We start from the raw sequence: 40,605 nt of genomic DNA on the forward strand, positions 1-40,605 counted from the left end.
CAGGAGAGCAGCTGACCATGCCAAACTTCTAAAGTGCCCGTTTACGGGCGGCAAGTAACGGAACTTTCGCGGCTGGCAGACCGTACTTGCGCGACGTGACGCGCGTGCTAGTATTCTAGGGCTATGCCCGCATATGAAAAACCCCCGGCTTTGCCGGGGGATATTTATTTATAAAGTGAGACACTCTGACAGAAAGATTCCCTTTTATATCTATCTCTATAGCATACTGTGCATCTCTTGCAAGCGTAAGGAAGGTACGTATGCTGTCGAAGCTGTCAAGGTGGCCGATGCTTAACCCGATGACGACGGAGCAGCGGATTGCCGAGCTGCAGACGAGCGTGCGCTATAGCAGAACTTCCGTAAGCAGGGAGCGCGTGATGTCCGATTGGCGGATCGCTATGGCGGAACAAAAGCAACCCAAGCGGCTGGTTGACAGCAATGAATCGCTGCGGCGCAAGAACAAGTACGGAATGATCCGGGACGAACAGGACGCTACCGTGGAATAAATCGGCGGCACGACGGCCGCCGGTGACTGCCGGTGTGCGGCTCTCCCGCAGATGTGTTGACTGGTGACAAAATTTATGACTGTTGGGATTTTTAAGACGTAAAATGCAAATGGACATCCTTTTTTCTGACAGCTGCGTGGCGCATAAATATTGATGGGATAGGAGCGACGTTGCGATACACTATATAAATAGAGCTTAAGAGGAATTTGGATTCGGTCCACACAGCACGCGCCATTTTGCTGTTTCCGCGCAGCCGCCGTAGATCGTTGGAAATAGACATGGGGCGTGAACCTCACGGCTATCTTGACAACTCTCCACGGCACAATGGTTTGCTGCTGCTAGAACTCTGTACGAACCGCCAACAGAGCTGATAAAACAGACCGAGACTGGGTTTTCGCCGCGCGGATTGGCCAGAGGAAAGCCTTATTTTACCGTGTCGCGTATCAGCAGCCTGTTGGGGAAGAATAGATTTTCAATGGGGGTGGATGGATCGGTGATTTTTCGCATCAGAATCTCGCCTGCCGACCGTCCCAGTTCAAACATGGGTACGGTGACGGTGGTGAGCGGCGGGGTGGTGAGTTCAGAAATCTGATAGTTGTTGTGGCCCATCACGGAGAGATCCTCCGGCACACGCATGCCAAGCCCAAGCGCCGCCCGCAGAACGCCGGTGGCCTTGTAGTCGTCAGTGCAGAACACGGCGGTGGGAGGATGGGCCACTGTGAGGAGCGCAGTAACGGTGGACACGGTTTCTGACACCTCGTAGCTGGTAGAGGCAATAAGGGTGTGGTCTATCCGCAGGCCAGCCTCGGTGATGGCCTCAATATAGCCATCGTACCGTTTGCGATTGGCTGCATAGGAGAGTGGTGCATGTACCAGCCCGATTCGGCGGTGGCCTCGCTCCAGCAAAAAGCGCACAGCCTGATAGGCGCTTTGTTTGTCATTGGTAGACACCGTGTTGAACGGCGTCGTGTAAATATCGGGATTATCGGGTGGATATCCGATGAGTACAAAAGGGCAGTCTTCCTCCAGCAGGCGGCTGAGGAGCGGATCATGTACGAAAGAGCCGACCACGATCACACCTTGCACCGCACCCGAGCGAATCAGCTTAATGCAGTGTTCCAACTCCATCGATTGTTTTAGATCCGTAAGTAAAAGAGTACTGTACTCTTGCTTGACCAGCGTGGATGTGATGCCCTGCAGGATAACGAAAAAATCTGGATTAGAGAAAGCCTGGTCCATGGTGCGGCCCATAACCACCGCGATGTTTTTCAGGCTGCGCGCCTCCAAGCTGCGTGCCACGATGTTGGGTGTATAGTTCAGTGCCTTGATCGCCCGCAGCACCTTTTTTCGGATGGGAGGAGAAACGTTGGAGGCGTTGTTGGCCACCCGGGACACCGTAGAAATGGATACCCCGGCCAACCGTGCTACATCCTTGATGGTGGAGGCCATCGCTCATCCTTCTTTCATGCCCACGCAGCGGGCGGATTATAGTGGAATGCAATAGGGGGAAATCAATAAAACGTTTTCTGGAATATATTATAATTTTTTTGTTTCAGAAAAACAATAGATATAAATGAAAAAGATGGATCTAATCCGGATTTCGCAAAATAAATAATCATATTGAATAATTATTTTATACAAATATTGATATATTTACACAAAATGTTGAAGAATATGAAAATAGAAGAAAACAAGAGAAAATAAATGATATAGTTAGATAAATAGATGCAATTTCATTTAAACGCTAAAAACAGGCTTTTGAAAAAACGTTTTCACGATTTATGCTGAAGCTGTCAGAGGCAGACAGCAAACGTCTGTGAGTTTCAACCAGATTGCCGTCCGTCTGCGCCGGGCGGCAAGACAACAGAAATGGAGGAAAAAGATGCACAAACACACAAAGCGTTGGACAGCTTTTGCAATGGCGATGACCCTGATCTTAATGTTGCTCACGGGGTGTGGGGCACAGCCCGCTCCTTCTGTGGTCAGCTCGTCCGCCGCCCCGTCATCCGGTGGAGCGTCCACCGTGGACGGAGAGCAGGTCGTGCGCATGTGGACTTTCCTGGACCCAGAGGCGGACAACGGCCGAAGCAAAGCGCTCAAACAGATGATCGAAACTTTTGAGTCGGAAAACCCCGGCATCAAGATCGTGGTGGAAACGCAAGATTGGGAACAGATGACCCCCAAGTTTTTTGCCGCACATGCGGCGGGCAATGCGCCCGACATCATCTGGTGCATCATGGATGAAATGGGTGCGGCCCTGGACCTGGGGGCGTTGGAACCTTTGGAAAACCTCTTCCTGAAGGATTGGACGGAGGAGGAGATTGCGGATATCGACGACTCATTCTTTAATTTTGGCGTGAGGGACGGCAAGCATTATCAGATTACCCATTCCCGCAACTACATGGCCATGTATTACCGCGCAGACCTCTTTGAGGAAAAAGGGCTGGAAGTGCCCAAAACATGGGATGAATTTATTGAAGTGTGCCAGGCATTGACGGAAGTAGATTCGGAGACTGGTATTCAGCGCTATGGCTTTGGCCAGGCATTTAACGTGGACAAAGTAGATCCACAAATCATGACCAGCCTGCTGCTGGACACGCAGGGCAACTTGTTCACTGACGATGGCAAGGCAAACTGGGCCAATGCCGCAGGCGAGGAAGCGCTTCAGTTCCAATTGGACTGCATCACCAAGTACGGCATCACGCCGGAAGCAGCGGTGAACCTGACTGGTGAAGAGTTGTTCACCGAGTTTGCAGCCGGAAAATACGCCATCATCACAGGCGGTGCCGTGCGTGTGCCCACTGTGCGCGCAGACGTTCCCTTCGAACCCAGCGCTGTGCAGCTGATGCTGTATCCTTCTGCCGACGGCAACGGAAATTCCCCCAGCACCATCAACGGCTGGTGCGTGGGCGTATGGTCCGGCAGCAAGGTCAAAGAGGCCGCCGGGAAATTTGTAGAGGCTATGATGAGCCCTGAATCCGATGAGTTGTGGGTTACTCTGGGCGGTCAGCTGGCCATCCGCAAATCCACGATGGAAAAACTCGGTGATTTCTATGAGGACCCCAACAACCGTTATTTGACCGTTGTGGCAGACGGCATTACAAACGCCGGTTGGCCGCAGCCTACGGATTATCCCGTGAGCTCCTGGAAGAACGACCTTAACCGCGCCGCACAGATGGTGATGGTGGACGGAAGCTCAATTCCGGATGCGCTGGCCAGTGTTGCCAAAGATTTTGACGAGCGCAACGGTGGCTGACGCGCCTGCGGCCCGCAGGCGCCGGACATGAAATAGCAGGCGCGCGGAGCGCCGTGCGGAAAGGCGCCCTTTCCTATACGATGGGCGCCTTTCCTTTATCCGGCGGCCGAGTGCGCGGCCGCGGTGGAAGGAGAGGATATCGTTTGAAGATCAAAAAAACGCTGCGCGATTATCTGGGGCTGTTTCTCACACTGCCTGGGATGTTTCTCATCGTTATGATACTGGTCGTACCGCTTTTCTGCACTGTGTACAGCAGCCTTTTCAAACTGGATCACCTGCAGAATGGGGGATTTGTAGGCTTTAAAAACTACGTGACATTGTTTCAGGATCCGGGCATCTGGGCTTCCTTCGGTATTACGATTTTGGTAACGTTGGTATCGGCAGGCATCTCCATGGTGCTGGGCCTGGTGTTTGCGCTGTGGATCGACCGGCGTACCGGTGCGGTGGCGTATTTGATTCAGCTCATCGGCCTGCTGCCCTGGGTTATCTCCATGATGGTAGGCACAGTACTCTGGCGCTGGATTTTGAACGGAGACACTGGTTTGTTTAACTATTTCCTACGGTGTTTGGGTATTGCGCCGGTCGCTATTTTTGAAAATAAAACAGCTTCGCTCGTCACGCTCATCGTGGTGATGGCATGGCGTACCATCGGCTATTCCATGGTGATGATCTTGGCAGGGCTCAAAGGCGTGGACAAAGGGTTGTTGGAGGCTGCCCGTGTGGATGGCGCCAATACCTGGCAGGCACTTATGCGCATCAAGCTGCCGCTCATTAAAACGCCCATGCTGCTGTCCACCATCGTGCTCACCATGAGCAATTTCAACAATAATACGGTGCCGCTCATCCTGACGGGCGGCGGCCCGGGCACGGCCACCAACGTGATCTCGCTCGAGCTGTACCGCATGGGTTTTACCTACTACAAATTCGGTCTGGCCTCGGCGTTGTCAGTGCTGGTGTTTTTGGTCAATATCGTATTTGTGGTGCTGTATGTGAGGATGATCAAATATGACGTATAAAATTGCAGAAAAAAAGCGTCTTGCGCAGCGCGCCCGGGCCAGCCGGCAGCGCGCCTCGCTGCCAGAGATCGTGCTGCTGCTGATCATGCTTGTGGTGAACTCTACCCCTATTTTGTGGGGGCTGGTTACGTCACTGAAAACACGGCGCGAAATTTTGGTGTATCCCCCGAAGTTTTTCAACTTCACACCCAGCCTGGAGCACTACTTCAACGTGTTTCGCAACGGGTTAGATATAGGTATGCGCAACAGCCTGCTCTATTCGGCATGCACCATTGCTCTGGGCCTGGTGCTGGGCCTGCTGGCCGCCTATGGCTTTGAGCGCTATCATTTCCCATTTAAAAAAATATTGTTTTACATCGTGATCGCAGGCATCCCGCTGTCTATTGGCAGTGCAGCTATGCTGATCCCCAACTATTTGTACATGATGGAGCTCGGCCTTACCAACAAATGGTATACGCTGATTCTGCTGTATACCGCATACAATCTGCCCATGGCGATATGGATCATGAAGGGCGGCATTGAGGCCATTCCTCTGGAAATCGAGGACGCGGCACTCATTGATGGCTGCAGCCGGGCTTATATTATCGGCCGGTTGATTCCGCGTCTGATTCTGCCCTCTATTGCATCTTCAGCACTGTTCCTGTTTATCGGCGCGTGGAACGAGTTTATCACTGCTGCCGTAATGATCGATTCGCCGGAATTGCGTTCCATCCAGTTGGTAATCTATTATTTCCGCGGCTTTTTCGGTACCGACTGGGGCGCGCTGATGGCCTCGGCCATGATTGCGGTGCTGCCTATTCTGGTGGTGTTCTCGTTCCTGGGAAAGCTGATGGTGTCCGGACTTACACAGGGAGCCGTAAAGGGCTGAGGAGGAAAAGTATGCAGAAGAAAACTGCGCAGGCCGTCCGCTGCGACGTAGCGGTGCTGGGCGGCGGCGTGAGCGGAGTAGTCGCGGCACTGGCAGCGGCGCGCCAGGGCGCACACGTGCTGCTTGTGGAGCGGGAGGATTTTCTGGGCGGAGTGCTTGTGTCGGGCCTGGGGACTCTTGGCTTTAAAGACCGCGCGGGCAATACGGTCATAGGCGGTATCGCCCAGGAGATCGTGGACCGTTTGGGCCGAATGCACGGCACGCTGGGGCACAATCCATGTCCCGTTCTAAACAGTCTTACGCCGGTAAACGCTGCGCTGGTGCGGCTGTTGCTGTTTGAAATGTGCGGCGAGGTTGGCGTGCAGATGCTGCTGGGCTGCACGTTTGTGGCGGGCAAGGTATACGGGCACCGGCTGCGCCGTGTGTATGTGCAGGGCCGTGCCAAGCGGTTTGAGGTGGAGGCACAGGTGTTTATCGATGCCACCGGTGACGGCGACCTGTGCGAGAGCATCGGTATTCCCTTTGAGAAGGGAGGCCCCGACGGCGAGTTACAGCCCGCCTCTTTGATCTTCGCCGTGTCGGGGGTGAAGAAAGAAAAACTGCTGGAATATGTGGAGCGCTATCCCTCCGAAGTGGAAACACCGCAGGGATATGAGATGAATGTAGACGCAGCGTTTTTTCGAACGGTGCAGGGATATAACCTGCTGGGGCTGGACGCACTAATTCGCCGCGCACGCGCCAACGGAGACTATGTGGATGTTCCGCGCGACCGCTTTTCGATCATCACGCATCCCAACGACGATACGACCATCATCAACAACACTCGCCTGACAGATTTCGACGGCACGGACCTTTGGCAGCTCAGCCGGGGCACCGGCGAGGCCTGCCGCCAAGTGGAGGAATTGCTCCAGTTCATGCCCAAATACATACCAGGCTATGAACGGTGCGCACTCTCCTTTATTGCACCGGTGCTGGGCGTGCGGGAGACAAGGCGCTTTTTGGGCCGTCGCTGTCTGCAGGAAAAGGATGTGCGCGCAGGGGCAATTCCAAGAGATACGATTGCGCTCTGCGGGTATAACGTGGACATCCATCACGGTCGGGATGAAGGCAGTGAACTATACATTGTGGAGCGTGGATACGGAATCCCCTACGGCTGTATGGTGCCCGGACAAATGGACGGGGTGCTGTTCACAGGGCGGCTGATTTGTGCCGACCGGGTGGCCTATGGTTCCAGCCGGGTTATGGGCACCTGCATGGCGCTAGGGGAGGCCGCGGGCCTGGCGGCGGCGCTGTGTGTACGGCTCAATTGCACTCCGGCACAGGTGCCGGTGGAGAATCTGCGTGCGCTGCTGAAGGAGAACGGAGCCGTATTGACGATACCACAGGAGGTGGCAAGTCATGAAAACGTTGAAAAATCTGCGATATGACGTAGTCTGCGCAGGGGGAGGCGCATCCGGTGTGTTTGCCGCCGTGGCGGCCACCCGAACCGGCGCGCGGGTGCTGCTGTTGGAGAGGACAGGCTTTCTGGGCGGTGCGGCGGCTCTGGGCATGCCTTTGCGCGGGGTGGCGCCGCAGCACACGCCGCTGTTGGACGAATTTCTATGCATCCTTACGGACTTGGGCGGCACGGCGGGCCCGCTGGATGGACCGGAGATCCCGGTGAACGGTGAGACGGTGAAACTGGCGTTCCACCGCTTGTGCCGGGAGAGCGGCGTAGACGTTCTGCTGTACAGCGAGGCCTATGAGGTGCGCCTTTGCGGCGGTGCGGTGCGCGGTCTCACCGCGGTGGGAAAGGATACGCTGTTGGAGGTCGAGGCCCCTGTTGCGATAGACGCCACGGGTGCGGGCGATCTGGCGCGCAGCGCAGGGGCGCTGGAACAGGACCCGCCCCTGGAAGCCTGCGCGGCTCTGACTCTCACTGGGTTGGAAGCCGCCGAGCTCTGGCACCGAAAAAAAAGCGGTGCGGAGCCGGGCTTTGCCAAAGCACGCCCCGGCGCCCGCTACGAGGGGCCTCTGACGGAGGGAGGGCCAGTCTGTACCGTCTATGCCTGTGTGGAACCCAACCGTTTTTTGGTACAGCTACCGCTTGCCTGCAAGGTGGACCCTTCAGACCCTGCTTCACGCACGAGGGCTGCTGTGCAGGCGCATACAAAGGCGCTGGAATTGTTGCGCAGCCTGTGCGCCCGATCAGAGCTTTCCGCTGTGCGGCTATCGAGTGTTTCACCGCAACTGCAGCTTTGTGGTGCGCCGGTGGTGCGCCGCGCGGAAAAAAGCGTATGCGGGCCGGAGCAGGCCGCGGCAGTTACTGCAGGGCGGGACGGAAGGCCGCTGTATTTTGGCGTTTCACATTTGAATGTGCCGCAGCCGGCGGGGTTGCTGGTGTGCGGAGCCCTGGCGGCAGAACACGGGGAACTTGGCTCTGCATTGGCCACAGGCGAGGCGGCCGGAGCCTGTGCGGCATTGGCGGTGCGGCAGGGCGGCGTACCGGGTATGGTAACGGCAGAGCAGGTGCGCCGTACCACGGGCCTGCTGCTGTAAGATGATTTAGCGGGACAAAGCGGCAGAAAACTGTTTTTAAAGAAAGAAGGAGTATCGTACTATGATGAGTTCCAATGTGAAAATGGCCATTATCGGTGCGGGTACATGGGGCAAAAATCATGCTCAAATTTACAATGCGCATCCGTTTGCCGAAACGGTGGCCATCTGTGACGCAAATCTGTCCAAGGCGCAGGCCGTAGCGCAGGAGCTCGGCATTCCCCAAGTGTATCAGGATTATCATGAAATGCTGGAAAAAAGCGGCTGCGATGCGGTGGCGATCGTCACGCCGGATTATCTCCACGCAGAGATGACCATTGCATGCGCCAGAGCAAAAAAGGCGGTGCTTATTGAAAAGCCGCTTGCCACCACGCGGGAGGATGTGCAGCGTATGGTGAACGCTATTGAGGAAAATGGCGTACGCGTCATGGTAGACTTCCACAATCGATGGTCGCCGCCCTTCAACGCAGCTTATACAGCGGTGCGCGCAGGCGAACTGGGCGAGTTGTACAGCGGCTACTTCCGTTTGAACGACATCAAATGGGTGGCTACCGATCTGCTGCCTTGGGCGGCTCAGTCTTCAATTTTATGGTTTTTGGGAAGCCACAGCCTCGACACCCTGCGGTGGATATTTGGCTCCGAGGTGGAGCGAGTTTACTGTGTCAGCCGTTCCGGCGTCCTGAAGGGACTGGGGGTGGACACTGTGGACGAATATCTCACTACGCTGGAATTCAAAAACGGTGCTATCGCCCACATGGAAAATGGATGGATTACCCCCAATGCAAACCCGTGTGTCAACGACATCAAGTGCAATCTGCTGGGCACGAAGGGGATGATCGCCATCGATGCCTCCAACCACAACCTGATACAGAAATATACGGATGAAAAAGTAGAGGTGCCCGATGTTATTGTGCAGAATCATATCTTCGGCCAGCCCAAGGGCTTTGCCTTTGAAAGCATTCGAGGCTTTGTGGATGGATTGTACACCGGAAAAGATTTCCCGCTCACCTTGTACGACGCGGCTAACACCTCGCTGACCATTTTGGCTATTATGGAATCTGCCCGAGCACGCGTCCCTGTGGAAGTATCGGGCCTGTACGAGGTGTAGGATGGAGTATCTGAGATGTGCAGTGGTGGGCTTGGGCACTTTCGGCTCTTTTCACGCACGGGTGTGGAGTGAACTGCCGTACACCCGGCTGGCTGCCGTGTGCGACCGGGACACAGCGCGGGCTGCCGCCTTGGGCGCGCAATACGGCGTACCCTGGTACACCGATCACCGCGCGCTTCTGGCGCAGTGCTCCTGCGAAGCAGTGTCAGTGGCGACGCCGGATCATCTGCACAGACAGGTGGCGGTGGATGCTGCCCGTGCGGGAAAGCATGTTTTGGTAGAAAAGCCGCTTGCGACCAGCCGTGAGGACGTGAACGCCATTGTACAGGCGGCGAAGCAGAACGGCGTGCGCGTGATGTGTGATCTGCACAACCGGGTAAATCCGCCTTTTGCCCTGGCACGCCAGCGAATCGCCGGCGGAGAACTGGGGGAGGTGTGCAGTCTGTATATGCGCATGAACGATGCCTGCAGCGTAGCCACGGAGATGCTCTCGTGGGCCAAAGAATCCTCCATCTTGTGGTTTGTGGGCGTGCATTCGCTGGACCTGCTTTGTTTTTTAAGCGGTTCCCGCCCGCGAAAAGTCTACGCAATGAGCACCCGGGGCGTGCTGGATTCGATGGGCGTTCCCGCAGTGGATTTGTACCAGACTTCCATCGAGATGGAAAACGGAACGATCGCTCAAATGGAGAACGGCTGGATCGTGCCCGACGGTAGCCCAGCACTGATCGATATGAAGTGCACGGTGCTGTGTAGGCGGGGAATGGTGAAGATCAACGGTTCTGACAGTGATTTGCTGCGCGTATACTCGCCGCAGCGCATGGAGACACCCAGCTGCATTGCCCGCCCGGAGATCAACGACCGCGTAGCCGGTTTCGCCGTGGACAATCTGTGCTGTTTCGCACAGGGTCTTCTTGAATCCCGCCCCTTCAACAGTACGCTGCAGGAGGCGGCGGATGTTTGTTTTGCCATTGGAGCGATACACGAATCGGCTCGTCTGCATCGTCCGGTGGAGGTGCAATATTCTTAAGTGAAAAAACAGATCCTTTCGGGACATTTCCGAAACGCTGTTGCTTTTTATAGGTAATTAGAAGAAACGATTACTTCCGGAGGAGAGAAGCCTTTCCTCCAACGCGCGGGCATATTTCATATTGTACAGCATGAGTGCCTCTTACCGACAAGCCCAATCGCAGTGCCGCGCCGTATGCGGCTCTGAGCGCGAAAAAAGCGGGCGCGCTCATATCAGCTACGCTCAAAACTACTGCCCGCTGCTTTGGGATACCCGCAGCACGCTAAAAAGGAGATGCTGGAGGCCCTGCGGTTGGCAGACATGAACGTTTCTGAAGAAGAGATGGAACTGCTCACCGGCTGTAAAAGGCTGGAGGACGGTATCGCTGCACTGACGCGTCACGCCACGACACCGGTGCTGGTGACGCCCAAAGACGCATACTGCTGAGCGGGTGTCAACAGCGGCCTGATGGGTACCTATGGCGTGCGCGTGCATGCCGTAGACACCACGGGCGGCGCGGGCGACGATTTTGGGGTGCCCTACTCTGGCGGCTGAGGGGCCGGGGCACAGCCTTGTTACGCGCTGTACCCGAGGAAGAGAGGGGAACATCACTGCTTTTTCCAATGCGGCAGGCAGGCTCACAACCCAAATGGGGGCGCTTCCAACAATGCTGAATCGCGCTGCCGCTAAGAAGTAGTGTATGGAAGAGCCCAGCGTCCGGCTCTTAAGAGCGTCCGGCCACCGTCGTGGGGCACAGGGCGAGGCTGCACCAACCAAACTTTTGTTGCGCGGCCTCTCCGTATCGAGCAATAAGAAAATCCGTCTGCTGCCCTGACATTGCGGCGGGCCTGCGCGGGACGCGCAGAATTCCCTGTGGGCTCGCTGTAGCATCTTTATAACCGAAGCGTGTTTTCGCCAAAGAAGGAACACTTGTTTCGGCGAATTTGAACTCAATACAGAGAAAGACGGTGTCTAAATGAAAAAAGTTCAGACAAAAACCTGTGATGTGGCGGTGATCGGCGGCGGGCCGGGCGGCCTTCCGGCTGCGATACGCGCTGCGCGAATGGGGAAAAAAACGATTTTGGTGGAGCGAAACAGCTTTCTGGGTGGAACGGCGGCGTCCGGGCTGGGGATTCTGGGATATCTGGACCGGCAGGGCCGTAAGGCACTGGGCGGAATCGCGCAGGAGCTGATCGACCGACTGACGGGATACGGAGGCGCGATTGGTCATTACCCATGCCCGGTACACAACTCGATCACCCCTATTTCGCCGGATTGGTTCAAGATCGTGGCAGTGGAGATGTGCCGCGAGGCGGGCGTGGAGGTTCTATTCAACAGTGAACTGCTGGATGCGACGATAGAGAATGGGCGCGTGGTGTGCGCCGAGGTATACGGCAAGTGCACCCGAACGCTCATCGAGGCGAAGGTGTACATCGACGGCACCGGCGACGGCGATCTGGCATATATGGCGGGAGCACGGTATATGTCGGGCCAGGATGGCACGGGAATTATGCAGCCGTGCACACTGATGTTTACGGTAACAAATTATAATTTGGAAAAATTTTTAGATTTTGCTGAGCAGAGTCCGGAGAATTTTGGAATCAAGGAGGATTATGCAAAAGGGTACGACCCGACGTTTTTTCGTGCAAGCAGAGGCCACTGCTTCATCGGGATGGATGAACTGATCAAAAAAGCGAAGGCGAAAGGCGATTTTCATGTCCCGCGCAACCAGTTTATCCACATCACCACCCCTGTGGACGGAATGCTGGCCATCAACACGTCGCGCATTATTGAGATCGACGCTTCCGACCCGTATCAACTGTCAAAAGGGCTGGAGGAAGGCTATTTGCAGGTCCGAGAGCTGATGGCGTTCATGAACAAATATCTGCCCGGCTTTGAGCAGGCCCAGCTGGCCGGTATCTCACCCACTCTGGGCGTGCGAGAAACAAGGCACTTTGTCGGCGTAAAGCGCTTGACGCACGAGACGATGTATGCGCCGGAGACAAAGAGGGAGGCCGTCGCTCAGTCAGCATACAATATTGATATTCACAGCGGCGTGAAAGATCACATTGACCTCACTCCGGTGGCAGAGCCATTTGGAATCCCCTACGGCTGCCTTGTGCCCGAAAGCCTGAACGGCCTGCTGTTGAGCGGACGCACGATCAGCGTGGACACACAGGTGTTTGCCTCGGCGCGGGTGATGGGACCGTGTATCGCTGTGGGTGAAGCGGCCGGTACGGCCGCGGCAATGAGCGTCGATAAGGGAATTGAGCTGCGCGACGTGGATGTGGACGCCCTGCGGGCCACGCTGCGGGAGAATGGAAATCTGTTCTGAGCGGCATGAAACAGGATCGGCCTCAAAAAACAAGAACCAAAAATTTCAACGCAAAAACGGAAACGGATTCGTTCTGATCCGGAGTACTCATTTCGGAGTGGGTATCTGTTTCGTAACAGTCATACAAATCAGAACCGGCTGCAATTTGAATTTAGACTGTTTAAATTCAAATTGCAGCCGGTTTTTTCTGCGATTTTAGACTTTTGGATTCCCTGCCGCTGCGCTTGCGGTTCAGCCGGGAAGAAGAATTTCAATGGCTGCGCCTGTCCAGACAAGGCTTGGTTCCACAGATGCGCCGGGGGTGAGAGGTTGGGCCGGAGGGAGGGCTTCACCGTGCCACGGGTTTAGGATGAGCGGCTCCCTATCACAGCTCTTTTTCATCAGAACATAATGAAGTTTGTTTACAGGCGCGCCATTTTCCAGCATTTGACACACCAGGATGGCGTATTCTGCCGCCTGTTCCACGTCCAGCGCGGCTTCACAGAGCATCCCCAACATCTTCATTTGTGCGACTTCCTGCTTGGCGGCCGCGCTCAGTACGCCGAACATTTGCCGGATCAGCGGGTTTTCCCCGAGATGGAATACTGGTTTTGCGCCCTGCTTTGCCAAGCGGCGCATCATAAGCATGGGGTTGGAATAGCTTTCAAAGCCTGGCATCGCGCAGCCAAAGACGATGTCGTTATACAGAGCAGATATGTATGCCCTGTCGGCGGCTTCAGCTTTGGCGTGCCCGGAAACCTCCCATTCGTAATAAGCCAAGGTGAAAGCTCCGCAGGAGTTTCCATCCGCTTTGCCTTGTGTGATATATTTGCACATAGTATCCACCTTCGTTTCGATGATTTACGGGCAGCGGACCCGTTTTTCTTATTATAACATGGACACTGCATGGCAGCCACAAAAAATCAGGACAAACAGTTTTGAGGGCTCAACAGTTTCCGGGAACATCAGCAGGCGAAGCTGCGTCTCCGGCGGATACCATAAAGCGCTCCGGCAGGTTTTGTGGAAAATATGGTCTATAGCGTTATTGGCCGTTTACAGGTTTTCTGGTCAAGAACTCAAAATATTTTACATTTTGTACGTTATTGAAAAAAGATGTAAAAAAAGTTATGCTGAAAATCGGAAGGCGCGCACTGTAAAAGGGAGGGGCGCAAATACAGTGCTGTGGCTGTAAGCTGGTTTTTCGATTAAAGCACTCTTGAGAGCCGGCGTGCGGCGGAACCGTAGACAACAAAACAACGAAGAGAGGGAAAAATATGTATCGCGTATCCAATTTTACCGACAATGATGACGTTAAAACACTTGATCAAAAAGGGCCCTTCACCGTTATTGAATACCAAAGGGACCTGAGCGTGACGCCGGGTTCGGCTGTCACGGCTTTTTACTGTGCTCAGATGAACGTAAAAAAGCGGCAGGTCATATGTGATTTGAATCATGCGAATATTACCATCCAGGCCGGGGCCATGCAGTGGATGCTGGGCAATGTCAGCGCGACCACAGGAATCAAAGGCGTTGGGGACCTTTTCGGAAAAGCTGTACGGGGCAAGGTAACGGGGGAATCTGCGATCAAGCCGGAATATACCGGCAGCGGTATGCTTGTTTTGGAACCTACCTATAAGCATCTCCTGCTGATGGATGCGGCCGATTGGGGCGGCTCTGTGGTGCTGGACGACGGCTTGTTTCTTGCCTGTGACTCAAGCCTCAAACACAAAGCAGTCATGCGCTCAAATTTCTCCTCGGCGGTCGCCGGCGGCGAAGGGCTGTTTAATCTGAGCTTGAACGGCAGTGGTGCGTTTTGCATCGAGGCAGAGTGCCCCAAGGAAGAATTGGTAGAGATCATATTGGAAAATGATGTGTTGAAGATCGACGGGAACTACGCGATCGCCTGGAGCGCGGGCCTTGAATTTACGGTGGAGCGGTCTGGTAAGAGCCTGATCGGTTCAGCGGCTTCCGGGGAGGGGCTTGTAAATGTGTACCGTGGTACGGGCAAGGTGCTGATGATGCCTACCGCAAAAATGCCGAATATTTGATTGAGGCATTTCCCGACGGCGCCCGGCAACAGTCCGCCGGTGTAATTGTAAAAAGCGGCAGGTTATCCGCTGAAGGCTGTCCGCCGCTTTTGCCGCGCGGTTATGGGGTCGGGCGGGCTCTTTTGCTTGGCGCCTGCGCCGGTGTACAGACTGCGTATCCATTCCCGGCGCGGCTGTTTACGAACCCGGAGGGCAAAAGGACGATGCCGGAAAGTTGGAGTTTTTTGTCGGATACCGTTGAATTTTAATTCATATTTTGGTATGCTATTACAGGAATTCAAAGTGTTTTCCTGAAAATGCATATAATGCTCTGATAGGGAGAGCAGTTTCTACACCCAGCCGTAAACCGGGTACTATGTCATCCATAGATGGACTATGCTCCGGCGGGGCGTGGTGCTGTAGCTGTGGTCGTCATGCTTTGCGGCAGGCGGCCGTATTTTTTTGCATTTATTGAACAGGGCAGGAGGTTGTTTTATGCTGCATTCCATCACCGATGTACACGCACATTACGATGAAGCCGTCTTCGACACAGACCGCGGCGAGGTGCTGCGTACCTTGCGCGAAGCGGGCGTGTGCGCCATTGTCAATTCGGGCTCGAGCGTGCCGTCCTCCCGGCGCTCACTGGACCTGGCGAAACGGTTCGAGGGAGTATATGCCAGTGTAGGCGTATTTCCGTTGGAGGCCTACAACGTGCCGTCCGGCTGGTTGGAGCAGATCTCCGATATGGCGGAGGAGGACGGGTGTGTGGCCGTTGGAGAGATCGGACTGGATTACCATTTGGAGGATGGCGCAGGTCCCACATACGCGCAGCGGGAGACGCAAAAAAATGTATTTCGTGCCCAGCTGGAGCTGGCGCGCCGGAAGGGAATGCCTGTGGTCATCCACGACCGGGATGCGGATGAGGACGTCATCCGGCTGTTGGCGGAACTTCCATGCCCCGGGATGATCCACCGTTTTTTCAGCCGTGCCGAATATGGCTTTCAGCTTCTGGAAATGGGCCTTTCGCTGGGAATCGGCCCGGCTGTCACTTATTCCAATGCGGGAGAGCTGGTCCAGGTGGTGCGGCAGATGCCGTTGGAGCGGCTGTTGCTGGAAACGGACGCTCCGTTTTTACCCAGCGCCCGCTTTGAAGGCAAACGGGCGACTTCGGATATGATTGCGGACGTATGTGAAGTTGTCGCACAGATACGCGGAGACGTTACCCCGCAGGAGGTGGCTTTGGCTGCGCGTGAAAACGCCCGCCGGATGTTTGGCATCTGATCGTTTTGTATCGGGTACCGGCGCGGCCGCGCCGGTTCAGGATAAATAAAACAACTGAGAAACTGGAGGAATCTGTATGAAAACCAAGCTGGACAAGTACTTTCGTATCTCCCAGCGAGGCTCCACCATCGGCACGGAGCTGATCGGCGGCGCCACGACCTTTGCCACCATGGCCTATATTTTGGCCTACATGACCGGGGCGATGTCCGCGGTGCCGGGCATTGACCTGACGGGTGTGCTGCTGTGCACCGCGCTTATCACGGCCATTTCCTGCATCGCCATGGGCCTGGTCGCCAACGCGCCCATCGCGTTGGCGCCTGTTCTTGTTATCCCGAACCTGGTGGCCGGGATGGTGGCCAGCGGCGAGGCTACTTACGGCCAGGCGTTTGGCACGGTGGCAATTTCCGGCATCGTCTTTTTGCTGATCTCTGTTTTCAAACTGCGCGACCTGTTTGCACGGAGTCTGCCCAAAAACATCAAGATCGGTATCGGCGGCGCGGTGGGCCTGCTGATTGCCAGCATTGGCCTGAATACCAGCGGCCTGGCCGCTGCGGGTGAGGATGGCAGCTTCATCAATTTCAGCGATAAAAGCGTGCAGCTGGGGCTGATCGGTTTGGCCATCGCCCTGCTGCTGACGTATCTCAAAATCACGGTCAACGGCCGCACCTATAAAATCAAGGGCGCGCTGCTGATCTCTATTGTTCTTACAACGATCATCGGTATCCCCATGGGCGTTACGGTATTGCCCGAAAATATCTTCACCCGTGGTGCGCTGGCATCCATCGGCAATGTGGCGTTCCAGGTGGATATTCTCGGCGCCCTCAAACTGAGTTTTGTTCCGTTCATCATCATGCTGCTGATTAACGATTTCTTCGGCACATTGGGCACGGGCCTCGCCATGGCGGGCAAAGCGGGGCTGCTGGATGAGGACGGGAATTTCCCGGCCTTCGGCAAGGTGTTCCTGGTGGACTCCAGCGCTACCATCCTGGGAAGCCTGTTCGGCATCACCACCGTGAGCTGCTTTGCGGAGAGCGCCGCCGGGGTTGAGAGCGGCAGCCGCACGGGCCTTTCCAACCTGAGCACCGCGTTTTTCTTCCTGCTGTGCATGCTGTTCAGCCCATTGTTCCTCATGATTCCCGGCGCGGCAACCGGCAGCGCGCTGATCGTGGTGGGCATCTCCATGCTGGAAACACTGCGCGACGTAGACTTTTCGGGCTCTGAATTTTTGCCTGTGGCCGTCATGCTTCTGGTGACTGCCTATAAAGGCGACTATGTCGCGGGCATCGCGCTGGGCATGTTCACTTATCTGGTGGTCAGCGTCATCCGCGCGCTTGTAAACCGCGATGCGAAGTACGTCCCGCAGTGGCCCGCCTGGGTGCTTGGCGTGCTTATGGTACTGTATTTTATTTTCTGATCACTGCAAGAAATCGAGGCGTTGGCTATGAAAAATCTGCATCAACAGGTATTGGAGCTTCTGCCGCAGTGCATCGAGGACAGACGCTGGCTGCACCGGCATGCCGAGCTGTCCTTCCGGGAATACAAGACAGCGGATTATCTGGAGCAGGCGCTGTGCGAACTGGAAGGGCTGGAACTCAGCCGTCCTACGCCCACCAGTGTGATGGCGGTACTGCGCACCGGAAGGCCCGGCCGCTGCCTCGCCATTCGTGCGGACATCGACGCGCTGCCCATCCGCGAGGAAAACGAGCTGGATTATCGCTCCTGCAATGAAGGCGTGATGCACGCCTGCGGCCATGACGGGCATGCGGCTATCCTGCTGAATTCCGTGCGGCTGCTGTGCCGCCGGCGGGAGGAGCTGTGCGGGGAACTGCGCTTTATTTTTCAGCATGCGGAGGAGACCCCTCCCGGCGGTGCGGTGGAAGTCATCCGCGCCGGCGTGCTGAAGGGTGTGGACGAGGTGTTCGGTCTGCATCTCACAAGCACGCTGCCCACGGGCAGCTTCGGCGTGTGCAGCGGCGTTCTCACCTCGGCCACGGACCGTTTTGAGATCGAGATCACCGGCCGCGGCGGACATTCCAGCATGCCGCAGGAATGCATAGACCCTATTGTGACCGGCGCACAAATCATCCTTGCGCTGCAGACCGTGCTTTCCCGTTCGCTTCGGCCCAGCGACCCGGCGGTGCTCTCGGTATGCCAGGCCCATTCCGGCTCGGCCTACAATATTATACCCGGCAGCATGCATTTGACCGGCTCGGTGCGCAGCTACGATGAGCGGGTGCGCGCCACTGCCGAGCGGCGTATCCGCGAGATCAGCGAAGGCATTGCCGCCTCGGCAGGGGCGGATGTGCAGGTGGAATATGTGCGCGGGTACGATTCCATCCGCAACGATCCGGCGCTGACCGGCTGGGCGCGAAATATGATTGCGCAAACCTTTGGCACGCAGGCGGTGCATGAGCTTTCACCGATCGCGCCGGGAGACGATTTTTGCTATTACGACCAGGTGTGCCCGGGTTTTTTCCTTGAGCTGGGCGCGGCAAACCCGGAAAAGGGAAGCGATGCTCCCCATCATAATGCCCGGTATCGCTTGGACGAAGACGCGCTGGCTTACGGCATGGAGTATACAGTCGCTCTGCTGAGCGGCCGATGCTGTTTACAGGCGCTCTGAGGCTTTGAAAAAATGAGTGCGTTTCCCAAACGGGAAACGCACTTTTTCGTATGGGGAGCAACGCCGGAGACAGATGCTTTTGCCTTAGCTGAATGGCTTGGGCGCAGCTTTTGTACCGGCTCACTCCGGAAGGGGGGATGTCTGCTTTTTTCGCATGCGGTTGCGCATTTCGCGCGGGCTTTCGCCCGTCAGCTTGCGAAACTGGCGATTGAAGCTGGACAGGGACATATAGCCCACTTGGTGGCATATTTCCAGTATCGATTTATTCTCGGCGGAAAGCATTACCGTTGCCGCTCCGATGCGGACGCGGTGGATATAATCGGAAGGCGCGCATTCCAATGCGCTGTAAAATTTTCGACGCAGGGTCGATACGCTCATATTGCAGAGCTGTGCCAGCGTTTCGATCGGGCAAGGCTCGGCATAATGGTTGGAAACATAGGTCACTGCAGGTGAGACTTCGGCAAGACGCCAAGGGGCAACCTGGCGGTGGTCGGAGAGACGTGCATGCTTGTATAGAATGCTTCTCACCAGCCACTCTGCGCATTGGCGGCTGCCGGGCCTTTTGGCCTGCAATTCATCCACCATCATCTGAACGAGTGTCAGGATATCGCGGCCCTCGGCAGTGGAGTCATCCAGTATGGGGGCGCCGATATGTCCCGCCGTAAGGGATTCGTCATCTTTGGCGCTGAGAATGCATTCATCGACATTGATAAAATACCATTTTGCGGGCTTATCGGGATTGCTCTGGGCGATATGGATCTGCCCCTGGTAGATGACCGAGGCACAGGGAGCCTGAAATGGGATGACCTTATCCTCCACAAAAAATATCCCGCTGCCTTCCGTGCACCAGCCCAGTTCAAGTTCGTTGTGATAATGCAAATACCTTGCGTGGGTGTCCATTTTGCCGGGGGAATTCTGCGGCCATAAAAAGAATGGATCGCCTTTTTCAAAAACGGTATGTTCGTACAGAACTTTTAACTTGTCTGCGATGCTTTCTGTGCAGCTTGATTGAATCTGCATAATTTTGCCTCCATTTTGCGTGGATTTGCCTCATCAGCTATTGTATACTGAATTTGCTGGGATGGCAATGAATTTGAAAAGATACCGCTCAAGGCTGAAAAAATTACCTTTTTGTCGGAAAAATCCATTTCGCCAAACGGGTGAGGACGGGGAAGCGGGAGAGGAGCCGCAGTGCGGCACGAATGTTTTCGCATCCGGCGGAGTACATATCTAGGGCCGGAGACCAAAAAATGTTTGCTCGGCTGCGAAAAGCACGACCCTCAAAATTGATTCGGCGAAAGCCGGATTCAAATATAAAATGGAGGTTGAGTTTCATGAAAAAAAGGTCGATCAAAAAAGTGTTGGCCCTGGGCCTCGCCGGTGCAATGCTCTGCGGCATGCTGACAGCCTGCGGCGGTGCCAACGGCAGTTCTTCCGCACCGTCTGCTTCGTCAGAGGGACAGGCAGAGCCTGCAGCTCCCGAAACAGAGAAGGAGAAGGTCGTGCTTTGGCATCTGTGGACCGGTGTAGAAGCCGGATACTTGGATGACGCTGTGGCGGCTTACAACGCGCAGAGCGATAAATATTATGTGGAGGCCCTCTCCGTACCGGATTCTCAGAAAATCATGGTAGCGATTCAATCCGGCGACGGACCCGACATTACGGATGACTTTACAAACAACATCGGCGCGTATGCTTCGAAAGGCATCATGCTCCCGCTGGATGACTATATTGCCAAGAACAATACCGACTTGTCCGACATCATTCCCTCCACGCTGGAAGCCTGCAAATATGAGGGGAAAACCTACGCGCTGCCCGCCGGCATGAACCTGATGGCGCTGTTTTACAATAAAACGCTGCTGGCTGAAGCAGGTTATACCGAGCCGCCCAAAACAATGGAAGAAATGTATGAGATGGCTGTCAACACCACAAAGCTCAATCCGGATGGAACGATTGACGTGATGGGCTATCCGGATTTTCCCTCTGTTTATTATACAGACAACTTTGCGGCGGCGCTGGGCGGCGGCTGGTACGATGAAAACGGAAAGCCTGCGTCGCCCGACAACGAAGGCAACCTCATGGCTTTGAAATATGCGGTGATGTACCGTGAGAAATTCGGCGTTGAAAACGTAGCCAAATTTGGTTCCGCAGGCAAATATCTGGACCCCACCGACCCCTTCTTGGCTGGAAAGCAGACCTTCCGCGTGGACGGAAACTGGCTTGGCGCCAACATCAACGATACCTTTAAGGTGGATGTGGATTACGGCTGCACATTCATTCCTTATCCGGAAGGCCATGAAGAGCTGAAAGGACGCGGCATTGCCAGCTCGTCCATGTTCTATATCCCCAGCAACAGCAAAAACCCGGACGGCGCCTATGATTTCCTCACCTTCATCTGCGGCCCGGAGGGAACGATGCTTCAGAGCGTGTCCCACGGCGGATTCCCTTCGCTGTTGTCACAGCTGGAGAGCGACGAGTTTGTAAACGGCAGCTACAACAGCGACGTGTTCGCCGAATTGGCCGCCAGCCCAAATCTGTTTGCCCTGCCCAACGTGCCGCAGAGCACCGAGTACAATACGATCATCAAGGAAGAGGTAGAGCTTGCGCTCAATCTCAAGCAGACTCCGGAGCAGGCGCTGCAAAACATCTATGATAAGGGCTCTGAACTGTTCAAGTAGTGGTGCGCATATATTTGCTGTTTGTTAACAGGTTCGTTCTGTAGGAACGAATGCACAGTTAACTGTTCGTAAAGGGGCCTTGCATGTAAAGGCCCCTTTACACATGTTATATTGCATAGCTTCTTGAAAGGTGGATATCATCATGCTTCAACACAGGGCCATCAAAAGCAGAGCTTCAAAACGTAGAAATCATACAGCGGCGGGTATTTTATTCGCGCTGCCCTGGATCATTGGTTTTTTGGCGTTCAGCCTGTATCCCATCATCATGTCGGTGTATTACAGCCTGACAGACTTCAACATGTTCCAAACGCCGAAATTTGTAGGGTTTGAAAATTATTCGGCGCTGTTTCAGGATGAAAAATTTTATAAAAGCCTGGGCAATACGCTGTATATGACGGTTCTGGGCACGCCGCTGTGCCTCGTGGCAGGCCTGCTTCTGGCGGTGCTTCTGAACCAGAAGGTGCGTGCCATGCCCATTTTCCGAACGTTCTTTTATCTTCCCAGCATCGTGCCGCTTGTCGCATCCTCCATGCTGTGGCTGTGGATTTTGAACCCGCAGTACGGCCTTTTGAACAACATCCTGCAGAAACTGGGGCTGTACCAGCCCAACTGGCTGACCGACCCGCGTTTTACGAAACCTGCGCTGCTGATCATGGGCGTGTGGGGTGTCGGCAGTATTATGATCATCTTTCTGGCGGCGCTGCAGGACGTGCCCCGCACTTTGTATGAGGCTGCCGAGATCGATGGCGCAAATGCTTTGAAGCGCTTTTTTTACATCACTCTGCCCGGAATTTCTCCTGCGATCTTTTTCCAGCTGATCATGGGGATCATCAACAATTTTCAGTATTTCACACAAGCATATCTGATGATCGGAAGTTCCACGGGCGGCGGTCTGAACGTGGTCAGCGGCGGCGCTGAAAATTCCCTGCTGTTTTATGCGCTGTATCTGTATCAGAACGCATTCAACCTTTTCAAAATGGGCAAAGCGTCCGCGATGGCCTGGATCTTGTTTGTTGTTGTGGCCGTTGTGACTGCAGTCGTTTTTAAAACGCAGGATAGGTGGGTGAGCTACGGTGAAGAATAATGCTTCTCTCGCGCGTGCGAACAAAAACATCAGGCGGCGCAAGCTGTGCGGAAAGGCGGTCACGGTATTTCTGCTTGTGGCGCTGTCCGTCGTCTTTCTGGTACCGTTTGCATGGATGCTGCTTACTTCGCTGAAGTCCATGGAAGAGGTTTATCAGCGTACTATTTTTCCGACAAAGCTGCACTTCGACAATTATATTCTGGCTGTTACGCAGATACCGTTCCTTCGCTATGCGTGGAATACCATCGTCATCACCGCACTGTGCGTTGTGGGAACCGTGATATCCTCCGCGATGGTGGCCTATTCCATGTCGAAGGTGCGGTGGAACGGGAAAAAATATTTGTTCCCGATCATCGTGGCCACGATGATGATCCCATATCAGGTCACTTTGATCCCGCTGTATATGATATGGAACAAGCTGGGGCTGATCGGCAGCATCGCGCCCCTGGTGGTGCCCGCGTTTTTCGGCGGCGCATACTACATTTTTCTGCTTCGCCAGTTCTTTAAGAGCATCCCGGATTCCCTGCTGGAAGCCGCGGAGATCGACGGCGCCGGAGAGGTGCGCATTTTTGCACAGATCATGCTGCCTTTGTGCAAACCTGCAATGGCAAGTGTCGCTATTTTCACTTTCATCAACACATGGTCCGATTTTATGGGTCCTATGCTGTATCTGAACCGTCAGGAAAGCTACACGCTTTCCATTGGCCTGCAGGCTTTTTTGCAGCAGCACTATGTGCAGTGGGGCATTCTGATGGCGGCTTCTGCTATTTTTACGATCCCGATGATCGTCCTGTTTTTCTTTGCACAAAAATACTTTATCGAAGGCATCACGGTAACGGGTGTAAAGGGCTGATGCCGGAAAGGGTGCTTTTATGAATCGGATATTGTATGTTCCGCTGGACGAACGTGCCTGTAATTATGAATTCCCCGCGCTTCTGGCAGGCATGACAGAGGACGTCGCTCTGGTGGAACCGCCCGTCGGCTGGATGGGCTTCAAAAAAAAGCCGGCGGATATCGACGCGCTCTGGGCCTGGCTTTTCGAGAATGCGGGGCAATGCAGCCACGCCATCCTTTCCGTGGATACGCTGGTTTACGGCAATATCATCAATTCCCGAACGCATCACCGCCCCCTGGAGGCATGCATAGAAACGCTCTCCCGGTTCACCGAACTGAAGCGGAAAAACCCGGAGCTTTCCATTCATGCGTTCAATCTGGTGGCGCGGGTGGCGGCATATGACAGCGCCGCGGAGGACCCGGATTACTGGGCGTCATACGGAAGAAAAATATGGCGTTATGCATGCCTGACGGACAAGGCCGAGCGGGGAGAGGCGGATGAGGCGGAGCGCGGGGAATGCGCCGCGCTCCGGCGCGAGATACCGGACGGCGTTCTGGACGATTTTCTGGCGCGCCGCGCGGTGGACCGGGCGGTCAACCTTGCGTGTGTGGACCTGGTGCGGGACGGTGTATTCGATGTGCTTACCGTCCCAAAGGACGATACCGCCGAGTACGGGTATGCGGCGCTGGACCAGATGGCCATTGCAAAGAGAGTGCGCGAGCTTCGGCTGCCGGACCGCGTCTTCGTATATCCGGGGGCCGACGAGGTGGGAAGCGTGCTGTTTGCCCGTGTTTTCAACCAGATCAAAAACTACCGCCCGCGCATTTACGTAAGATATTCCTCCGTGTACGGCCCGTTTATTGTGCCGCGCTATGAGGACCGGCCGCTGCAGGAGGGAATAAAAGCGCAGATCACCTCTCTGGGAGGCGTAGTTTTGGATGCGCCCGGTGATTCCGACTGCATGCTGGCTGTAAACAGCCCGGGAAAGCATATGATTGAATCCGTCGAGCAATATACAAAGGACCTCACCTTTTCCACGCATCTGAATTTGAATGAGCTTTTCCGTTATATGCGCTATTATCATGAGGAATACGGCCGTCCGGTGGGCCTGGCGGAGGTATCGGTAGCCAATGGATGCGAAAACGACTGCATGGAATTGGGACTGCTGACCGGAACCTATGATTACCTGACCGCTGTGGGAGGCTGGAACACCGCGCAGAATACCATTGGCGTCGTGCTGGCGCAGCTTGTGATCGCGAGCTATTACAATGGCTTTTGCGGCAGGCCGGAGCAGCTCCGGCGGTCGGAGGAGTTCATGGCGAGCCGTCTTGCCAGCGACTGGCTGTATCAATCCAATGTGCTGCACAGGTACCTTGCGGAGACTGCGGGCACGGTAGACCCTTATGCGCTAGGGCGGCATTACGGGGATGCGGCGGAATATTTCAGGCATGGGCTGCAAGCGCTTCTGGACGAGAAGTTTACGGCCGGGATACGCGGCCGCCGTCCCATTGTGGACACGCTGCAATTCCAGTGGGACGGAATCTTTTACATCCGGCTGCATGTCCGGCTGGAAGAAGTGCTCCGCGCAGAAGGTACTAAGGAAAAGACAGATACAGGAGAATGACGCATGATCACGAAAGCCGCTTTGCTTGAGGACCTGGACCGTGCGGGTATAGACCCGCACGGCATGCTGCTGTGCCATTTTTCAATGAAAAAGATCGGCCCCGTGGAAAACGGCGCCGACACGGTGCTGGACGCTTTGATGGAATACATGAAAAATGGATTGCTGATCGTTCCCTGTCACACCTGGAGCAATGTCAACGATGAAAACCCCGTGTTTGACGTGCGGGAAACAAAGCCCTGCGTCGGGCTTCTGCCGGATCTGTTCCGGCGGCGGAAGGGCGTGGTGCGGACGCTGCACCCCACGCATTCGCTGTGCGTTTACGGGCCCCGGGCACAGGCGTTTGCAGAAGGGCAGGAGCGGTTCGATACGCCCTGTGCGCCCGGCTCCTGTTACGGCGAGCTGCTGCGGCAAAACGCGCAGGTGATGATGGTGGGGGTCACGTTTGCCTGCAACACCAGCGTACACTGCATCGAGGAGATCGCAAACGTGCCCGGCCGCCTTACAGCAGAGCATCATCCGCTGTTTGTGCGCGATCAAAGCGGGCGGTTGCTTTCCGTGCCGTCCCGCCGCCATCAAAACGCCAATTCGGACCATTACGTCAAGCTTGAACCGGTGATGTTTCACAGGAATATACTGCGGCGCGTCCCGTTCGGCAATGCCGAATGCCTTTTGTTCCGCGGCAAAGACCTGCTGGCCGTTACGCTGGAGCTGCTGAAAAAAGACCCGGATCTTTTCGGCAGCGGCGCGCCCGTCCCGCCGGAGTGGTATTTAATCTGCCTTTTACCGTGCGGCAAAAGGGCGCTCTGCGGAGCGGACAAATTGATAGGAAAGAAGGAACTGTCGTGAAAATATTGAACTTTGGCTCTCTCAACCTGGATAAGGTGTATAAAGTCGCGCACTTTGTGCGCGAGGGAGAGACCATCAGCGCACAGGAACAGAACCAGTTTTTAGGAGGAAAGGGGCTGAACCAGTCTGTCGCGCTGGCAAGGGCGGGTATCTTTGTGGAGCATGCCGGAGCAGTGGGGCGGGAGACGACGGAATTTCACGCGCTGCTCAAGGCTGAGGGCGCCGGCACGACGTATCTGCGCGTTCTGGAAACGGTGAGCGGGCATGCCGTGATCCAGTCCTGTGCGGGACAGAATTGTATCATCGTGTACGGTGGGGCAAACCGGATGACCCGGCCGCAGGATGTGGACGCTTTTTTAAAGGACTACGGCCCCGGTGATCTGCTGCTGCTTCAGAATGAAACATCCTGTGTCCGTTATGCAATGGAACAGGCCAGAGAAAAGGGAATGACGGTCGCGTTCAATCCTTCGCCCATAGACGGTTCCCTGACACAGGATGTGCTTGCACTGGCGGACGTGCTGTTCGTCAACGAGACGGAGGGAGGGCTTTTGTCGGGCACTCCGGCAAACGAAAACGAAGCGGTTTTGGCGGCGCTTGCGGAACGTTTTCCCCGCGCGGCTGTCGTTCTTACCGTGGGAGGCGAGGGCGCGCTGTACCGTAAGGGCGGCGTGCTGCTCCGCCAGAGGGCATATCCTGTGAAGGTCGTGGACACAACGGCCGCGGGAGATACATTCACAGGGTATTTTCTGGCAGGTATGATCCGCGGGTTTGACCCGGGAAAATGCCTGCGCTGCGCAAGTATGGCGGCTGCGCTTGCAGTAAGCCGGGAAGGCGCTTCGGCAAGCATTCCCACATGGAGGGAAGTATTGGATTTCAGCGCGGCGCAGGGGGAACCACTGGAGAGCTTACGGGGAACAGGAGCCGCGGCGCTTTGACAGGCATTGGCACGGCGCGTCCATGGAAAAAAGGGCTGCCGGAGGCGCCGCCAGATGACGGAAGAAAGAGGCGAATGGCATGAACACAGTCACAGTGATCCCGGCGGTGCGCGTATCCGAACAGGTCCAGCCGGAATTTCGCGTATTTTCCCATGAGGCGGATGCCCTGCAGATCGACGTGCTCCGGGGCGGATGCATATTGTTGGGCTGCACGCGGAAGCTGACGCCGGGAAAAACATCGGTGTTTCGTTACAGCCTGAAGGGGGCTGTGGGCGATGTGGAGCTGCGCTTCCGGTTTTACAGGGGAGAGAAGGAGGTGGAGACAAGCTCGGCGCCGTATCAGGTCGTTCCCGGCAGTGTGCCCGCCACAGGCCTGATCGACGGCTGCTGGATATCCATCTGCCACTGGAGCGAACAGGAAGCGGTGTTCTTTAATTCGGAACTCAAAAAAATGCGGGACGAGGATTTCGAACGGCATATCGAGGAGATGTCCCTTCTTGGAATACGGGGCGTTGTGATCCAGAATGTATTTGATTCCTCCCATTATGTGGGCCGCCATGAGATGACCTGCGGGAGCTATGACGGCCGGGCATTTTATCCTTCCGGGCTCTATCCCGAAAGAATGCCGCTTGCCGCGCGGGACCCCATTGAGGCGGTGCTGCGGGCCGCTGACCGGTGTGGGATGCATGTGCTGCTGGGTGTGGGCCTGTTCGCCTGGTTTGATTTTTCGGAACAGTCGCTGGAGTGGCACAGGCGCGTTGCACGGGAGCTCTTTCAGCGGTATGGAGGCCATGCGTCCTTCTATGGCTGGTATGTTTCAGAAGAGATCATGGGAGACCTGTATTATTCGTACATGCCGCACTCCGCAGAGCGCTGGAAGGAGCTTGCCGTGTTCTTTCACGAGTTCCGTACTTTTGTACAGGAACTTGCTCCCACAAAACCGGTGGCTTTTGCGCCCAATAATGTACGGTTCCATCTTTATGCGGAGGAATGGAAAACCATCCTGCCCTTTATTGATATTTTGATCCCGTTTGCTTTTGCGCGCGATCCGGAACATCTGAATGTCGTGCAGATGAAGCAGATCTGCGACGAATGCGGCACGCACATGTGGGTGGATATGGAGATGTTCCGGGAGCCCTTTGAGGATGGGCTTGTACCCAAGACGATGGAAGCGCTGCTTCGTGAGATCCGTCAATATGACGCTCTGGAGCAGTGCTACGGCTACCAGTATACGGGGCTGATGAACCATCCGGCCTCCCGCTTTTCTCTGGGAGGGGAGCCCGCAAAAGAATTGTATGCCCGGTATTTACAATATTATCAGGCGCGCCGTGCTGCATGGGGATATGGGGAAAAACAGCAATGATTTCCGCGGCTCGAAAAAGAGGCCCGGCGGACAAAATCGGAGGGAAAAGTATGAAGGAGATACTCGGCCGCATCGTTGCGGCGGAATTGGAAGAACGCCGGAAGCAGGGATACGATGTGGAAGCGCTGCGGCCTCTTCTGGGTAAGGCGTCCGGCAGCTGTGACGCGCTGCTGGCGCTTTCACAGCGCATCAAAGAGGCGCCCATACGGCAGGATTGGCCGTACGAGGAGCCGGACGACCTGGAAAGCGTGATGGCGGCGTGTGACCCAACGCGCAGGCGGGAAGCGTCCCGTCTGCTTTCCGATGGGGAGATCGAGGCGCGCGTCCGCTCCGCGTTCCTGACTTCGGTCTGCGCATGTATCCTGGGCAAGCCCCTAGAGGAGGCTCCCTACGGCGGCCTCGAGGATATCCGCGCCGCCGCGCAGGCAAGCGGAGAATGGCCTCTGCGGGATTATGTGAGCGATGCGATGCTTACGGCGTGGGGGAGGCGGAACCCATCCTGGGTGGAAACGACCAGAGGAAGAGTGCGCTATGCCGCGTCCGATGACGACATCACCTATACCATCATGGGCATGCTGCTGCTTGAAAAGCGGGGAAGGGATTTTTCGCACGAGGACATGCGTCAGCTTTGGCTGGAGAACCTTCCGATCTATTTGTGCTGGGGCCCCGAGAGGACGGTGCTGCTGCGCGCCGGCCTTGCGGTTTTGGCGCCCGATCTGCCTTATGATATGGACGATTGGGCGGTGCGGCTGAATCCGGGCCAGGAGCTTTGCGGTGCAATGATTCGTGCGGATGCCTATGGCTATGCGTGTCCCGGCGACCCGGAGCTTGCCGCACGGCTTGCATCCCGTGACGCATCCTTTACACACCGGAAAACCGGCGTATACAGTGCAATGTTTGTTGCGGCGGCAATTGCCGCCGCGTTTACTGCGGAAAATTGGAAGGAGATCGTCGTCACCGCGCTGCAGTATGTTCCCCAGCGCAGCAGATTTTACGAACAGGCTTCCACCTGCCTGCGCATGGTGGATGACGCCGCTTCTTTCGAAGATGGTTATAACGCGGTCCATACCGAATACGGCGCGTTTGGAGCGGGGCAGGTCGTACAGGAGATCGGCACAGTCATCAATACCCTGAAGTTTGCCCGGGATGCTGAGGAGGGAATCGGCATGCAGGTGGCGCAGGGAAACGATTCCGACAGCTTTGCCTGCAGCTGCGGTTCCATTTTGGGCGCTTATTTCGCCGATGGCCTGCCTGAACACTGGTATGCGCAGTTCAATAATACGATACACACGACAATGGGGAATTTTCACGAGACCGATCTGCAGGCTCTGACAAAGCGCATGCAGCTGCTGTACAAGCGCGTTCGGCAGCCGGAAGCACCGCTTGCCTGAGTGCGCGCCCGGTTCATCTCCGTCCGATTGGCAGGCTGCCGCTCCCGTGCCCTTTATGCCGCGGCGTTGGCATAAAGGGTTTTTTTATCCGCTCCGGCGGAATTTTCTGCAAGGCGCGCAGTGGGGGCGGGACTTGCGCGAAACTGCATGATTTTATCCTTTTTTTGCATAGATTTGGGCTGTTTATTATTGTATATTTATTGTACTGAAGGAAGAACCGGGCATTCCCGACTAAGGGAAAACAGCCTTTTTCTGTCGGCTGCCCGGCTATTTACTGCGAAAGGTGTTTTGATATGGACCCCATTGTAAAATACCCTGATTTCACACAGCTGGACGCGCTGAGCACACCCCTGCGGGAATATGCCAGATTGAAATGCGAGCAAGGAGCGGAAACAGGCGCCGCCGCACTGATCGGTCAATTGACGGAGACCATGCGCTGTACGGTCCGGCTTCTGCAGGAGCTGCCGGACGATGCCGCTCTGTCTGCCTGTGAACCAAACGAACTGGACGCCATCCGCGCGCTGCGTGCACCGGCGCAGCGCCGCCTGTGGGAGGCGCTGCCGCCCGAGGATATCTGGATGGACAAATTGGAGGGCGCGCTGCTGGGGCGCATCATTGGCTGTCTGCTGGGCGTGCCCGTAGAAGGGCTCTCGGTGGAAAGCATGCGTGCATGGAGCGAGTACATCGGCAAGCCCTTCCCGCCGGTTTCCTATTGGGAAGAAGTGCAAAATCCGGAGCTTTGGAACTGCTACGGCCGTCAGCGCGGCGAATACCGGAAATGCGCGCTCCGGTCCGCTCCGGTAGATGACGACCTGGCCTATACACAGCTTGCGCTGCTGATTTTGGAAGAATACGGGCCTGATTTTACGACCGAGGACGTTGGGGAGGCATGGAAAAAATATCTTCCCGTTGCCTGTACGGCGGAGCAGGCCGCTTTGGACAACCTGAAAAAAGGCGTGCCGGCGCGGGAGGCTGCGGACAGGGACAATCCGTTCTGCCAGTGGATCGGCGCCGCCATCCGTTCTGACGGATTTGGCTGGGCAGCGGCCGGCCTGCCGGAGCTGGCGGCAGAAATGGCCTGGCGAGACGCCCGCCTGAGCCACAGGCGCAACGGTATTTACGGAGAGATGTTCCTGGCGGCGGCACAGAGTGCGGCTTTTGCTGTGAGCGACCCCCTGGACGCCGTGCGGGCCGGCATGGCGGAGATCCCACGGGAGTGCCTGCTTTACCGGGACCTTGACTGGGCGCTGGAGCATTGCGGCGCGGTGCGCGGCCACGGCGATGCGCGCCGGCTGGTGGATGAACGGTTCGCGGGAATGCATGCCGTTCACACCAACAACAACCTGTGTCTGATCGTGTTTGGCCTCAAGCTGGCGGAGGGAGACCTGATGCGGGGACTGTCCCAGACTGTTGCGATGGGCCTTGACAGCGACTGTACCGCCGCCTCCGCAGGCAGCATTCTGGGCGCGGTTTTGGGCAAGAGAGCGATCGCCCCGGAGTTGTACGAGTGCTTTCACGACCGTATGGATACTTATCTGAAGAACACGGAGGCGTTTTCGATACGGGATATGGCCAAGCGGTATTCCGCGCTTGCACACAAAGTGCATTCCCGGCTGTGACCGCCGCCTTAGGAACATGCCGCCGGAAAAACGGGGAGGCTGCCGCTGTTGCAGGCGTTCGCCCCGTTTTTCCGGTTTTCTATGGCCGTTCAAACGGCTGAACGCCGGGATTCGCCCGGAAGATGAGTATTTCTGCTGATTTTGCAAATTGCTATTGTGCGCACAGTACAGTTTGGGATATAATATAAAACGGCCTTGAGGCAAGGCCGTTTTTTGTGTTGCAATTTTACATCAATAAAAGAGGGGTTAGTACAAATGAGAACTGTTGGCACCACTTCGCGCGGCGTACGCTGCCCGGTCGTCCGTGAGGGCGACGATCTGGTCAAAATCGTCACCGACGCCATCCTCGCCTGCGGTGAAGAGCAGGGCCTCACCTTCCATGACCGCGATATCGTGGCTGTTACAGAGGCTGTTGTGGCACGCAGCCAGGGGAACTACGCCGGTGTGGAGGACATCGCCGCCGACTGCCGCGCAAAATTCGGCGCCGATACGGTGGCGCTCACATTTCCCATCCTCAGCCGCAACCGCATTGCCATCTGCCTGAAAGGCATTGCAAAGGCTTTTAAAAAAGTGTATATCCTTATGAGCTATCCCTCCGACGAGGTTGGAAACCATCTGTTCGACGAGGACTTGCTGGATGAAAAGGGCGTAAACCCCTGGAGCGACGTGCTGGACGAGGCGAAATACCGCGAGCTGTTCGGCTATGAGAAGCATCCCTTCACCGGTGTGGATTATGTGGAGTATTACGGAGACCTGTTCCGTGCGGAGGGCTGCGAGCCGGTATTCCTGTTCGGAAACGACGTGCGCGCCGTGCTGCCGTATACAAAGAATGTGCTGTGCTGCGACATCCACACCCGCGAGCGCTCCAGGCGCCGCCTGCTGGCTGCGGGCGCGGAAAAGGTGCTGCTGCTGAGCGACCTTATGACGGCCCCGGTGAACGGCAGCGGGTACAACGAGCAGTTTGGCCTGCTGGGCTCAAACAAGGCCACGGAGGAAAGCGTGAAGCTGTTCCCGCGCGATTGCCGCAGCTTTGTGGACGCGCTTGCACAGAGCCTGCGCAGCGCCACGGGCAGACAGATCGAGGTCATGGTGTACGGCGACGGAGCCTTTAAGGACCCCGTGGGCAAGATCTGGGAGCTGGCCGACCCTGTCGTGAGCCCCGCATACACCAGCGGCCTGGAGGGCCAGCCCAATGAGCTGAAGCTGAAGTATCTGGCGGACAACGATTTTGCCTCTCTTTCCGGCGATGCGCTGACCAGCGCCATCAAGGACAGCATCTCCCACAAAAATGCGGATTTGAAGGGCCAAATGTCCAGCCAGGGCACTACGCCCCGCCGCCTGACAGACCTGATCGGCAGCCTGTGCGACCTGACCTCCGGCTCCGGCGACAAGGGGACCCCCATCATCCTCATCCAGGGCTATTTCGACAATTTTGCCGTATAAATCGCAAAAGCACCCCCATCCGAGGATGGGGGTGCTTTTCTGTTGCGGGGCTGTTTGCCCGCCCGGCGCACATCCGGGCGGCATGCCCTTACAGCAGGCCGCGAATCAGCTCTGCGGCATCCGCTATGTATTGGGCCAGCGGCTTTTCCGGAAGGCCCGCAATGTGCGCCCCGCATTTGGCAACGGGGATGAGCACCTTGTGAGCCGGGCTTTCCGCCACGGCGCGGGCCATGGCCGGGCTGCATTCGCCCAGCATGCTGTTTGCCATCACAAGGCCGATGGGACCCGCCAGAATACGCGCCCGCGCGGCGTTCACGATCACGGCGTTTTCTCCCGTGGCTCCGGCGGATGCACCCGCCCGGAGCATGGCGCTGGTGGCCAGCGCGTTGGTGCCCACCGCCACGATCTCCTGCGTCACGCCGCCCGCGCGCAGCGCCTCGATGAGCGCGCGGCCAAAGCCGCCTCCCTGCCCGTCGATGATAACAATATCCATATTCCGTCCTCCTTACATCAGCGGCGAGAAGAAGCGCAGGAACACCTGCGCCAGCCATTTGTACAGCGGCGTGCGCAGCACATCCGCCATCGTTACCTCATGGCTTTCAGCCAGCGTGGCGCGCACGTCTTCCAGCACGTCCCGCACCATGTGGCCGCCGTAAAACGCGCAGCAGTTTTCAAAGTGCAGGTACAGGCTGCGGTAATCCATGTTGGCGCTGCCCACAATGGCCTCGCGGTCGTCGCTGACATACATTTTTGCGTGCACGAAGCCGGGGGTGTACTCGTAAATGCGCACACCCGCTTCCAGCAGGCGCGGATAATAGCTCTGCGTCACATAATACACATACCATTTATCCGGCACACCGGGCGTGAGGATGCGCACGTCCACGCCGCTTTTGGCTGCAAGGCACAGCGCGGTGACCATCTCGTTGTCCACGATCAGGTAGGGCGTAACGATGTACACATAATCCCGCGCGTGCTGAAGCACGTTCAGATACGCGCTTTCGGCCACGGCTTCGCCGTCCAGCGGAGAATCACAATAGGGCTGCACATAGCCGTCCGCTTCGTATTCGCCCAGGGGCATATAATCGGTGTACGGGGTGGTGGTGCCCGCCACAAAGTCCCACATTTTCAAAAATGTTACGGTAAGCGGATAAACGCCCGGCCCTTTCAGCATCAGGCCCGTATCCTTCCACACGCCGCAGCGTTGCTTGCGGTTGATGTACTCGTCCGCAAAGTTCAGCCCGCCGGTGAAAGCTGTTTCACCGTCCACGACGGTGATCTTGCGGTGGTCTCGGTGGTTGAGCATTTTATAGTCAGAGATATGCAGCGAAAAATGCAGCGGATTGAATACATGGCACTTGATGCCCGCGCGGCGTATCTCTTCGTCATAATCACCGGGCAGTGTGAACATGGAACCGAAGCCGTCGTAGATCAGGCGCACGTCCACGCCCGCGGCGGCTTTTTCCTTAAGCACGGCCAGCGTTTCGTTCCACATTTCGCCTTCTTCAACGATAAAATATTCCATGAAGATATATTTCTTCGCGCCGCGGATGACCTCCAGAAAACGGGCGAAAAAATCCTGCCCCATGGGATAATACTCGCTCTGCGTGTTGCAGTAGAGAGGGGCCGAGGCGTTGCGGGACAGATATTCCACACTGCGGCGAAAAGCGGGCTCCCGGGCGTACAGGGCCTCTGTTACCGCATCGTCCTGCACCATGGCGGCGGACGCGGCCCGTTCGATGTCTGCAAATTTGCGCGCGTTTTTGGGGGTGACGCCCTGGTTGCCCCACCACAGGTAGAATACCGCCCCTGTAACGGGCAGGGCCACCACAATGAGCAGCCACATGATTTTGTAAGCGGGATTGATGTTGTCGCGTTCGATCACGGCGATGACCACCAGCACGCTGACCAGCGTGAGGATGATGTAAGCCACCGTACCCGCGCGGCTGAATACCAGCATGAGCGCCGCAAAAAGTCCCACCTGGCATGCGATCAGAAGCCCGAACAGGAATGTCCGGGAGAGCAGAAATTTGAGTATCTTTTTCACACCGTACCTCCACACAGACGCAAGAGAGCGCTTGTCCCGATGCTTTATAGTGTACCATATTTCGCGCAAAAAAAATAGTAATGCAGTAGGCTTTGCCGGGAGTGACCGGGAAAACTGCCGGTAAAAAGGCGCGCCCCGCAATGCGGAGCGCGCCTTGTAAGGTTTGTATGGGGCGATTCAGGCGGCGCTGTCGGAACCGGATGCGCCGGATGCGGGCGTGCTGCCGCTCTGCGCGGCGGAATAAGTGCCGATGGTAACGCTGTTGACGATGACGTCTTCCAGCGGGCGGTCGTCTTCGCCGCATTCCACGGCGGCAATGGCGTCCACGACGTCCATGCCGTCGTACACCTGGCCGAACACGGTGTTCAGGTTGTCAAGATAAGGCGCGCCGCCCACGGCCTGATAGGCGGTTACCACGGCCTCGCGCACACCTGCCTCGGTCAGCGTTTTGGCCAGAGTCTTATCCACGGAATCCTGGGCGCTCTGCACGATATAAAACTGGCTCAGGTTGCCCGAAGCACCGTCCGGGGCGTGCGCCATGGCAACGGCACCGGCATAATGGTGCAGACGGTCGGAGATCTCGTTGGGATAAGAATTTCCGTTCCAAATGGTGGAGCCGCCAGCGCCGGTACCTGTGGCGTCGCCTGTCTGGACCAGAAAGCCCTCGATCACCCGGTGGAAGGACAGGCCGTTGTAATAGCCCTGCTGGGCCAGACCGACAAAATTTTCCACAGCCATGGGGGCGATATCCGGGTACAATACAAAAGAAATATCGCCCAGCGTTGTGGAGAGCGTAGCGATGGGGTCGCCTTCGGCGGGCGTGATGAACTGGAGCTCGCCAAGGTCTGCGGGACGGGTGCGCTTGCCCGCGGCGGCAGCGAGACTCCCGCTTTCGCAGGCGCCCAGCAGCACGCAGCACGCGGCTGCGGCACAAAAGGTGATAAAGATACGTTTGGTCAAGGCTGTTTCCCCCTGTGCGGCGGTATCCGGGCGCAAACGCCCGGATACCGGATAAAGATAAAAGAATGTTTTTTACGCTCCGCCGCCCTGCGCGGCAGTGTGAACGGAGCTTGCAGGCCGCAGCGCAAAGCGCGTTCACGGCATGTGCGCGCGGGCTTTGGCTTTGAAATTATTTTATCACAAACCCGGAGGGAAAGAAGTGAATGAACTGTAAATTTACGGGGCATGCTTGACGGCGGGCGCCGGATTGGGTACAATAAAAACAGAAACAGGAACGACGAGCAGTGAAGGAGATCATTCCCATGCCTCAGGACGAACAACTGGACGATTACTCCCCGGACCTCATCACCCTGACGGATGAAGACGGCAAGGAGTTCAGCTTTGAAGTGATCGACGCCGCCGATTACAACGACGAGCGCTACCTGGCGGTGGTGCCCTATGCCGAGGATTCCACGGAGCAGCTGGAGGAGGACGCAAACCTCATCATCATGCGCGTGGGCGAAGAGGACGGCGAAGAATATCTGGACGTTGTGGATGACGATGAGGAGCTTTACGAGGTGAGCGACATGTTCGCGCGCCGTCTGGAGGAGTTGTACGACATCGACCTCAACGGCGGCCAATAAACCGGCAGGCAGCCTGCCCTGTGCGATTTGATGCGCCATATATTTAATCCTACTAACCATTTAAAGGGAGCCCGGAGTCCTATGTGAGGGGATCGCAGACCTCCCGCCCGGCCTTGGCCGCAAGCGGAGGAAGGGAGCGTGAAACTCCGGCAGGGCACCCACCTGCCATTTCGGTAGGTTTTGGTGTGGCGCAGACGGCAGGGCAGGTTACTGATTGAAAACAGGAAAGGGCGCGTGCTGAAAAGCACGCGCCCTTTTTGCCGTTGAGGTTCGGGTTCAGTAGCCCAGCTCCTGGCCCACGAGGATGACCTTGATGCGGCCCGGCACGCGCTGGTAGCGGTGCAGCACGTATGTGCAGCAGATGCGGCCGGGACTTTGGCAGTTTTCGCACTGGCCTGTAACGGCGCAGGGCGTTTTGCAGGAAAGGCGTTTGGCATTTGCCGGCGCGGCAACGGCCTTGACACGGGCGTCGGCGGCGGCAAGGTCTTTCACGATTTTGTTGGAGCCCACCACGAGGATAACACTGGCGGGGCCGAAGGTAATGGCGGCCACGCGGTTGGCGTTGCCGTCCACATTCAAAATTTCGCCCGCCTCGGTGACGGCGTTGGCGGAGGCAAAATAGCAGTCGGCGGAAAAGATCTGCCGGTAGATCTTCCCAATGTCCTCCGGCGTCAGGCCGGGAGCGCCACGGTCAAGAAAATGGTATGCGCCGCTTCGCAGCAGATCCATCACGCCGCATTCCTCCAGCGTCATGCTGCCGCCCGCGCCAACGGTCGCGCCTTCCGCCACCAGCGTTTTGACAAGAGGCACCACTTCGTCGGCCGTTTTGACGCAATAGGCCTCCATGTTGTTTTTTCGCAACGCGGCGGCAGTGCGCTCCATGCGCTGCGCAACCACATAAGCAAGAGCTTCGTTCATCCTATCCCATCCTTTCCGTCTGAGCCGCCCGGCGGGCGGCGGGTACACCATCAGTATAGCACGCCGCCGCACCGCGCGCCACAAAAAACGCCGCCGTCCGGATGGGGATCGACCCGGACAGCGGCGTTTTCGGTTATTCTGCCGCAAGCTGTGCCAGCAGAGGCAAAAGCTGCGCCAGCGCGTCGATGACAGGTGCGCCCGTTGCGGCCAGCACTTCCCGTGGCTGGTGCCCGCCCGAAAACAGCACGCAGCGTACGCCCAGCGCACGGGCCACTTCAAAATCATGCTCGCTGTCGCCGACCATCATGATGCGGGCCGGGTCCGCGCCGCTTTCCCGCAGCCAGCGCAGGCCCACTTCCGTTTTGCTTTTGGCATAAATGTCCGACAGGCCCAGCAGCGTGTCGAAACGGGAACGCAGGCCGAAATGCTCCACCTGCTGCTGCAGATTCTCCCGTTTGGAGGCGGAGAGCATCACTTGGCGCATGCCCTGCGCACGCAGCGCGTCCAGCACGGCGCAGGCATCCGGCTGCAGTGGACAGTCAAGGCTGCGGGGCGTGTACAGCCGCATGTATTCATCCGCAAGTGCGGCGAACGGATGACGGGAAAAATCGAACCCCGCCCGGCGGTAATAGGTCTCGATGGGAAAGCAGAAGACCTGCCGGTAGGCTTCCATGCTGCCCACGGGCGCATAACCGTGGCGGGCAAGCATCGTGTTCAAAAGCTCGCAGCACAGCGCGGCGTCATCCAGCAGCGTGCCGTTCCAATCCCACAGGACCGTGTCGAAAACAGGCATGGTCTCACTCCTTGGTCGGTAAAAATGCGAAACAGCCGCGGGCCGTCGGTTCGGCCATACGGGCCGACAGGATAAGCTCTTGTCGCGGAACAAGCGGAAAAAACGTTCAATCCCGGAACCACGCCCGCAGTGCGGGCGTTTTTTCAATGATGCGCACCAGCGGCAGACCCAGCGCGAAGCAGGAGAAGAGCTGCCCCAGCGCAACACCGCCGGCCTGAAGCAAAAAGCCCGCAAAGGTGCGCGGGCCGAACGCCCACGCAAGCTCTGCGCCCACGACAACGGCGTTGATGAGCACAGGCGGCACAGCCGCGGCCACGGGCAGGCCCCTGAGGCGCACACGGGCAAGGCGGCGCGTACACAGCGCGGCAGTGAGCGTGGCGGCGGTACCGAATACGATGTCCAGCGCGCCCAGCACGTTTGCCCCGGTAAACACGCCCACAAGGTTCGTGAGGAAACAGCCCAGCGTGACGCCCACAACGGCGTCCGGCACAAGCACGGGCAGCAGCGTGAAGGCCTCGCTCACACGGGCCTGTACGGCGCCAAAGGCGATGGGGGCGAGCACGAGGCTCACAGCGGTGTAGAGCGACGCAATGAGCGCGCAGCGGACGATGGTTCTGGTTTTTGTCTTTTTCATGGTACAGTTTTCCTTAGCGGCAGTATTTTACCCCACCGGTGCCGCCGGGCCGGAGGGGTGGTCCGCGCAAAAGCGCGGCGGGCACAAAATCCCACGGAAGGCACAGCCTTCTAAGTTGCCCGTCAGGCTGTTTCGCGCCTGTAAAAGCGCGGCGCAAAACGGCCTGCTGTGCGGCGCAGGGCCGCAACGCATAGTATAGCACAAACCTGCGCGCTGTGCTACAATTATTTCCAAATATGTGCCCGAAAAAGGGCATGCGAAGGGCGGCGCGGTTTGGCGCGGTCCGGGGAGGGCAAGAGATTATGAAGAGGAAAGCATTGCGGGCGGCGTTTCCCCACACGCTGCCCGTGCTGACGGGCTATGCGTTTTTGGGGCTGGCGTACGGCATTTTGATGCAGAGCGCGGGGTTCCCGTTCTGGTATCCGGCGCTCATCAGCCTGGTGGTATACGCGGGCAGCATGCAGTATGCGGCAGTGCCTCTGCTGGGTGCGGCATTCGACCCTGCGGGCGCGTTTTTTCTGACGCTGATGGTAAACGCGCGGCACCTGTTCTACGGCGTATCCATGCTGGAGCCGTACCGTGCCGCGGGAAAGAAAACGCCGTATCTGGTATTTGCAATGTCGGACGAGACGTTCTCCGTCAATGTGTCCGCCTGCCCGCCCGAAGGCGTGGACCGCGGCTGGTTCATGTTCTGGGTGTCCCTGCTGGACCAATTTTACTGGGTGGCGGCGTCCGCGCTGGGCGGGCTGCTGGGCCGCGTGCTCACTGTCAGTACAAAGGGCATTGAGTTTGTGATGACGGCGCTTTTCGTTACCATTTTTACAGGCCAGTGGATGGAAGACAGAGAGCACCGCCCGGCGCTGGTGGGACTGGGCGCATCGGTGCTGTGCCTCGCGTTGTTCGGGGCGGGGAATTTTATTCTGCCCGCGATGGCGCTTATTGTATTGCTGCTGCTTGTAATGCGGCCCGCACTGGACAAAAAGGGGGCGGTACGATGACGACGGCACAAAGCCTGATCACCATTGGGATAATCGCGCTGGGTACAGTGTTCACACGTTTTCTGCCGTTTTGGCTGTTTCCCAAGGGGAAACCGGCGCCGCGCATCGTGGCATATCTGGGAAAGGTGCTGCCCTGTGCTGTGATGGGCCTGTTGGTGGTGTACTGTTTGAAGGATGTGCAGCCGGCGGCCGCGCCCTACGGCCTGCCGGAGCTGATCGCCGTGGCGGCGACGGCGGGCCTGCATGTTTGGAAAAAGAACACGCTTTTGAGCGTGGGCGTGGGTACGGTACTGTACATGCTGCTGGTGCAGCTTGTGTTTGTTTGAAAGCTGCGGAACGAACGCTGCTTTGCATCAGAAATGTTTTCCTTCGCAAAGCAAGCGGCGCTTCAATTCCGCCTGTGCTTTCCGGGCGGCGGAAAAACGGCGCCGCGCGGTTGAAGCATGCATATAAAACGCGCCCCGGTATCGCTTTTCAGCCGTACCGGGGCGCGTTTTTTCTTCTTTTCAGGTGAACAGGGAATTGCCTTTGCACAGGCGGACGGCCTTATTTCCGCCTGTCGTACTGGGGCTTTTTCTTCTTTTTCTTGACGGAAAAACCGAAATCGCCGATTTTTTTGCCCAGTGCAAAATATTCGCCGTGGGCATATGTGCACAGGCCCGCCTTGGCCAAGCGCAGCCTGCCCTTTTCGTCCAGAAGCTCCTCGTCCACGTTCACGGCAACGATGTCCGCAATGAACATATCATGGGAGCCGCCCAGCTTTACAATGTCTGTCACGCGGCATTCCAGGTTCACGGGGCTTTCGCCCACCAACGGACAGGAAACCTGCGAAGCGGCAAGCGCAGTAAGGTGCATGGCTTCGAATTTGCTTTCGTCCCGCCCGCTTCGGACGCCGCAATAGTCGATGGCGCGCACCAGCGCGGCGGTGGGCAGGTTGATCACGAATTCCCGGCTTTCCGTTATGAGGCCGTGGCTGTACCGCTCCGGCCGCACGGAGATATAGGTTTTGGGCGGCTGTGACTGCAGCATGCCCGTCCACGCCACCGTCAGCACGTTCGGCGCCTCCAGCGTACCGCAGCTTACCAGCGCGGGCGGCACGGGCGCGACGAGCGCCGAGCCTTTCCAGACCTGCTTGCTCATGGCTATGACCATTCCTTTCCGCTGCGCTCCAAGGCACCAAAATGGATGAAACACAAGTGCCTCTAACACAGCAATTCAAAATTTGTTAGAATGGGCTTGAGGAAGCAGGCACACTACAGAGCACGTGGAGGTGAGTA

At 56.9% G+C, this 40,605-nt stretch carries 37 protein-coding genes, 1 other RNA gene and 1 riboswitch; of the genes, 28 read left to right on the top strand and 10 right to left on the bottom strand.

Annotation, left to right across the window (positions count from 1 at the left end):
- Positions 1–260 precede the first annotated feature (260 nt).
- The gene (locus IIY41_RS01585) at positions 261–506 is read left to right on the top strand and encodes a hypothetical protein (protein ID WP_154523627.1); all 246 of its coding nucleotides are present in this window, start codon (positions 261–263) and stop codon (positions 504–506) included.
- A gap of 423 nt (positions 507–929) precedes the next feature.
- Here IIY41_RS01585 and IIY41_RS01590 read toward each other — a convergent pair whose 3' ends face one another.
- Positions 930–1,955, bottom strand: a complete 1,026-nt coding sequence (locus tag IIY41_RS01590) for a LacI family DNA-binding transcriptional regulator (RefSeq protein WP_058723214.1) — start codon at positions 1,953–1,955, stop codon at positions 930–932.
- 433 nt (positions 1,956–2,388) lie between these two features.
- On the opposite strand from IIY41_RS01590, the gene IIY41_RS01595 reads away from it, so the two are divergent.
- The 9 genes from IIY41_RS01595 to IIY41_RS01635 all read left to right on the top strand — a co-directional run bounded on the left by IIY41_RS01595 (position 2,389) and on the right by IIY41_RS01635 (position 12,630).
- Entirely contained in the window at positions 2,389–3,762 is a 1,374-nt protein-coding gene (locus IIY41_RS01595) for an ABC transporter substrate-binding protein (RefSeq protein WP_082670725.1), read from the top strand.
- Positions 3,763–3,905: 143 nt separating this feature from the next.
- Positions 3,906–4,778, top strand: a complete 873-nt coding sequence (locus IIY41_RS01600) for a carbohydrate ABC transporter permease (RefSeq protein WP_165858967.1) — start codon at positions 3,906–3,908, stop codon at positions 4,776–4,778.
- A complete protein-coding gene (locus IIY41_RS01605; RefSeq protein WP_123158879.1) occupies positions 4,768–5,646 on the top strand; it encodes a carbohydrate ABC transporter permease in 879 nt (292 codons plus the stop codon). Before IIY41_RS01600 ends, IIY41_RS01605 begins: the two co-directional genes overlap by 11 nt.
- 11 nt (positions 5,647–5,657) lie before the next feature.
- Positions 5,658–7,073: an FAD-dependent oxidoreductase gene (locus IIY41_RS01610; protein ID WP_058723209.1), complete on the top strand. Its 1,416-nt coding sequence runs from the start codon at positions 5,658–5,660 to the stop codon at positions 7,071–7,073.
- Positions 7,045–8,184 carry an FAD-dependent oxidoreductase gene (locus IIY41_RS01615; protein WP_287399372.1) on the top strand — a complete coding sequence of 380 codons (1,140 nt, stop codon included), beginning with the start codon at positions 7,045–7,047 and terminating at the stop codon, positions 8,182–8,184. The genes IIY41_RS01610 and IIY41_RS01615 overlap by 29 nt, the downstream gene beginning before the upstream one ends.
- Before the next feature lie 61 nt (positions 8,185–8,245).
- Positions 8,246–9,289: a Gfo/Idh/MocA family protein gene (locus tag IIY41_RS01620; RefSeq protein ID WP_287399374.1), complete on the top strand. Its 1,044-nt coding sequence runs from the start codon at positions 8,246–8,248 to the stop codon at positions 9,287–9,289.
- A 1-nt stretch (position 9,290) separates the two neighbouring features.
- A complete protein-coding gene (locus IIY41_RS01625) occupies positions 9,291–10,316 on the top strand; it encodes a Gfo/Idh/MocA family protein (protein ID WP_123158882.1) in 1,026 nt (341 codons plus the stop codon).
- A gap of 291 nt (positions 10,317–10,607) precedes the next feature.
- Positions 10,608–10,742 (top strand): hypothetical protein, encoded by a 135-nt coding sequence (locus tag IIY41_RS01630; RefSeq protein ID WP_256291176.1) that lies wholly within the window; start codon positions 10,608–10,610, stop codon positions 10,740–10,742.
- Between the two features lie 529 nt (positions 10,743–11,271).
- Complete coding sequence (locus IIY41_RS01635; protein WP_134107706.1) at positions 11,272–12,630, top strand: FAD-dependent oxidoreductase; 1,359 nt, start codon at positions 11,272–11,274, stop codon at positions 12,628–12,630.
- A gap of 231 nt (positions 12,631–12,861) precedes the next feature.
- Here the strand turns inward: IIY41_RS01635 and IIY41_RS01640 are convergent, their stop codons facing one another.
- Positions 12,862–13,389, bottom strand: coding sequence for a hypothetical protein (locus tag IIY41_RS01640; RefSeq protein ID WP_256291177.1), 528 nt, complete (start codon positions 13,387–13,389; stop codon positions 12,862–12,864).
- 494 nt (positions 13,390–13,883) lie between these two features.
- Between IIY41_RS01640 and IIY41_RS01645 the strand changes: the two genes are divergently transcribed.
- From IIY41_RS01645 to IIY41_RS01660, 4 genes are all read left to right on the top strand, one after another.
- Positions 13,884–14,657 (top strand): AIM24 family protein, encoded by a 774-nt coding sequence (locus IIY41_RS01645; RefSeq protein ID WP_055079587.1) that lies wholly within the window; start codon positions 13,884–13,886, stop codon positions 14,655–14,657.
- Positions 14,658–14,935: 278 nt separating this feature from the next.
- Positions 14,936–15,033, top strand: a riboswitch (purine riboswitch).
- 98 nt (positions 15,034–15,131) lie between these two features.
- Positions 15,132–15,917: a TatD family hydrolase gene (locus IIY41_RS01650; protein WP_050004822.1), complete on the top strand. Its 786-nt coding sequence runs from the start codon at positions 15,132–15,134 to the stop codon at positions 15,915–15,917.
- Positions 15,918–15,993: 76 nt separating this feature from the next.
- Positions 15,994–17,331, top strand: a complete 1,338-nt coding sequence (locus tag IIY41_RS01655) for an NCS2 family permease (protein ID WP_050004821.1) — start codon at positions 15,994–15,996, stop codon at positions 17,329–17,331.
- 27 nt (positions 17,332–17,358) lie between these two features.
- Positions 17,359–18,540: a M20 metallopeptidase family protein gene (locus IIY41_RS01660; protein ID WP_009322151.1), complete on the top strand. Its 1,182-nt coding sequence runs from the start codon at positions 17,359–17,361 to the stop codon at positions 18,538–18,540.
- A gap of 120 nt (positions 18,541–18,660) precedes the next feature.
- On the opposite strand, the gene IIY41_RS01665 is transcribed toward IIY41_RS01660, so the two are convergent.
- Positions 18,661–19,560: an AraC family transcriptional regulator gene (locus tag IIY41_RS01665; protein WP_154523609.1), complete on the bottom strand. Its 900-nt coding sequence runs from the start codon at positions 19,558–19,560 to the stop codon at positions 18,661–18,663.
- A gap of 314 nt (positions 19,561–19,874) precedes the next feature.
- Here IIY41_RS01665 and IIY41_RS01670 point away from each other — a divergent pair, with 314 nt between their 5' ends.
- From IIY41_RS01670 to IIY41_RS01715, 10 genes are all read left to right on the top strand, one after another.
- On the top strand, positions 19,875–21,218 hold the full coding sequence (locus tag IIY41_RS01670; RefSeq protein ID WP_009322153.1) for an ABC transporter substrate-binding protein: 1,344 nt from the start codon (positions 19,875–19,877) through the stop codon (positions 21,216–21,218).
- 142 nt (positions 21,219–21,360) lie between these two features.
- Entirely contained in the window at positions 21,361–22,302 is a 942-nt protein-coding gene (locus IIY41_RS01675) for a carbohydrate ABC transporter permease (RefSeq protein WP_287399379.1), read from the top strand.
- Positions 22,292–23,155, top strand: a complete 864-nt coding sequence (locus tag IIY41_RS01680; protein ID WP_082052126.1) for a carbohydrate ABC transporter permease — start codon at positions 22,292–22,294, stop codon at positions 23,153–23,155. Before IIY41_RS01675 ends, IIY41_RS01680 begins: the two co-directional genes overlap by 11 nt.
- A 19-nt stretch (positions 23,156–23,174) precedes the next feature.
- On the top strand, positions 23,175–24,761 hold the full coding sequence (locus tag IIY41_RS01685; RefSeq protein ID WP_287399381.1) for a DUF4127 family protein: 1,587 nt from the start codon (positions 23,175–23,177) through the stop codon (positions 24,759–24,761).
- 3 nt (positions 24,762–24,764) lie between these two features.
- Complete coding sequence (locus IIY41_RS01690) at positions 24,765–25,607, top strand: AAC(3) family N-acetyltransferase (RefSeq protein ID WP_287399383.1); 843 nt, start codon at positions 24,765–24,767, stop codon at positions 25,605–25,607.
- Positions 25,604–26,542 carry a ribokinase gene (locus tag IIY41_RS01695; RefSeq protein WP_117473239.1) on the top strand — a complete coding sequence of 313 codons (939 nt, stop codon included), beginning with the start codon at positions 25,604–25,606 and terminating at the stop codon, positions 26,540–26,542. The genes IIY41_RS01690 and IIY41_RS01695 overlap by 4 nt, the downstream gene beginning before the upstream one ends.
- Before the next feature lie 79 nt (positions 26,543–26,621).
- A complete protein-coding gene (locus IIY41_RS01700) occupies positions 26,622–27,905 on the top strand; it encodes a DUF4434 domain-containing protein (protein WP_287399384.1) in 1,284 nt (427 codons plus the stop codon).
- A 50-nt stretch (positions 27,906–27,955) separates the two neighbouring features.
- Entirely contained in the window at positions 27,956–29,296 is a 1,341-nt protein-coding gene (locus tag IIY41_RS01705) for an ADP-ribosylglycohydrolase family protein (RefSeq protein ID WP_256291190.1), read from the top strand.
- A gap of 293 nt (positions 29,297–29,589) precedes the next feature.
- Positions 29,590–30,915 (top strand): ADP-ribosylglycohydrolase family protein, encoded by a 1,326-nt coding sequence (locus IIY41_RS01710; protein ID WP_055079597.1) that lies wholly within the window; start codon positions 29,590–29,592, stop codon positions 30,913–30,915.
- 255 nt (positions 30,916–31,170) lie between these two features.
- Positions 31,171–32,358, top strand: coding sequence for a coenzyme F420-0:L-glutamate ligase (locus tag IIY41_RS01715; RefSeq protein WP_050004812.1), 1,188 nt, complete (start codon positions 31,171–31,173; stop codon positions 32,356–32,358).
- An 88-nt stretch (positions 32,359–32,446) separates the two neighbouring features.
- On the opposite strand, the gene IIY41_RS01720 is transcribed toward IIY41_RS01715, so the two are convergent.
- From IIY41_RS01720 to IIY41_RS01730, 3 genes are all read right to left on the bottom strand, one after another.
- Entirely contained in the window at positions 32,447–32,851 is a 405-nt protein-coding gene (locus IIY41_RS01720) for a DUF3842 family protein (protein ID WP_009322164.1), read from the bottom strand.
- A gap of 12 nt (positions 32,852–32,863) precedes the next feature.
- Complete coding sequence (gene cls, locus IIY41_RS01725; RefSeq protein WP_050004811.1) at positions 32,864–34,402, bottom strand: cardiolipin synthase; 1,539 nt, start codon at positions 34,400–34,402, stop codon at positions 32,864–32,866.
- A gap of 177 nt (positions 34,403–34,579) precedes the next feature.
- Positions 34,580–35,362, bottom strand: coding sequence for a peptidylprolyl isomerase (locus IIY41_RS01730; RefSeq protein WP_055079598.1), 783 nt, complete (start codon positions 35,360–35,362; stop codon positions 34,580–34,582).
- Positions 35,363–35,646: 284 nt separating this feature from the next.
- Here IIY41_RS01730 and IIY41_RS01735 point away from each other — a divergent pair, with 284 nt between their 5' ends.
- Both IIY41_RS01735 and ssrS read left to right on the top strand, forming a co-directional pair.
- Entirely contained in the window at positions 35,647–35,985 is a 339-nt protein-coding gene (locus IIY41_RS01735) for a DUF1292 domain-containing protein (RefSeq protein ID WP_242853454.1), read from the top strand.
- 7 nt (positions 35,986–35,992) lie between these two features.
- A non-coding RNA gene (gene ssrS / locus IIY41_RS01740) (6S RNA) lies at positions 35,993–36,198 on the top strand.
- A 63-nt stretch (positions 36,199–36,261) separates the two neighbouring features.
- Here ssrS and IIY41_RS01745 read toward each other — a convergent pair.
- The 3 genes from IIY41_RS01745 to IIY41_RS01755 form a co-directional block, all read right to left on the bottom strand.
- The gene (locus tag IIY41_RS01745; RefSeq protein WP_287399390.1) at positions 36,262–36,903 is read right to left on the bottom strand and encodes a lactate utilization protein; all 642 of its coding nucleotides are present in this window, start codon (positions 36,901–36,903) and stop codon (positions 36,262–36,264) included.
- 133 nt (positions 36,904–37,036) lie between these two features.
- Positions 37,037–37,696, bottom strand: a complete 660-nt coding sequence (locus IIY41_RS01750) for an HAD family hydrolase (protein ID WP_055079599.1) — start codon at positions 37,694–37,696, stop codon at positions 37,037–37,039.
- A gap of 106 nt (positions 37,697–37,802) precedes the next feature.
- Positions 37,803–38,330: a QueT transporter family protein gene (locus tag IIY41_RS01755; protein WP_009322170.1), complete on the bottom strand. Its 528-nt coding sequence runs from the start codon at positions 38,328–38,330 to the stop codon at positions 37,803–37,805.
- Between the two features lie 302 nt (positions 38,331–38,632).
- Here IIY41_RS01755 and IIY41_RS01760 point away from each other — a divergent pair, with 302 nt between their 5' ends.
- Both IIY41_RS01760 and IIY41_RS01765 read left to right on the top strand, forming a co-directional pair.
- Positions 38,633–39,328: an AzlC family ABC transporter permease gene (locus IIY41_RS01760; protein ID WP_055079600.1), complete on the top strand. Its 696-nt coding sequence runs from the start codon at positions 38,633–38,635 to the stop codon at positions 39,326–39,328.
- The gene (locus IIY41_RS01765) at positions 39,325–39,654 is read left to right on the top strand and encodes a branched-chain amino acid transporter permease (protein ID WP_050004806.1); all 330 of its coding nucleotides are present in this window, start codon (positions 39,325–39,327) and stop codon (positions 39,652–39,654) included. The genes IIY41_RS01760 and IIY41_RS01765 overlap by 4 nt, the downstream gene beginning before the upstream one ends.
- A gap of 220 nt (positions 39,655–39,874) precedes the next feature.
- Here IIY41_RS01765 and IIY41_RS01770 read toward each other — a convergent pair whose 3' ends face one another.
- On the bottom strand, positions 39,875–40,468 hold the full coding sequence (locus IIY41_RS01770) for a flavin reductase family protein (RefSeq protein WP_058723196.1): 594 nt from the start codon (positions 40,466–40,468) through the stop codon (positions 39,875–39,877).
- Between the last annotated feature and the right edge of the window lie 137 nt (positions 40,469–40,605).

Origin of the sequence: Ruthenibacterium sp. (assembly GCF_017421385.1) — a bacterium.
GTDB classification, from domain to species: Bacteria; Bacillota; Clostridia; order Oscillospirales; family Ruminococcaceae; genus Ruthenibacterium; species Ruthenibacterium lactatiformans.

Coding starts and splice junctions, on each gene's coding strand:
- IIY41_RS01585 (WP_154523627.1), top strand. CDS start 261: ATGCTGTCGAAGCTGTCAAGGTGGCCGATGCTTAACCCGATGACGACG.
- IIY41_RS01590 (WP_058723214.1), bottom strand. CDS start 1,955: ATGGCCTCCACCATCAAGGATGTAGCACGGTTGGCCGGGGTATCCATT.
- IIY41_RS01595 (WP_082670725.1), top strand. CDS start 2,389: ATGCACAAACACACAAAGCGTTGGACAGCTTTTGCAATGGCGATGACC.
- IIY41_RS01605 (WP_123158879.1), top strand. CDS start 4,768: ATGACGTATAAAATTGCAGAAAAAAAGCGTCTTGCGCAGCGCGCCCGG.
- IIY41_RS01610 (WP_058723209.1), top strand. CDS start 5,658: ATGCAGAAGAAAACTGCGCAGGCCGTCCGCTGCGACGTAGCGGTGCTG.
- IIY41_RS01615 (WP_287399372.1), top strand. CDS start 7,045: ATGAAAACGTTGAAAAATCTGCGATATGACGTAGTCTGCGCAGGGGGA.
- IIY41_RS01620 (WP_287399374.1), top strand. CDS start 8,246: ATGATGAGTTCCAATGTGAAAATGGCCATTATCGGTGCGGGTACATGG.
- IIY41_RS01625 (WP_123158882.1), top strand. CDS start 9,291: ATGGAGTATCTGAGATGTGCAGTGGTGGGCTTGGGCACTTTCGGCTCT.
- IIY41_RS01635 (WP_134107706.1), top strand. CDS start 11,272: ATGAAAAAAGTTCAGACAAAAACCTGTGATGTGGCGGTGATCGGCGGC.
- IIY41_RS01645 (WP_055079587.1), top strand. CDS start 13,884: ATGTATCGCGTATCCAATTTTACCGACAATGATGACGTTAAAACACTT.
- IIY41_RS01650 (WP_050004822.1), top strand. CDS start 15,132: ATGCTGCATTCCATCACCGATGTACACGCACATTACGATGAAGCCGTC.
- IIY41_RS01655 (WP_050004821.1), top strand. CDS start 15,994: ATGAAAACCAAGCTGGACAAGTACTTTCGTATCTCCCAGCGAGGCTCC.
- IIY41_RS01660 (WP_009322151.1), top strand. CDS start 17,359: ATGAAAAATCTGCATCAACAGGTATTGGAGCTTCTGCCGCAGTGCATC.
- IIY41_RS01665 (WP_154523609.1), bottom strand. CDS start 19,560: ATGCAGATTCAATCAAGCTGCACAGAAAGCATCGCAGACAAGTTAAAA.
- IIY41_RS01670 (WP_009322153.1), top strand. CDS start 19,875: ATGAAAAAAAGGTCGATCAAAAAAGTGTTGGCCCTGGGCCTCGCCGGT.
- IIY41_RS01675 (WP_287399379.1), top strand. CDS start 21,361: ATGCTTCAACACAGGGCCATCAAAAGCAGAGCTTCAAAACGTAGAAAT.
- IIY41_RS01685 (WP_287399381.1), top strand. CDS start 23,175: ATGAATCGGATATTGTATGTTCCGCTGGACGAACGTGCCTGTAATTAT.
- IIY41_RS01690 (WP_287399383.1), top strand. CDS start 24,765: ATGATCACGAAAGCCGCTTTGCTTGAGGACCTGGACCGTGCGGGTATA.
- IIY41_RS01700 (WP_287399384.1), top strand. CDS start 26,622: ATGAACACAGTCACAGTGATCCCGGCGGTGCGCGTATCCGAACAGGTC.
- IIY41_RS01705 (WP_256291190.1), top strand. CDS start 27,956: ATGAAGGAGATACTCGGCCGCATCGTTGCGGCGGAATTGGAAGAACGC.
- IIY41_RS01710 (WP_055079597.1), top strand. CDS start 29,590: ATGGACCCCATTGTAAAATACCCTGATTTCACACAGCTGGACGCGCTG.
- IIY41_RS01715 (WP_050004812.1), top strand. CDS start 31,171: ATGAGAACTGTTGGCACCACTTCGCGCGGCGTACGCTGCCCGGTCGTC.
- IIY41_RS01720 (WP_009322164.1), bottom strand. CDS start 32,851: ATGGATATTGTTATCATCGACGGGCAGGGAGGCGGCTTTGGCCGCGCG.
- IIY41_RS01745 (WP_287399390.1), bottom strand. CDS start 36,903: ATGAACGAAGCTCTTGCTTATGTGGTTGCGCAGCGCATGGAGCGCACT.
- IIY41_RS01750 (WP_055079599.1), bottom strand. CDS start 37,696: ATGCCTGTTTTCGACACGGTCCTGTGGGATTGGAACGGCACGCTGCTG.
- IIY41_RS01755 (WP_009322170.1), bottom strand. CDS start 38,330: ATGAAAAAGACAAAAACCAGAACCATCGTCCGCTGCGCGCTCATTGCG.
- IIY41_RS01760 (WP_055079600.1), top strand. CDS start 38,633: ATGAAGAGGAAAGCATTGCGGGCGGCGTTTCCCCACACGCTGCCCGTG.
- IIY41_RS01765 (WP_050004806.1), top strand. CDS start 39,325: ATGACGACGGCACAAAGCCTGATCACCATTGGGATAATCGCGCTGGGT.
- IIY41_RS01770 (WP_058723196.1), bottom strand. CDS start 40,468: ATGAGCAAGCAGGTCTGGAAAGGCTCGGCGCTCGTCGCGCCCGTGCCG.